This is a genomic window from Paenibacillus solanacearum (assembly GCF_910593845.1).
In the GTDB taxonomy this organism is placed as follows: Bacteria; Bacillota; Bacilli; order Paenibacillales; family NBRC-103111; genus Paenibacillus_G; species Paenibacillus_G solanacearum.
Genome location: NZ_CAJVAS010000044.1, coordinates 1 through 50,138 on the forward strand (window position 1 = coordinate 1; position 50,138 = coordinate 50,138).

Genomic DNA, 50,138 nt, shown 5'->3' on the forward strand with positions numbered 1-50,138 from the left:
AACATTCATGGCATGGACCGAGCGAAGAGCCGCGGTCTGGGGCGCATGCAAGAGCAAGCAACATGGACGGCCATTGTCCAAAATCTAAAACGTCTATGCCGATTCAAAGCCAAATCTCCCAAAACGGGTCACTCCGTATGCACTAATGTAAACTTCACGGGCACAGCGTATCCTTCAACTTGCTTGGCATTTACACATTTCAATGTTTTTCTTTAACTGGCTCGTCAGAAAGTCAATACCAAAAACTGATTTTTCACCACACTTTTAGAGGAAGGCCAAGAGCTGGACAAGGTACTCAATATCTTTATCCGTGTTAACAGCGGCGGCACACAACTAAGTTACTCCGACCTTCTACTATCCATCGCTACTGCACAATGGAAAGAACGTGATGCACGTGAAACCATAACTCAGTTCGTGGATGAGATTAACGAGTACGGTGATACATTTGATTTTAATAAAGATTTGGTCCTTAAAACTTGCCTGGTGCTTTGCGACTTCCCGGATATTGCGTTCAAGGTGGACAACTTTAATGCAAGTAATATGAGGAAGATTGAAGAAGAATGGGATAATATCGCCAACGCCATACGAACAACAGTGGAGCTACTCGCGAGCTTCGGGTTTAATTATAAAACCTTAACTGCCAATTACGTTGTTATTCCAGTAGCTTACTATCTTTATAAAAAAGGTATCCCGAAGAACTACGTCGAATCATCCGCTTATCGGAATGAACGCGATCAAATTAAAAAATTTGTTCTTATTTCGCTTATAAAGCAGATCTTTGGTGGCCAGCCAGACAGTGTACTCCGCCCTATCAGAGAGATTATTAAAGGCAGTCCTGATGCATTCCCACTTGATTCCATAAAGGCGGATCTTAGGGTATCAAATAAAAATTACAAGTTCGATGAAGAAGAAATTGGGGATTTGCTTTACACTAAGTATGGTGGTAAGTATGCCTTCTCGCTCCTTTCACTTCTTTATCCTAGCCTGGACTATCGCAATACATTTCATCAGGATCACATTTTCCCGCGCAGCCTTATTTCATCCAAAACGAAGTTGCGTAAAAAGGGTATTCCAGAGGATAAGATCCAGTTTTATCTCGACAACTACGATTATATTGGTAATCTGCAGCTGCTTGAAGGGGTTCCTAATCAAGAAAAGTCAGATGCTGAATTTGAGAAGTGGCTATCTAAAGAATACCCTCAACCTCAAGATAAAGCTGACTATATGAAAAAGCATTATATCCCTGACGGGGTATCGCTCACTCTCGATAATTTTTAGAAATTTTTTGAAGAGCGTGAGGAACTCATTTTCAACAAGTTCAAATCAATCCTGATTGATTAACTTCAAAAGGCCGATCATAGACATCCGCCTTTGTCTAGTTATAACATATATTTTCTTGTCTACAATTGATCTACAAACTGGGGATATAAAAGGTAAAGCCCGCTCATTGAGCGGGCTTATTGTTGAAGACGAACCATGTATCCGGATTTTTGAGAAAGTTGCTTAGATTAGCCCTTCTCACCGGTTATTGTAATTCCTCTACTAACACAATCTTTGCCTCATATTCCAAGTATGTAAAATATCCTTTTTCGAAAAGTGTCCTTAATACAGCTTTTACCTTTTCCTGGTTATCAATTCTACTACCGATACCTCATCCTCTTCTACTTGAAATTTTAACCGTTCATATTTTTCACGCATAACCGTTAAAAGGTTTAGTTCTTTCTCCTTAAGCTCGGTAAGTTCTTTAAAAGTAAATGAAATAATAGCCTTTTGTTTCCTACAGTAAATTTTCTTCCGCCTTCCTTCAGCGTCCTTCCATCCATCCCCTGCAATTTTTTTTCGAGAAAAGAATATTCCTATATAAACCGCAATTAATATCATAACCTGACCAGCAGACGATCAATCGTTTCCATGATGGTTTGACGAATTCGACCGAGCAAATCGCCGATTTCCGTAAATGAGTGTCCTTCCAGACGCAGGCGGACGGCTAGAATCCTTTCATACAAACGCTTATCCGTTGTATCTTTCATCGCTGCATTCAATCGCTTGATTTCTTCGTTCTTCATTTTTATCGCCACCTCGGCTTCGTTGTTACATTTCATTACCCGATTTGGCGATTGATGTAGCATTGATGGTTTATTAATTGCGTTCTATATAGATTTACATTATGTGAATCCAGTAAGTCGCCGACTTTTTGAACTTGCCCAACGTCAATTGAAGCTTTTTGATTTTTACATTCCGAGATAATATTAAGTCCTATTTCTTTAAGAAATGGATGAAACCCCGCGAGGAAATTCAATGTTACTTTGTGATCAATTTGGTTGCTTTCAATTCTTAAATCATGAACTACCTCAACACATTTTAATCTATTAAGTAGATAAGTTGCTAAATGTTCAAGTCGTTTTCCTTTTTCATCATTTCTTTCCCTAGGCCATTTAAAGGTTTCTTCTACTGCAGCCAGCATTTGATCATACTGTTCATCTAGGGGCCAACAAAACTCTGTATCTCCGAAGTTCTTTAGAAGATCAGGATTGTTTAGATATTATTTTAGTGAGTCAAGGCTCATGATTTCACCATTCCCTGCTCACTGGGTTCTTTAATAATATCAAAGACAAGTATAAGATTATGGATATTTTCACCCAGGCTATACGTTTCACCATTGTTGTGACAGACACTCTCTAACTCAATTTGAGAAATGTCGTTATATCTTTTCAGTGCAATAAGGACAAAAGAAGATATATTGTTTCTTTAGAACTTTTTTCTCAGCTGCATAGATCATTAGAATTTGTGCTTGTGATGGATCAGACTGACAGTCACTTACAAATTGAGAGGCACGAAGGCCTCTCCGCTGTGTCCAATCCCTTTTTCCAAGCCAATAATCAAATTTAATTATTGTCTCCAGGTGGAGGGAGTACTCTTTGCTTATATCCATTAATTCCGGATAATACATGGCGAATTTCTTCCTCCTCCCTAAATCCCCAGAATGTTATCCCAAAGAAACCATCAAAATACTGAATAGTTGTACTAAAGTTACCATCCTCTTCTTCATCATTTGGCGTCCACGTGTATTCGAGTTTGTTAATTTCCCCGACCTCATTTACAATTGCCTGGAGACCATAATGAGAAGTAGCGTTATATATTGGCAGGTCATTTGACGTTTCTACAACAGCCGTACCATCAAAGACCCGATGCTTTTTTACCCATCCAGTTCTTTCAGTCTGCTGTATGCCAAATTGCCTGATTAATAGTCCTTCCATTAAGGAGGAGAATTTCCCACTAACCTCTTCCACAGTAAACTTATCGATACCGAGAATTGGCAGTTGCTTTTTAAGCATGTCAGTAAGATCAGGCTTAAAAAGATCAAGTTTGCCTTTAATCAACTCATCATCGAGTTTTGTATCCTCTTCCTACATCAGGTAAAGTGCCTTTGAAATCCATGAATTGTCTTCGAAGGTTAATCCAAATATCGCGGAAATAAGTCTTTTTGTATTCTTCAGCAACATCTTGGAAAGATCCCTTTTTTGCATGGCCAAGCTTATGCAATTTTTTTGTTGGCTCAATCCAAACAGATAGTTGCCCATTGTTCAAATCAATTTCAACATATACATAGAAGTTAATTGGAGTCCAAGTGATAACGTCATTATCTTCATCCAATTCCCTAAGCTGTCCCAATTGCACAAAACCGAACTCCAGAGCGTTTACAATTTCATCGTCATGTCTTACATTAAACATGATCATCGTTGGTTCTAAAGGTTTATCTGTATCTTCTAAAGAACCTAACTTTTCCTTGAGCCGACTGACTTGTACGATTTGTTCAATTTCATTTTTGCTTCTTAATCGCCCTATTGACCGTAACTCAAAAATAAAAACGTTTTTATTTCCCGATATATACCATCTGTTAATCCATTTAACAAACGCAGAATGTGGAATTTTTTCCGCTGTCACCTCATCGTCTTTTACTAAAGTGTCAAGAATTTTTCGTCGGCGATAGCCTTACTACTCCCACCTGTTAATCCAAATTGTCTGAGGAAGTTTTTCAACGGTTTCCCTTCAATTAACTGAAGTATTTCCTCATGTTTATCATGAATAAACAATTTATATCCCTCTTCTTCATCTATATATTTTACCCGTCAGTGGGAAATAAATAACCTATCTGTCACAAGATTTCTAAAGGGTTTCTGTTATTATTATCTAACAACCTTGGAAATTTGTCATGAGAAATCTTAGAACGTCATTAATGAAACTTTTCGTGCCTATGATTTTTGTAGACAATTCGTCTACAACATTTTCAATAATAAACCTTAAATAATATTATCGTCTACAATTCGTCTACAATTTTGACCTTTTAAAAGGTAAAAACCCGCTCAATGAGCGGGTTTTTAGTATGGAGACGAGGGGAGTCGAACCCCTGTCCGAAGATAACGCCACACAGGCTTCTACGGGTGTAGTCACGGTTTTGATGTCACCCGAGCGCCGCGCCGTAACCCGCTGCGCGTTGGGTCAGCCTGATTGTCTTCTTCCGTCCGACCCCAGGCGGAGACCGAACGGCGTATCCCACTAAGGTTGAGCCCCTATCCTAGCACATGGGCGATGCTAAGCAGGAGCACGCTCACAGGTTATTAAGCTGCGAAAGCGTAGGTTTGTTGTTGTTTGCCATTTAATTGGCTTTAGCGTTGATGAAGCGGACGCGTCCCCGCTACCCGCGACCCATGCTCGAACTATCCCCGTCGAATCCAAGAACGTCCCCGCATAGGCGGGCCCTCGCTAGAGGGCCCTTAATTGATTCCGTAAAAGGTTATGGTAAAAAACTTACCTGCTGCTTATGCCACGAACCGATCTCACTGTCGCTAATCGGTATCGTGTTGTGATCAACAGTGCGTTTTTTCTTACAAGATCTCGATGCCTAATTAGTATAACATACTTTCATTCAAAAAGAAGCAGGACTTCATGGAAATCATGAAGCGAACTGCCACCGCAGGCAGATCCTGCTTAGCGGGCCACCTTCTGCTTCTCGCGCAGCGCGCGCTGAATGTCCCGCTGGGCATCCCGTTTGGCTGCCGTATCGCGCTTGTCGTACTGCTTCTTGCCTTTACCCAGGCCAATCAACAGCTTGGCGTAGCCGTTGCGGATGTAAATCTTCAGCGGCACCAACGTGTATCCTTCCTGCTTGGCGAGACCAAGAAGCTTGTTAATCTCGGGTTTCTTCAGAAGAAGCTTGCGCGCTCGCGTCGGATCGCTCGGATTGAACCGGTTGCCCTGTTCGAACGGGCTGATATGCATATTATGAATGAACGCTTCGCCGTTACGAATCAGCGCGAACGCATCGCCGATGTTGGCCCGGCCGTTGCGCAGCGACTTGATCTCCGTGCCGGTCAGCACGAGCCCGCATTCATACGTTTCCTCGATAAAATAATCGTGGGACGCCTTTTTATTTTGCGCCAATACTTTACTATCGCTCTTCTTCGTGCTCATCTTCCGCGGAACGCCTCCTTCCGGACAGCCTTATCCCACAATAAGGGATGGAGTCCATTGTACCAAACTCCATCCCCTGAAATCAAGAGCGCACGCGCAGCAGGCACGTATAAAATGCACGAAGCGGCGGCTTAGCGCTTCACGACTTTTTTGCGCTTCTTCTTCGGCCGGGTGCCGCCGCCGAAGCTGATGCCAGTTCCGCCGACCTCGCCGGCGGGCCGTGCAGCCTCCATGGCGCGCGACTTGGCCGCGCCCGGTCCCTTGCCGCGGGCCGGGCTTCCACCACCCGCAGCGCGGCCCTTGGCGGCGCGTTCCCCGCGCCCCGGACGACCACCGCCTGCGGCGGCAGGGCGCCTTGCGGCTGCCCCGCCTTCGCGGGCAGTGCGGCCCGGCCGCCCGCCCGGCTTGCTCTTGCGCACGTTGTTCAGCGCGTCGACCAAGCTGACCTTCTGCTTCCGCGGCTTCATATCCACCATCTCAAAATCGATGGTGCGTTCATCCATATTGACGCGCGCCACGCGCACCTTAACCTCATCACCAAGGCGATAAATGCGCGAGGTGCGCTCGCCGATCAGCGCATGCTGCGCTTCGTGGAAATGATAATAATCGTCCGTCAGATCGGATAGACGGATAAGCCCTTCGACGGTGTTGCCCAGCTCCACGAAGATACCGAAGCTCGTTACGCTGCTGATAATGCCGTCGAACTCTTCGCCGACTTTGTCCAGCATGTACTCCGCCTTCTTGAGCGCTTCCGTCTCCCGCTCCGAATCGACCGCGACGCGTTCCCGGTCCGATGACTGCTTGGCGATGTCGTCCATCCGCGATGCCAAATATTCATGCCTTGCATCGCTTAGTAGACCACCGCTTTCGAGCACCTCGCGAATAACGCGATGGATGATAAGGTCGGGATAACGCCGGATCGGCGACGTGAAATGCGAGTAGTATTCCGCCGCCAGCCCGTAATGGCCAAGGCTCTGCGAATCGTACATCGCTTTTTTCATCGAACGCAGCATGACGGTGCTGATGACCGTCTCTTCCTTGGTGCCGCGAATCTCCTCCAGCAGCGTTTGCAGCGCCCGCGGATGGACCGTATTGCCTTTGCCGCGCACGACATAGCCGAAGTTAGTAATAAACTCCATGAAATGCTGCAGCTTCTCCGCATCCGGATCTTCATGGACCCGGTACAGGAACGGCACCTTGAGCCAGTAAAAATGTTCGGCGACGGTTTCGTTCGCCGCGAGCATAAATTCCTCGATAATCATCTCGGCGACGGTCCGGTCCCTCTTGATGATATCGGTCGGCTTGCCGTCTTCGTCGACCAGGATTTTCGACTCGATAAAATCAAAATCGATCGCGCCGCGCTTCATCCGCTTGCTGCGCAGCTTCATCGCCAGCTCTTCCATGGTCCGGAAGTCATCCATCAGGTAGGCGTACTTTTCCGCGATCTCCGGCTCCGCTTCGCCGGCCAGCAGCAGGCGTACGTTTTTATACGTCATACGCTCGCTCGTCTTAATGACCGAAGTAAATATATCGTGCCGCACGACATTCATTTGCGGGTCGAATTCCATCTCACAGGACATCGTCAACCGGTCCACCTGCGGGTTCAACGAGCATATGCCGTTGGACAACCGGTGGGGCAGCATCGGGATCACCCGATCGACCAAGTAGACGCTGCAGCCGCGATTATATGCTTCCTGGTCCAGTGCGGAGTCCTCGCGCACGTAATAACTGACGTCAGCAATATGAACGCCTAGCACGTAGTTCCCGTTGGACAGCCGTTCGACATTGACCGCGTCGTCCAAATCTTTGGCATCTTCACCGTCGATGGTGACGATCCGTTTGCCGCGCAAATCGCGGCGCCCTTCCAGCTCCTCGGGGCTGATCGTATCCGGCGCTTCCGACGCTTCCTCCATCACATCGTCGGGAAATTCTTCAGGCAGCCCATGTTTGCGGATGATGGACAAGATATCGACACCCGGGTCGTTTTTATGTCCCAAAATCTCGATAACTTCCCCTTGCGCCGCGGCGCGGCCTTCAGGATATGAAACGATTTTGACGACGACTTTATGCCCGTCCATCGCTCCGTTGAAAGCATCCTTCGGCACAAACACATCCCGCACAACCCGTTTGTCATCGGGAATGACGAAGGCATACTCGTCATGGGACTGGAACAATCCGACGATCTCCGTATTGCCCCGGCTTACGACGCGAACGACTTCCCCTTCCATCCGGCCGCCGGCTGTGCTTTTGGAGTTGATGCGAACCAGGATGATATCACCATTCATGGCCGTTGCCATATCATTGGCGTGAATATATACATCCGGATGATCCCGGTCTTCGGGTATAAGAAAACCGAAGCCTTTGGCATGCGCCTGCAGCTTGCCGCGGATCAAATTCATTCGCTCGGGGACACCGTAGCGTTCATTGCGCGTGCGCAAAATGAGCCCCTCATTCTCGAGCTCGTTGAGCAGCTTCAAAAATTGTTTGAACTCCTGGGCATCGCTAATATCGAACTGCCTTTCGAGCTCTTGGTACGTCATCGGCTTGTATGCCGTTTCTTTCATAAAATCAATTAATTCTTCACGTGTGATCATCATGCTCACCTGCCTCTTCTTCTATAACGTATGGCGATTATCGCTGCCGCGGTCTAGTCCCCTGTCCCCATCACAACCACCAAAGTCCGTGGTGAAAAAGGCACTGTTTTATCATTGTACCCGTTTTAGCCGCTTTTGAATAACGAAACCGGCCAAACGCCCCTTCATTTTTTAAATTTCGATGTTCGTCGAGATTCATGGCCGTAGGTCTTCCCATTTTATCCATAGACTTGCGATTTGCGAAAGGGGGATTCTCCACCGTAAAGCGTCAGACCGCACAAACGCTGTATCCTGCCCTATGTCAAGCGTAACCATCGGGGTTGGATTTGAGACAACAAGCTGCAGCATGGTATATGGCATCGTTCCGGCCGAAATGGCTATGTATAAGAAAAGCGTATGATCGAAGCCCTACAAAAGAAACCATCGAATGCTCGCATGTGAAGCAAACCATATAGAGACCATACGAAAAAAGACAGCAGGAGCATCATTCTCCTGCTGTCTTTCTTTTATATTAAGCCGCTTTTACGAAATAAGCTACCACGAGAGACAAAACAAAGAACACGACTGCCAGCGCCATCGTAAGACGAGACAAAAACAGTTCCAGTCCTCTCGCCTTCTGCTTTCCGAACAGATGCTCCGCTCCCCCGGAGATGGCACCGGATAAACCCGCGCTCTTGCCTGGCTGCAGCAGCACAGCCGCAATCAAACCAAGCGATGCGATGACCAATATGATCTTAAGTACAACTTCCATATTTCCACCTCCTGCAAGCTTGAAACAATCTTGTCCGAAAATAGACAGTATGAGTATTATAGCATAAAAAAAAAGGGCTGACAAATCCGAACCCGGATCATCAGCCCCTCGGTTATCACGTTTTAAGCAATGCCGATCGATTTCAAATACTCGATGCTCATCTGCACCGACTCCAGCGCCGGCCTCTGGCAGCGATCCTGCTCTACGATATAGTACTCGACGCCGGCTTCTTCCGCCACCTCGAAGATCGGCTTGTAATCGATAATGCCGTGTCCGACCTCGGCAAACGTCCCTTCCGCATCATCGGCCATATCCTTCACATGAATTAGCGGCGCCCGGCCTTTGTAGGACAGTAAGTATGCTTTCGGGTCATAACCGCCCTTTTTCACCCAATACAAGTCCAGTTCCGCCTTCATCAGGTCGCTGCTGACCGACTGATACATACGGTCCAGGATCGGCCTCCCGGTTGAAGCCGTCTGAAATTCGAACGCATGATTATGGTAAGCGAATTGAAGGCCGCTGCGCTTTACTTCTTCGCCGATCCGGGCGAACTTCTCCATCAGCCGCTGAAAGCTCTCCTCTTCTTGGAGCAGCTTCTCGTCAAGCCAAGGGCAAACTATATATTTCGCTCCGATCTCAAGACTGTATTCGATCTGCTGATGAAGCTCATTATCCAGAAGCTGAAGCCCGACATGACTTGAAGGAGCGGCGAGCCCGAGATCGCCGAGCACCTGCTTCATCTCCTTGGCCGGGATGCCGCCGTAGCCTGCAAATTCGACAGCCCGATATCCAAGCTCCGCCACCTTGCGCAGCGTGCCGATAAAATCATGCTTTGTCTCTTCCCGAAGCGTATAAAGCTGCAGCCCTACCGGAATGTTCGCCATAGTACCTCTCCTTTATTCATCATACTGAGTCTGATATCGCTGAGGGCGGCTCGATGGTTTCTTCCCGCCCAAGAAATGTCCGATCGCCCGAACCGCGCACCATAGCGCAAAGAGCGTGAAGATCAAGGCCCATCCGATCGCTGGAATCGGCGTCGCAAGGCTGAGATTCGTCGCATCGCCGGCTTTGGCCGGATCGTCCCAGGTATACAAAATGAGCGAGAACGGCCCGAACACGGATTCCTCCAGTGTGAGGAACGCCAGCAGCAAATAATACAAATCCATGAGCCACTTCGGCATAAAGGCGAGCATCAGCACGTTAAGAATGACGAAGCCGAGCAGCCACATGACCCCGAACTCGTTGCGTACGAAAAAGACAAGCGACACAATGGCAATGACCGTCATGACCTGCAGGCCAAGCCGCTGCCTGCCGCGAGACCGCTGCTTGAACAGAAACAGCGCAAACAAAGAAGCGGTCGTATACCCCGCCAGCGCAATCGGAATGAGACTCCATCGAGACGTCACCTGCGAGTAGGTTACCCCACTGTGATTGGCGAACAGCTCGATCTTCATCACATTGCCGGACAGCAGCAAGGTTACCACCGCATGGCCAAACTCATGAATTGTCGTGTCGAGATTGCGAAAAAAATCGCTGAAGGGAATCAAATGGGTTAAAAAAGCCGATACCACGAGAAACAGTATTGTCTTTATCATATGATCCCCTCCGGGAGGAGTCAGGCTTTGAACTGCGTTGATGGCTCTCGGCTCGGCTGCGGGTCAGCGGGATTTGCCTCCGGTCGCTCTTGAAAACGGGTTCTCTATGAAAATTACCTGTCGGTAACAACCCGTTTTCAAAGGCGACACGTAAACTCTTCCGGCAAACCTCTGCCCTTCGCCTTTCGGCTCATCAAAAGGTCAAATGCCTGACAAATATATTAATGAAAAACGATTATTTAAAGTTTTTCAAGTTGTAGAATGCCGTTTTGCCGCCGTATTGAGCGACGCCGCCCAGTTGGTCTTCGATGCGGAGCAATTGGTTGTACTTCGCTACGCGGTCCGTACGGGACGGAGCGCCGGTTTTGATTTGGCCGGCATTTGTAGCAACGGCGATGTCGGCAATCGTGCTGTCTTCGCTTTCACCGGAACGGTGGGAAATAACCGCCGTGTAACCTGCGCGCTTCGCCATTTCGATCGCGTCGAACGTCTCGGTCAGTGTACCGATTTGGTTCACTTTAACGAGGATCGAGTTGCCGATGCCGCCTTCGATCCCTTGGGACAAACGGTTCGTGTTCGTTACGAACAAGTCGTCGCCCACGAGCTGTACTTTGCTGCCGAGCTTGTCGGTAAGCAGCTTCCAGCCTTCCCAGTCGTCTTCGGAGCAGCCGTCTTCGATCGTGATGATCGGGTATTTTTCCACCCAAGAAGCGAGGAAATCAACGAATTCAGCGGATGTGAACGATTTGCCTTCGCCTTCGAGATGGTATTTGCCGTCTTTGTAAAACTCTGTGGACGCAACGTCCATACCGAGGAATACGTCAACTCCCGGCTTGTAGCCTGCGCGCTCGATCGCGGTAATGATCGTTTGGATCGCTTCTTCGTTGGAGCCCAGGTTCGGTGCGAAACCGCCCTCGTCGCCTACAGCCGTGTTCAAGCCTTTTTCCTTCAGTACCGCTTTCAGGCTGTGGAAAATTTCCGTGCCTGTGCGAAGCGCTTCTTTGAATGTAGGAGCGCCTACTGGCAATACCATGAACTCTTGTACGTCTACGTTGTTGTCCGCATGCGCGCCGCCGTTGATGATGTTCATCATCGGAACCGGAAGTGTTTTGGAGTTGAAACCCCCGAGATATACGTAGAGCGGAACGTCCAGTGCTTCAGCCGCTGCGCGGGCAACCGCCATGGAAACGGCCAGGATCGCGTTCGCGCCCAGTTTGGCTTTGTTCGGCGTGCCGTCGAGCTCGATCATGCGCTTGTCGATGCCCACTTGATCCAGCGAATTCATGCCGATAATTTCCGGAGCGATGATGTCGTTTACGTTCTCAACAGCTTTCAGAACGCCTTTGCCCAGGTAACGGGATTTGTCGCCGTCACGAAGCTCAACTGCTTCGTAAGCGCCGGTGGAGGCGCCGGAAGGCACGATCGCGCGGCCGCGTGCGCCGGATTCCAAATATACTTCTACTTCGACTGTCGGGTTACCGCGGGAGTCGAGAACTTCGCGAGCGTAAACGTTAGAGATTACAGTCATTGTCAGATACACTCCTTATTTGTTTTTATTAAGATCGTCGAAAAATCTATTTGCCTGCAAGCAGCGACTTGCCGGTCATTTCCTGCGGCTGGGCCACACCGAGCAGCTCCAGCATCGTAGGGGCGATATCCGCCAAAATGCCATCGTTTCTTAGTGTAGCATGTTTGCGTGTCAATATAAATGGCACAGGGTTCGTCGTATGCGCCGTATTGCGGGTACCGTCCGGATTGGTCACAACGTCCGCGTTGCCGTGGTCGGCCGTGATCAGTGCGACCCCTCCTTTGGCAAGAACGGCTTCCACCACTTTACCGAGGCAATCGTCCGTCGCTTCCACGGCCTTGATCGTCGGTTCCAGCAAGCCGGAATGTCCGACCATGTCCGGATTGGCGAAGTTCAGGATAATGACGTCCTGGCGCTCGGCCTCGATTTCTTTGACTGCAGCTTCCGCAACTTCGTATGCGCTCATCTCCGGCTGCAGATCGTAGGTTGCAACCTTCGGCGAATTGATCAGAATGCGGGTTTCACCCGGCAATTCCACATCCCGGCCGCCGCTGAAGAAGAACGTCACGTGCGGATATTTTTCCGTTTCGGCAATGCGGAGCTGCTTCAGGTTGTTTTGCACAAGCACTTCGCCGAGCGTATTATCGAGGTTTTTCGGTTTATACGCGACATAGCCGCCAACCGTTTCGCTGAACAGCGTCAAGCAGACGTAGTACAAGTCCTTCGGCGCTTTGTCGCCGCGGTCGAAGCCGCGGAAGTCGCTGTTCGTGAACACTTGCGATAGCTGAATGGCTCGGTCCGGACGGAAGTTGAAGAAGACGACCGCATCGCCGGACTCCACCAAGCCAACCGGTGTGCCGTCAGCTTTCGTAATGACCGTTGGCATGACGAATTCGTCGAATACCGAGCGTTCATACGATTCTTTGATCGCAGCCATCGGATCTTGATACTGCGGCCCTTCGCCGTAAACCATCGCGCGGTACGATTTTTCCGTACGCTCCCAGCGCTTGTCACGGTCCATCGCATAATAGCGGCCCTGCACGGTTGCAATCCGGCCGGTGCCGATCTCTGCGATTTTGGCTTGCAGCTCTTCCATATACTTCACGGCACTGTCCGGCGCAACATCGCGGCCGTCCAGGAACGCATGAATGTATACTTCCTCAAACTGCTCCCGCTTGCATACTTCCAGAAGCGCGAACAAATGCGCGATATGGCTATGTACGCCGCCGTCGGACAGCAGTCCGTACAAGTGAAGCTTCTTGCCGTTCTCCTTCGCATAGCGAATGGCGCCAAGAATCGTCTCATTCTCGAAAAACTCGCCTTCGCGGATCGACTTGGAAATCCGGGTCAAATCTTGATATACGGTACGACCCGCACCGATATTCAGGTGGCCGACCTCCGAGTTGCCCATTTGCCCTTCCGGCAGCCCTACGGCTTCGCCGCAAGCGGTCAGCGTCGTATTCGGATATTCCGCCCAATACCGGTCATAGTTCGGCTTCTTCGCCTGCGCCACCGCGTTGCCTTGGGTGTCGCCGCGAAGGCCGAAGCCGTCAAGAATGATGAGTGCTACCGGTTTCGGTCTGGACATCTTACTTGGCCCCCTCAACCAGCGCGATGTAGGATGCAGGCTCCAGGCTGGCGCCGCCTACAAGCGCGCCGTCGATATCCGGCTGCTGCATGTATTCGCCGATATTGTTCGGCTTGACGCTGCCGCCGTACTGGATGCGAATCGCTTCCGCCGTGCCGGCGCCGTACAAGCCCGCGATCAATTCGCGGATGTAGCTGATCACTTCGTTGGCATCGTCTGCAGTCGACGATTTGCCTGTTCCGATCGCCCAGATCGGCTCGTACGCGATGACCACTTGGGCCGCTTGCTCTGCGCTCAGACCGGCAAAAGCCGCTTCCGTTTGCACTTTGCATACGTCCTTCGTTTGCCCCGCTTCCCGCTCTTCCAGCTTTTCGCCCACGCACAAGATCGGTGTCAAGCCGTGCTTGAACGCCGCTTGCACTTTCTTGTTGACGATTTCGTCCGTTTCCAGGAAGTAAGCGCGGCGCTCGGAGTGGCCGATGATAACGTACTCCACGCCAAGATCCTTCAGCATCACGCCGCTGATTTCGCCGGTGAACGCGCCGCTGTCTTCGAAGTGAAGGTTTTGTGCGCCGACTTTGAGCGCCGTTCCTTTGACCGCTTCAACAAGCGCAGGGAGATTCGTGTAAGGCGCGCAAATGACGCTGTCGACGCCGTCTACTTCCGCTTTGCCTTTGACTTCATTTACGAAGGACACCGCTTCCTGTACGGTTTTGAACATTTTCCAGTTGCCTGCAATGATCGGTTTACGCATAATCCGTTCGCCTCCTTATTTATCGTTCAGTGCAACGACGCCCGGAAGCGCCTTGCCTTCCATAAACTCAAGGGATGCTCCGCCACCGGTGGAAATATGATCCATTTTGTCAGCCAAATGGAACTTTTCAACCGCTGCAGCCGAATCGCCGCCGCCGATGACAGTGTAACCCGACGTAGCTGCGCAAGCTTCCGCTACCGCCTTCGTTCCGTTTGCATACGGCTCAAGCTCGAATACGCCCATCGGCCCGTTCCATACGACCAGCTTGGAATTTTGAATCGTCTCTGCATACATCTCGCGCGTTTTCGGCCCGATGTCGAATGCTTCCCAATCCGCCGGAATGGAATCGACCGGCACGACTTTCGTATTGGCCGTTGCACTGAAAGCATCGCCGACTACGACGTCAACCGGCAAGAGGAAATTGACTCCCTTCTCCTGCGCGCGGCGCTCGAACTGCTGTACAAGCTCCAGACGATCGTTATCCACGAGCGATTTGCCGATCTCCAGTCCTCTGGACTTGAAGAACGTATAGGACAAGCCGCCGCCGATGATGATGTTGTCGGCGATTTCGATCAGCTTCTCGATGACCGCAATTTTGTCTTTCACTTTCGCGCCGCCGACGATTGCCGTGAACGGACGGTCCGGGTTGTTGAGCGCCTTGCCCAACACTTCCAGCTCTTTCTCCATCAGCAGGCCGGATACGGCTGGCAAATGATGCGCGATGCCTTCGGTCGAAGCGTGTGCGCGGTGAGCGGCGCCGAACGCGTCGTTGACGTACAGGTCAGCCAGCTCCGCAAATGCTTTGGCCAGCTCCGAATCATTCTTCTCTTCGCCATCATAGAACCGAACATTCTCAAGCAGCAGCACGTCGCCGTCCTTCAGTTCCGCAACTTTCGCTTTAACCGCGTCGCCGATCGCTTCGTCCGCTTTGGCTACCGGGCTGCCGAGCAATTCGGACAAACGCGCCGCTACCGGCGTCAGACGCAGCTCTTCGACGACTTGTCCTTTGGGACGACCCAGGTGGCTCGCCAAAATCACTTTCGCGCCGCGCTCCGTCAAATACTTGATTGTCGGAACCGCCCCGCGAATCCGCGTATCGTCGGTAATTGCGCCGTTATCGAGCGGTACATTGAAATCTACGCGAACAAACACTTTTTTGCCGCTTACTTCTACGTCACGAACGCTTTTCTTGTTCATCGATCGTCGCCTCCTGAATGGTTGTTCACTCTTATGCTTCTATCCGAACACACAAAAATTGTGGGCATAAGCACGGTTCATGCTGAAATGCACCTCGCGCGCCGCCTGCGCCTACCCGGGCCAGGAAAGACATTCAGCCATTTGCCGATGCTCTTCCGGGACCTTCGAGTACACGCCAGCAGAGTGCCGCGAGGTGCGTTTCAAACACTACAAGCTCATTTCCACAATTTTAAATTACAGACCTTTTTTAGCGATGTAAGCGGCCAGGTTCACAACACGGTTGGAGTAGCCCCACTCGTTGTCGTACCAGGAAACGACTTTCACCATGTTGTCGCCGACAACCATCGTGGACAGTGCGTCGATTGTGGAAGAAGCCGGATCTCCGTTGAAGTCGCTGGATACGAGCGGCTCTTCAGTGTAGTTCAAGATGCCTTTCAGCGGGCCGTTCGCCGCTTCTCTCAGCGCAGCGTTAATTTCGTCAACGGTTACGTTCACTTTCAACTCAGCAACGAGGTCCGTTACGGAAACGTTCGGCGTAGGCACGCGGAAAGACATGCCGTTCAATTTGCCTTTCAGTTCAGGCAACACGAGGGAAACGGCTTTAGCAGCACCTGTCGTGGATGGAATGATGTTTTCTGCTGCGGCGCGGGCACGACGCAAGTCTTTATGCGGCAAGTCCAGAACGGATTGGTCGTTTGTGTAGGAGTGAACAGTCGTCATCATCCCTTTTACGATACCGAACTTGTCGTTGAGCACTTTGGCGAAAGGAGCCAAGCAGTTCGTCGTGCAAGAAGCGTTGGAAATAATAGTATGAGCAGCCGGATCGTATTTGTCTTCGTTTACGCCCATAACGATCGTGATGTCTTCGTTGGTAGCCGGTGCGGAGATGATAACTTTTTTCGCGCCGCCTTTCAAGTGAAGCTCAGCTTTTTCCTTCGCTGTGAAGATCCCTGTGGATTCAACAACGATTTCAACGCCGTTTGCGCCCCATGGCAGGTTTTCCGGATTGCGCTCAGCAAATACTTTTACGGTCTTGCCGTTAACGATCAAAGCGCCTTCGGTGAATTCTACCGTAGCGTCGAGCTTGCCATGCGTCGTGTCATATTTGAGCAGGTGCGCAAGTGTGCTTACGTCCGTCAAGTCGTTGATTGCTACAACTTCAACTTCCGAGTTGTTCAGCGCTGCCCGGAATACGTTACGACCGATACGTCCAAAACCGTTAATACCAATTTTCGTTGCCATGATTGTGTTCCTCCCAGAATGATAGTTTTTGTCTGCCCGTTCCGGCGTTAGGCACGCCGTCCGCTGCAGCTTGTTGGCTCGGTTCGTGCAGGCATTGCCTGCGCCAAAGGATACCAACTATTTCAAGACAGGCATTTGGCCTGTCATGATGACAATCTTTGCACGATCTCCAGCGCCGCCGCCTCGTCCGTGACGAGCACATTCTCATGACCGTGACGCAGCACCGAAGTAATCGCTTCGCCCTTGCTCTTGCCGCCGGCGATGCCGATGACCATATCCATTTCGTGAATGTCCTCGATCCGAAGTCCCACGGTCGGCATCTTCTGCAAAATGTGGCCCTGCCTGTCGAAGTAATACCCAAACGCCTCTGCAAGCGCTCCGTCGCGCCGCAAGCTTTCCGTCGTCTCCGGGTCTACCTTGCGCCGTCTGGCCATCACCATAGCTTCCCCGATCCCGTGAACGACCATCCGCGCTCTGCGGATGAATTGGATAATCTCGGCAATGCTCTGATCCTGCATCAGCGACTGGTACGCTTCTTCGCCAAGATAATACGGAACGTGCAGCAGCCTGTAGCTTGCTCCGGTTTTCTTCGCCATCGTCGAAGCGATCGTATTCGCCTCCAGCTCCACGCTTTCCCCGAGTCCACCCCGCGCCGGTACGAACCAGCAGCCCTTGAGCGGCGTCGTTGCGGTCATATGGTAGGCGACCTCAGCCAGCGTCGATCCTCCCGTTACGGCGATAACTTCATCCTCTGCGATCAGCTTGCGCAGCACGACGGCGCCGGCGCGTCCAAGCTCCTTCTTCGTATGAGGAGAGACATCCGAATCGCCCGGTACGATAACGACCTGCTTCAGACCGTAATACGAACGGATTCGCTCTTCCAGCTCGGTAAGGCCGAATAAATCCTTCACCAGCGGCTCAATGGAATCAAGCAGCTGCCGGCCGGCCGGACTGATCCGCATCCCGGACGACTCCACCTCGATGAGGCCCTGCTCCTTCAAAAAATCCACTTCCGCGCGAAGGATGCGTTCCGTCGTGTTAAGCGAAACGGCCAGCGATCGCCTGCCTACCGATCCGGACACGAAAATGTAGTGCAGAATCGTATAGCGTTTCTTCATCGTATCCATTAAATCCGGAAGAAGCTGTTTTTGAATATCGAGAATTTCTCTCACAAGCTCACTCCCTCCTAAATCATGGACACTTTTTGTCCCGGTATAACATTTTAAGTCCCACAAGTTTCAAAAAAAGTCGCTAAGCTGTTCACTTAGCTGTCACTATTATAAACCAATTTTCGCCATGCTTCAAGTATTCAACATTCGATTTACGCTACTTTTGCATTGGAAATGTTTGTTCAAAAAAAATGCAGCCAGGCAGTTGCAATCCTTCCGTATATCGGATATAATCAATTTTGCTGTCACCGATAAATAATTCAAGCAAGACGTTGACGCAATCATCATATGCGCCCGTGGTCCAATGGATATGACGTAGGCCTCCGGAGCCTGAGATTAAGGTTCGATTCCTTACGGGCGCGCCATTTAATAAATAACCGAATCAGTGGAAGCACTGATTTTTTTCATGTTCTCGTTTGACCTTTCTTGACCTTTGTTTGTTTTTCCGATATGATGGATATAGTTTAAAATAAAGGAGGCTGCAGCAAATGAGTTTTATTCCAATGGTAGTCGAACCGGACGCAAGAGGGGAACGCGCCTACGATATTTACTCGCGTCTGCTTAAGGACCGCATTATTTTTCTGGGAAGTCCGATCAACGACGTTGTAGCCAATACGATTATTGCGCAACTGTTGTTCCTGGCCGCGCAGGACCCGGACAAGGACATCAGCTTGTATATCAACAGCCCCGGCGGCTCCATCACTTCGGGCATGGCGATCTACGACACGATGCAGTTCATCAAGCCGGACGTATCGACGATTTGCGTCGGGATGGCCGCTTCCATGGGCGCTTTCCTGCTCGCAGCGGGCGCCAAAGGCAAACGCTTCGCGCTCCCGAACAGCGAAGTGATGATCCACCAGCCGCTCGGCGGCGCGGAAGGACAGGCGAGCGACATCGAAATTCGCGCCAAGCGGATTTTGAAATTACGCGACAAGCTGAATACGATTCTTGCTGAGCGCACCGGCCAATCGTTCGAACGCATCGAGAAGGATACGGACCGCGATAACTTCATGACTGCCGAAGAGGCGCGTCAATACGGCTTGATCGATAACGTAATCGAGCGTATTTAACGGTATAAGCAGCGCAAGCCCTGCAGCGGTACTATTCAACCGATGCAGGGCTTTTTGCATGCCCGCACGCACGAAATGAAACGGACGACAAAGACTCCCCTTCCGCAGCCTGTACGAGGCTGATGGAAAGAGGAGTCTTTGTCTTTGGGCCAATCCCGCTGCTTTATTGCGCCCGATCGTCGAGCGGATAAAAGATCAACTCGATCGGGAAAGCCGAGCCGGCCGGCGGGCTGAATTCGATGTCGAGCGCGTCTTCCTTGCCCGTCGTTTTCGCAAGAATCTGCATCCCGTCGAACGCCGTAATGACGCCGGATTCCGGAACCAGCCGGATGTCACCGTTAATTTTGAACGGCCCTTTGAACACGCCGCCCTTCGCCATGATCATGACTGCCATTTTCCTTGGCTTATCGGCATGAATTTTATAAATGACGCCATAATTGCCGTCGTTCTTCACTTCCATCTTGCGCATCGGGTCATAGCCCGGCTGGAACGGGTCGGTCTTGCCGTCGCCGATAATGAGCCGGCTTGGCGTCGTGAACGAGCTGGCGTCGATCTGCCAGTTAACCTGCGATACCGGGAACGAACCGCGCACGTGGCCGGTGAACGGCAGCAGCGGCAGCGTCAATGAGCTCTGACTCACTTCGCCAGTCGCGACGAACGAAAACTGAATTTTGCCGCTTGTCTCCACGTCATAGAACAAATTCACGCCTTGCCCGGGGTAAAAGTCCGGGAACTGCTTATAAATAAACGTCTGGTTCGGCGGAACGGTCAACGTTTCTTCCAGCGGATCGCCGAGCAGGAAGTCGACCGTCGCTTCACTGCCGATCAGATTCGCGTACACCGACGGCCATACTTCGCCCTTGTTCGTCGTTTTGATCGTGACCGGCTGATTGGTCGTATTCTTCGCGAGAATCGCCAGGGTGACCTTTTCCGTCGTCCCGTTGATGTGATCCGCGTACAGCCTTCCCTTCCCTTCCACATCGTCCTGGTACAAGATCCCCTTCTCTGTGAACTCCTCCGGGCTGTCGCTGACGAGGAGCTTGCGGGAGCGATCTTCCGTCGCGGTCTTCGGCAGCTGCGGCAGCTCCCAGAAATTTCCCCAAATGGTGCTCCAATCGGTCGTAATGAACGATCCGACCGGCTTCATGAAGATCGGATATTCAATCGCGCTCAAGTAGGTATCGTTCGAGATCACCAGATTGCGCGTGTACGACTCGCTCTTATTGCCATGAATGTCCTGTACCGTCAGTGTAATCGGATATGTACCCGGCACGAAGTAAGCTTCCTGACGGCCTGTCCACTCGTACTTGATTGTTCCCTCCGCATCCGGATCGTAGCTAAGATCTACAAACTTCACCGGCTCGCCCAATTTGTAGGTTGGCTTCGCAAAGGTGAACTTTGCGACCGGCTTCGAATTGCCGCTCTTCGGATTGTAGATGCCTTGCGGCGGCTTCGTATAAATGACATCCACGCGCCGAAGCTCGTTATTGTACGTATATTTTGCCCCCATATAATCGGCGAGCCAGGTCAGCTTGATCATCAGCCGGCCGTTCACGATTGCGGCGACATCGTCGAACTTTTGCCAGTAACCGTTGATCCATACCGACTTATTGTCGCTGTCGAGCAAGATGTTGTTCGTCGGGGTTATCATCTCGATCATCCGCGTCTTCTCATTCCACTCCACTTTCATACCGAACGCGTCGCCCAAAAACTTCGCCGGCACGAATGTCTTATCTTTCAGGATCGTTGCTGGAGCGTCCAGCGTCACCTGCTGGCCGTTCAAGAAGGCATCGGGCTTATCGAGATACAACAGCACATAGGTTGTCCCGGAGGACATAGGCGCTTCCTGTTTCGCCGCCGTCGCGATCGGTTCCATCCCGAAGGCTAGCAGCATACTCATGACCATTACCATGGTCAGTTCTTTCTTCATCGATCTCATCTCACTGCTCCTCTTCCATTCTGCCGCTCTCTAGGTGTACCCGCCAACAGAAAAAACCTTTTATCCGCTTAACGCATACGTCTTAATAGACGCGCCGCACGATAAAAGGTTGCGCATTTCCTGCCTTTGCAAATCGTTCCAAACCAAAGGAAAAAGCTTCCTTGCGGAAGCCGTCCGAAGTGACTATTGGTTCTCCAATTCCTCTTTGCTAACCAATGCGACTAAAGCGTTTACAGCCTGCTCGGCGTCCGATCCTTCTGCACTAATGTGTACTTCCGTGCCGGTACTGATCGCCAGACTCATGATCCCCATGATGCTTTTGGCGTTCACTTTCTTCTCGTCCTTCTCCACGAAAATTTCGGAAGAAAACTTGTTCGCTTCTTGCACGAAAAGTGCAGCCGGTCTGGCATGAAGGCCTGTTTTCAATTTGACGACTACTGGGCGTCTCGACATGCAACCAATACCCCCTAAAATCTTTGAATTAATCCAAACATAGTGATCAGGCTTATGCCCCAATTGTAATTGAACCACCACGGATAAACGTACTCGGACTTACTGAGCAAATAAAAAAAGCGATTTATCATCCATTATAGCATTTTTCGGCTGATTTCACTAGAAATATTGAGAATTTACACAAAAAATCTATATTTTCGCTGCGAAGCCTACGATTTTCGGAGTTTCTCCGCCATTTCATCGATTTTGCGCAGCCTGTGATTCACCCCGGACTTGCTGACATTGCCCTTCAGCATTTCGCCGACCTCGCTCAAATTCATATCCGGATGCTGAAGGCGAATCTCCGCAACTTCCCGCAGTTTGTCGGGCAAATTATCCAATCCGATCTCTTTTTGGAGAAGACGGATATTATCGATTTGCCGAACGGCGGCACCGATCGTCTTGTTCAAGTTGGCGGTTTCGCAATTGACGAGCCGGTTGACCGAATTGCGCATATCCTTCATGATCCGGACATCCTCGAATCGCAGCAGCGCTTGATGCGCCCCGATCAGGTTGAGAAACTCAATGATTTTCTCCCCCTCCTTGATATAGAGGACAAAACCTTTCTTCCGCTCGATACAGCGCGCATTCAAATCAAACTCGCCCGCCAGCCGGCAAAGCGCCTGGCAATGCTCCTCGTACATCGAATAAATTTCCAAATGATACGAAGATCCCTCCGGGTTGTTGACGGACCCGCCAGCTAGGAAAGCGCCTCTCAAATAAGCGCGTTTACAGCAGCTCTTGCGGATGATGGCCGGGGCGATCCCCGGGGTAAACAGAAAGCCATCGGAAACGATATGCAGCTTCGATAAAATCGGCTGCACCTGATTCGGGACGCGAACGATATAAACGTTGTTTTTTTTCAGCCGCATTTTTTTGCGAACCAGCAGCTCGGTATGCACTTGGAACTTCTTTTTTAACAGCGAATAGATGCGTCTGGCAATGGCCGCATTTTCGGTCGATATATCAAGCACGATCTTCTGGCTGTTCAGCTGTACGGCACCGTTCATGCGAATGAGCGAAGAAAGCTCCGCCATCTCGCAGCAGCTGTCGGTATCGACCATCGTAAGTTCCTTTTTCGTCTGGGCGGCGAAGGACATCGGCAATCACCTCTTCTTCATCCAACTCTCCACCAGCTTGTAAATATGGTGACTTAACTTCTCCGCATCATGACGAAGATACGTGCGGAACAGTATCAATTGGTCGGCAATGACCTGGCATCCGAATTTCGTCACTTCGTCCAGGTCGAGCTTCACGACCTCGGCGCCCTTCTCGGCGTATTTATGCTGCACCGTCTCCGGGATGTCGCCGTTATTCACAATGACGTAGTCGAACAAATGCTCTCCAACGTGGTCTCGAACCGCTTTCAAGTGGTCGCTGACCGAGTAATTGTCCGTTTCCCCGGGCTGCGTCATGACGTTGCATACGAACATCTTGAGCGCATCCGATTCACGGATCGTCTGCGCGATTTCGGGTACGAGCAGATTAGGCATGATGCTCGTATACAAGCTGCCCGGACCGACCAGGATCGCATCCGCTCCCCGAATCGCGTCCAGCGCCTCCGGCAGAGCGTGCACCGCAGCCGGCTCGATGAACACGCGGCGAATAACGCCGCCTGCTTGAGGAATCTTGGACTCGCCGACGACGATGGTACCGTCCGCCATTTCGGCTCGAAGCACAATCGCATGATCCGATGCCGGCAGCACCCGCCCGCGAACGGCCAGCACGCGGCTCAACTCCCGCACGCCCGTTACAAAATCGCCGGTAATATCCCGCATCGCTGCCAGCATTAGGTTACCCAAACTATGTCCGGCCAATCCATTGCCTTTCTCGAAGCGATACTCCAGCATTTGGCCGAGCAGCGGCTCAACGTCGGCAAGGGCGGCCAGCACATTGCGGATGTCCCCGGGAGGCACCATCTCCAGCTCGGAGCGCAAAATGCCGGAACTGCCCCCGTCATCGGCTACGGTCACGATGGCCGTAATGTCCATCGGCTTGCGCTTCAAGCCGCGAAGCATAACCGATAAGCCGGTTCCGCCGCCAATCACGACAATCTGCGGGCGTTTTTTCTCTGCGCCGCGAGGGCTCATTTCTTCACCTCGACACGGTCGCGCTCCGAGTCCCGGTGACTGACCCTCGCAAATACCGTTTCACTGTTATGCAGCATTTTGCCCAAATATTCCGCAATGGCGACAGAGCGGTGCTTGCCGCCGGTACAGCCGATCCCTAACACGACCTGGCTCTTGCCTTCCTTCTTGTACTGGGGAACGAGGAAATGAAGCATATCGAGCAGCTTCGACAAAAACTCCTGCGTCTCATTCCACTTCATCACGTAATCATACACTTCCGGGTCCTGGCCCGTATTCGGGCGGAGGTGCTCCACATAGTGGGGGTTCGGCAAAAACCGGACGTCAAAAATCAAGTCCGCGTCAATCGGAATGCCGTATTTAAAACCGAACGAAATGACATTAATCGAGATGCTGCCGCTTTCCAGATCGGTAAAGCGTGAGACGATTCTTTCTTTAAGCGCGTTCGGCTTGATGCTGCTCGTATCGATCACTTGCGTGGCCAAGCCTTTCAGTTCCTCCAGCAGCTTGCGCTCCTGTTGAATCCCTTCGAGCGGCACGCCTTCAGGCGCAAGCGGATGCTTCCGCCGGCTCTCCTTGTAACGCTGCACCAATACCGAATCGGTCGCGTCAAGAAACAGTATTTCGTAGGTGAGCGTATGATTTTCTTTCAGGAAACGCAGCGATTCGGTCAGCGAAGTGAAAAACTCGCGGCCGCGCAAGTCGATGACGAGCGCCACCTTGGCGATCCGGCCTTTGGACTGCTCAATCAACTCGGCGAATTTCGGAATCAGTACAGGAGGCAAGTTGTCTACGCAAAAATAGCCCAAGTCCTCCAAACTTTGTACCGCAATCGTTTTGCCAGCCCCGGACATGCCGGTAATGATGACCAGCTTTCCGAGCGTTTGCATCTCTTCCATGGTTTCTCCTCCCCAGCTGCGCGGATCCCTCCCAATGGACAGCACGCAGGACTACACGGTTTTTGAAAATAAGTTCAAGCCCGCGGCGCCGACAACGCCCGCATCGTTGCCAAGCACGGCCGGAACGATATCTACGCCTTCCTGCGCCGTTTCCTGGGCGAACTCGCGGTAATACTTGCGGATCGCGTCGAACAGAATGTCGCCGGCCTTGGACACGCCGCCGCCCACAATGAACCGCTGCGGGTTCAGCACGACGGATATCGTCGCCATCGACTTGCCCAAATAAAGCGCCGCGCGATTAATAATGCGGAGGGCAACCTCGTCGCCGGTTTTAGCCGCGTCGAATACGTCTTTGGCCGTAATGTTCTGGACGAGCGCAAGCGACGTATGCTCCCCGCGTTCCGTGGCTTCCTTTGCCATGCGAATAATGCCCGTCGCCGAAGAAACGGTCTCTAGGCATCCTTTTTTACCGCAGCCGCATTCGATCGCTTCCAGATCCGGCACGACTGTCATATGCCCGAGCTCGCCGGCCATGCCGTTGAAGCCTTGATAGATGCTGCTGTGAACGATGATTCCCCCGCCGACGCCGGTTCCGAGCGTGTAGCACACGACGTTCGGAATGCCTGCCCCCGCTCCGCTCCACGCTTCTCCAAGAGCGGCGACATTCGCGTCATTATCTATTTTTACAGTCTTTCCAAGCTTTTCTTCCAGGATTTTCTTGACCGGTACGTTGCGCCAGCCGAGATTAGGAGACAGCTTAATGAAGCCTTCCGGAATGTTCATGAAACCGGCGATTCCCGCTCCGATTCCGGCTACCTGATCCCATGTGTACGGAGATTCCGATACGATTTTGCGTACGTATTGCGCAATGTTTTCCAGGACCACATCGGCGCCGTGTTCGGTTCCCGTCGGGCCTTCATAAGTTTGCAGCAGCTTCCCCTGCGCATCGCATAATCCGACCTTAATGGCGGTTCCTCCCAAGTCGACTCCTACATAAACTTGTTCTCCCATACTGCTGATCACCTCATAAATGATATCCGATGACATAACCCATGCGGGTTTGTTACACTCCTGTTCCAACTATAAGCCAACCCCATGGGGCCGTCAAGACGACATAAATGAAAAACGTGGAACACCAACCGGTTCCACGCCCTTCCTGCTGCCGCTTTACACCGAGACGCTCCAGTCGTGGACCATATGTCCTTCCAGAAACTTCTCGCAGTCGAGCGCCGCCATACAGCCGCTGCCTGCAGCCGTAATCGCCTGACGGTATTTGCTATCCTGAACGTCGCCACAGGCGAACACGCCTTCGACGTTCGTCATGGAGGTTCCCGGCTTTACCAATATATAGCCGAGCTCATCCGTCTTGATTTGCCCATTCAGGAATCCGGTGTTCGGCTGGTGGCCGATCGCCACGAAGATGCCGTCCGTCTCCAGAACCTCTTCTTCTCCGGTCTCGTTGTTTTTCACTTTCAGCCCGGTTACGCCTTTGTCGCCGGAAACGACTTCCAGCGGTGCGCGGTCTAGGCTCCAGACGATCTTTTCATTCTGACGCGCGCGATCCTGCATGATCTTTGAGGCGCGCAGATCTTTGCGCCGATGCACGAGGCGCACTTCGGAAGCGAACCGGGTCAGGAAGTTGGCTTCCTCCATGGCCGAGTCCCCTCCGCCGACGACGATGATCTTCTTGCCGCGGAAGAAGAAACCGTCGCACGTTGCACAGGTGCTAACCCCGCGTCCGATCGATTCTTTCTCGTTCGTAATGCCGAGCAGCTTCGCCGAAGCGCCTGTCGAAATAATAATCGATTCGGCTTCAATATCGCCAATGCCTTCCACATTCAGCTTGAACGGCCGCTGCGACATATCTACCTGATTGACCCAGCCGGTTTTGAACTCGGCGCCGAAGCGTTCCGCCTGCTGCCGCATGTTCGCCATCAGCTCAGGCCCCATAATCCCTTCGGGGAAGCCCGGGAAGTTTTCCACTTCTGTCGTTGTAGTCAATTGGCCGCCAGGCTCCGGCCCTTCGATCACGAGCGGATTCAAATTGGCGCGAGCCAAATAAATAGCTGCGGTCAGTCCGGCAGGCCCGGTACCGATAACGATGGTTTTGTACATAGAGAAGCTTCCTCCTTGAGGGGTTCTATCAACATTCAGAAAAGATGTCAGATCCGGCCCAGCCGGCCTATCGGTTTCTGAAGTTTTTACGAAACTAGGGTTTGTGCGGTTCCATGCCGGGAAACTTTTGAAAGATCGCATCCATCTTCTCTTTGATGCCGCAGACGGTATCGATCTGCTTCGCATTTTTGCTCACGGTAGCCACCGATACGCCGTACCGGTCGGCAGCGTCCTGATACGTAATCGGACGGCGATGCATTTTGGCCGTCAAATATTCAAGCGCGGCAGCCCAAGCTTCCGCCTTTGTTATTTTTGGAACATGCGGGAATACCCTCGTCAAATATTCTACCCAGAGCGTCTGCAAATCGTACTGCTGCACCATGTCGTACCGGCGCGCCATCTGCTTCAAAGCCGTTTCCATAACGGCCTGCCATTTCCGGTCCCAGAGAGGCAAGCTCGATGAATAAGGGCTCGGGGCCACCGTCGTTTTACGGCCTTCCAAGAAAGCGTTCAGCGGCTCTTTGACGCCGATACTGCGCAGAACGAAGATGGCAATCTTCTTCAGATAGTCGTCTTCCTCTTCCTGCACGATAAATTCCAGCAGCGCGTCTTTGACTTCTTCGTCGGCGATCAAACCGAACGCCTGAATGACCTGCAGCTTCGTATCCGTATCGCCATGACGCAAAGCCCAGAAAAACGACGAGCGCACAAGCGGGTCCCGCTTCAAATGCTCGGGCAGCCCATCGGCGCCGCGTTCAAGACCGCGGAATTGTTCTTCGAAAGGAAGGTGATAGTGATAATTGACAGACGGCTTCGTCGCTTCCGAACGACTCCTCTTGAGCAAATTCAAATAAAACTTCGGAATTTCCGAGCCGGGATCGAATTTCTCGGCCTGCTTCCATTGACGCTCCGCTTCCTCAGAGCGATCGGTATTGTATGCTGCAACGGCCGTATAATGAAACAGGCACGGGTCGAGGCCCGCTTCTCCCGTTTTGAGCAGCCGTTTGAACAGGCGGTACGCCTTGTCATGCTCGCTCAATATACCCATCGTCGTCGCCAGCTTAAACACATGATCCTGATGGAACGGATATGTCTTTCGAAGCACCTCAAGCAGACCGGATAAACTGTCCCGGTCGCCAAAATGCTGGTAAAATATCGCCAGGTTGCATAAGGCATGCAAATTGCCGGGTTCCATCTCGAGCACTTGCCGGATCATTTGCACCGACTTGTCGAAATGCCCCATATAGTAGTACGCCAGCGCCAAATTGTTGCGCGCAGCCATGAAATCCGGATGCTTCTTAATCATTTTCTCAAGCAATCGAACCGCTTCGGAGAATCGCCCTTCCTCGAGCATCGAGCGGGCTTTGTCGTGTTCGAACAAGCCTTCGCGGCTCTTGATCGTCGTCAGCTTCGTCGGACGGTCGAGTTCGAAGCTGAGCAGCTCCATCATTTCCTCGGACTCCTCCAGAAACTGCCCCGTCGGATCGTTCTCCAGGTAATGAATGATCGCATGTTCCGCCGACTCGTAATTTTCCATGTTGGCGAAGTTGTTCGCCATATAGAAGTAGCACTCTGTCATAGCAGGGTCGATTTGATCGAGCACATGCTGTAAAATGCGGTTCGATTCTTCGTAGTTGCCCATTTCGGACAATAGACCGGCCAAATTACAATGGTTCACCGGGTTTTCCGGCTCAAACTCCGCAGCGCGACGAAAATATTTAAGTGCCTTATCATAATGATATCGGTCCAGGGACTGAACGGCTTTTTCGAAAAAGAATGTGGCATCCATCTTCATCGGTACGACTTTGGTGCTTGGCCCTGGCGACATACGTTTTTTCTTCTCCATGAGTAAGGCACCTCCGTAATCCGTCCGGACATAGTAAAAAAAGCTTCCATCGATGCACTTCGGCGAAGCTGCAATCGAATGCTGCGCGAAATTTATACCAAAAAATTCCGCTTCAACACTGTACCGGATGATCCTGTTTCTTCGTTATACAAAAGTCTTGCTTCTATATTAACATACTCCGGCCCAAAACCATAAGGTTTCGATGCCGGAGTTGTCTGGTAAACTTTATACGCCGCCGTATTTGAACAACGAACTGATCGAACCGCCGCTCTTGATGATGCGAATGGCGTCGGATAACAATCCTGCGATCGACAGCACGTGAAACCTGGAAGAATGTTCTTCAGGAATGGCAATGGAGTCGGTAATGACGACTTCCTTAATGTTCGGATGATCCAGGCGCTGCAGCGCAGGACCGGAGAATACCGGATGCGTGGCCAAAATATAAGCGTCATTCGCGCCTCGTTCCTTAAGGCCCTCAACTACGTTCACGATAGTCGTTCCCGTATCGATCAAGTCCTCGATAATGACCGGCGTCCTGCCCTCGACGTCGCCGATGACATGGGTAACGACCGCTTCGTTATGCGCATACCGCTTCTTGAACATCATCGCGATCGGCGCTTCCAGGACGTTGGCCAAATTCTCTGCGCGGGTCACGCCGCCTGCGTCTGGCGACACGACGATCAGATCTTCGATCTTCAACTGCTTGATGTGGTTGCTGAGCAAGTCAAGTGCGGTCAAATGGTCGACCGGGATGTTGAAGAAGCCTTGAATGGCCGGCGCATGCAGATCGATCGTAATGACGCGGTCCGCTCCGGCAGAGTCGAGCAGATCGGCGACCAGCTTTGCCGTGATCGGCTCGCGCGGCGCCGCTTTACGTTCCTGGCGGGAATAACCGTAGTACGGTACGACAAGATTGATTGTCCGGGCCGAAGCACGCTTGGCCGCATCCATCATGACGAGAAGCTCCATGAAATGCTCGTTGATCGGGTGAGAGAACGTCTGCACCAAAAAAACATCACAGTTTCGAATACTTTCCTCGTAGAGGCAATAAATTTCCCCGCTCTTGAAACGGGAAAGCTTAATTTTGCCCAGCGGAACGTCTAATTCTTTACAAATCCGTTCCGCAAGCTTCGGATTGGACGATCCTGAAAATATTTTCAATTTGTCGCTGTACATGGTTACCTCCGCTTTATGCATATGTTACTCCCATTAATGTTTACATAAAATTTAAGAAAAAGCCGTTACTCTCCCATTATACACAAAAACGTTAGAAACCAATAGGCACCATAAGCCGTTTCCGCTGCTTAAATGTGGCTAATTCGTTAAAACCGACGGCCTTCAGCTCGTCCACTGCCAAATCCAGGTATTGCGCCAGCCGCTCCGGCTGGTGGGCGTCCGATCCGATCGTCACAGGAATATCCAGCTCGCGTGCATACGCCAGTACCCGCCGGCTCGGAAACATCTCGTTGACGGGCATACGCAGGCCGGACGCGTTCAGCTCGATGGCGATTCCCGCCGCTTTGACCGCTTCCAGCGCTTGACGCTCCAAATGGTCGACGCTGCGCTCCGGCTTGAAGCCGAAACGTTTGACGACATCGATATGGCCGATATAATCGTAGAACCCGCTATGCGCCGCCTTGATGACGGCATTGTAATATTGCCGGTACACCTCGTAAGCGTCGCGTTCTTTCCAGCCGTCCGTCTGACGGTAATCGGTAATATCCCATTCCCCTAGAAAATGAACCGATCCGATCACGTAATCCCAAGGGTATGCGTCTATGATGCGCTTAATTTCCGTTTCGTAGCCCTCGATATAGTCGCCTTCCAGACCGACACGGATGTCGATCTGCTCCTTATACTTTTGCTGCAGTCGGAACGCTTCCTCGACATAGCAGGGCAGCTCTTCCATCGGCATAGCCATGCCCGGCAAATAAGCCGCCGGATCTACATGCAGCAAGGGCATGTGATCGGACAAGCCCAATTGGACCAGACCGATCTCGATGCCCTTCTGCACGTATTCTTCCAGCTCTCCCGACGCATGCCCGCACCGTACATGATGCGTATGATAATCGATGCGCATAGAGCGTATTCTCCTTCGCGGCTTGCGGGCGCGGACGTCCGGGACCGTTCCCCCAAGGGAAGCCGCGGAGCCCCACGCCTGCCGCATCCGTATTATTTTTTCTTGTTATGACGTTGGTCCAGCTCGGCGAGCACATCGTCAAGCGCCAGCTTTCGTTCGCGCAGCAGCACCATCAAATGGAAGATCAAATCGCTCGTTTCGCAGCGCAGCTCGTCGTTGTCGCGGTTTTTGGCGGCAATGATCACTTCCGCCGTTTCCTCGCCGACTTTTTTCAATATTTTATCGACGCCTTTTTCAAAGAGATACGTCGTATAAGCCCCTTCCGGACGCTCGGCATCGCGCTGGGCAATAACCGACTCCAGCTTCGCGAGCATCGCGAACCGGTCTGCCTTAGCTGCAACTTCGGAAGCGGATTCCGACAAGTAACCGGCGCGCACGTCATTCGTGAAGCAGGTGTAGCTGCCTGTGTGACAAGCCGGTCCGGTCTGATCGACCACCACCAGCAGCGTATCGCCATCACAATCGTACCGCAGCGCCTTTACCTTTTGAATATGTCCGGACGTCGCGCCCTTATGCCATAATTCCTCTCGGGAACGGCTCCAGAACCACGTTTCTCCGGACTCCACCGTCCGCTTCAATGATTCCTCGTTCATGTAGGCCAGCATCAAGACCTCTTTGCTTGCCGCATCCTGCACGACAGCCGGCACCAACCCTTGCGCGTCGAACCGCACCGCCGCCAGCAGCGCCTCCACACTTTCCACTACCGCTTGTTGCTCGCTCACCGTACTTCCACTCCTTTTACCCGAAGATCTTGTTTCACTTCATCAATCGTCATTTCTTTATAGTGGAAAATCGTCGCGGCCAATCCCGCGTCCGCCTTCGCTTGTGCAAATACGTCGTAAAAATGTTCCTTCTTCCCCGCGCCGCCCGAGGCGATGACCGGGATCGTCACGAGCTCCGACACGGCCTTGGTCAGCGGGAGATCGAAGCCGTCCTTCGTTCCGTCGGCATCCATGCTCGTCAGCAATATTTCGCCCGCACCGAGATCCTCGATTCGCTTCACCCATTCGAGCGCCTTGATACCGGTTCCGTTGCGACCGCCGTGCGTGAACACTTCCCATTCGCCCCACTCGGCGTTATATCTGGCGTCCACGGCAACGACGATGCATTGCGAACCGAACTTACGCGCGCCGTCGGAGACGAGCTGCGGATTTTTGACCGCCGCCGTATTGATGCCGATCTTATCCGCGCCGGCACGGAGCAGCCGCTTCATGTCGTCCACGCTTGCGATGCCGCCGCCCACCGTGAACGGAATCGTAATTTCGCCGGCCGTCTTCTGGACGACCTCGACCATCGTGGCCCGCCCTTCATGGGAAGCGGAAATATCCAGAAACACGAGCTCGTCGGCTCCTTCGCGGTCATAAATCGAAGCAAGCTCCACCGGATCGCCGGCATCGCGCAAATTGACGAAGTTGACTCCTTTAACCACCCGTCCGTCCTTTACGTCAAGACAAGGTATGATTCGTTTGGCCAGCATCTGCTGTTGCTCCCCTTTCCCCATACGCCTTCCTACAGGCGAAAAAGCGACATCCCCGGCTGCCCGGGGTTGTGCGCTTACGATTCTACGGTTTGCCCGCTCTTGCACAGGCTCAAGAAATTGCCGAGCAGTCTCATGCCGACGCTACCGCTCTTTTCCGGGTGGAACTGCATCCCGAACACATTGCCCCGGCCGACAATCGCGGTGACTTGCCCGTAATAGTCCGTCGTCGCAAGCAAATCGTCCTGACGCTCCGGGAGCACGTGGAAGGAATGCACGAAATACACATGACCTTCTTCCAGGCCTTCGAATAGAGGGCTTGGCTGACGGAACGCAAGCTTGTTCCATCCCATATGCGGCACCTTGAAATCGCCGCGGAAGCGAACGACTTCACCAGGCAGCAATCCGAGTCCCTCATGCGTCCCGTACTCCTCGCTGCGATCGAACAACAGCTGCATGCCGAGGCAAATGCCGAGCAGCGGCTTGCCGCTCTGCGCATAATGCAGTACGGCTTCGCGCAGCTTCGTCTCCCGCAGCTGGTCCATTGCATCGCCGAATGCGCCGACTCCGGGGAGGATCGCGCCATCCGCCGCCTGCAGCTCGCGCTCGTCGGAGGTGACGACCGTTTCATAGCCGAGCCGCTCGACCGCCGAACGAACGCTGTGCAGATTGCCCATGCCGTAATCGATGATGGCGATCATCTACAGCACTCCCTTCGTCGAAGGCACGCCTTTCACGCGCGGGTCAATGCTCGTCGCTTCGTCGAGCGCGCGGCCGAGCGCCTTGAACACCGCTTCTACCATATGATGCGTATTGTGGCCGTAGTGCACGATCACATGAAGCGTGATGCGCGCTTCCAGCGCAAATTTCCACAAAAACTCATGCACGAGCTCTGTCGTAAAGCTGCCGACCGTAGCGGACGGGAATTGCGCCCGGTATTCGAGATGCGGACGGTTGCTGATATCGATCGCCACCTGGGCGAGCGCTTCGTCCATCGGCACGAAGACGTTGGCATAACGCTTGATGCCTTTTTTGTCGCCGAGCGCTTCACGCAGCGTTTGCCCCAGGCAAATACCGATATCCTCTACCGTATGGTGGTCGTCGATCTCTACGTCGCCCCTGGCGTCCACCCGCAGGTCAAACTGGCCATGCTTCGTGAACAGATCAAGCATATGATTGAAAAACGGCACATCGGTTTCAAGCTCGGAGATGCCTTCTCCGTCTACGTTAAATGCCAGTCGGATGTCCGTCTCGTTCGTTTTGCGCGCGATCTCGGACCGGCGCCCGCCGTTCTGTATGTCCTGCTCAGCCATGGTTAGTCCCCTCTTTCTCCAAACGAATTTGTATCGCACGCGCATGCGCGTCGAGGCCTTCATGACGCGCTAGCGCGATAATTTGCTCTCCGTCCCGCAGCAGCGCTTCCTTGCTGTAGTAAATGACGCTCGACTTCTTCATGAAGTCGTCCACGTTCAGCGGAGATGAGAAGCGCGCCGTCCCGTTCGTCGGCAGCACATGATTCGGCCCGGCAAAATAATCGCCCACCGGCTCCGAGCTGTACGGGCCGAGGAAAATCGCGCCGGCGTTCTCGATTTTGCCGAGATGCTGGAATGGCTCGCGCACGATGATCTCAAGATGCTCCGGCGCCAGCCGGTTGACCGCGTCGATGCCTTCTTCGAGGCTCGTTACAGTCAAGATCGCGCCGTAGTCGCGGATCGACTGCGCCGCGATGTCGCGCCGCGGCAGCTCGCTCAGCTGGCGGTCGACCTCGCGGGCGACCGCCTCGGCCAGCTCTGGTGATGGCGTAATCAAGATCGCCGAAGCCATCTCGTCGTGCTCCGCCTGGGACAGCAAATCCGCTGCCACGTAAGCGGCATCCGCCGTCTCGTCCGCCAGCACGACGATCTCGCTCGGGCCGGCGATGCTGTCGATGTCGACCGCGCCGAACACGTACCGCTTCGCAAGCGCGACGTAGATGTTGCCCGGCCCGACGATTTTATCCGCTGCCGGGATCGACTCCGTCCCGTATGCCAGTGCGGCTACCGCCTGCGCTCCGCCGACGCGGTAAATCTCGCTGACTCCCGCTTCGGCCGCCGCGACCAGAATGTGCGGGTTGATCCCCTCCGCCCCGGCCGTAGCCGGCGGCGTCACCATTACAATTTCCGGCACGCCCGCTACCTGGGCCGGGATGGCGTTCATGAGCACCGAGGAAGGATACGCCGCCTTGCCGCCCGGCACGTAGAGCCCGACTCGGCGCAGCGGACGAATGACCTGGCCCAGAATGCTCCCGTCGGCCTGCAGATCCATCCACGAGGAACGCAGCTGCTTCTCGTGGAAACGGCGTATATTCGCCGCCGCTGCGCGAATCGCGGCGAGGAAGCTCTCATCCACTTGCTCGTAGGCGGCCTCGATCTCCTGCTTCGTGACGCGCAGATCATCCACGCGCACGCCGTCAAACCGCTCGGCGAAGCGGCGCAGCGCCGCATCGCCGTCCCGGCGCACTTCTTCAATAATACTTTTGACCGCCTCGTTTTGCTGGGCGGATCCGTAATCCACTTCACGCTTCAAGGCAAATTCCGTTGCCGGTATAACTCGCATGATTCCGCCCCCTTTATTTCGACGCCGACGCGACGGCCGCAATGACCGGCTGCAGCCGGTCGCACAGCGCCTGGATCGCTTCGCTCTTCATCCGGTAACTCACCCGGTTAGCGATCAGGCGGCTCGTAATCGCAAAAATTTGCTCATGCTCCATGAGCCCGTTCTCACGGATTGTACTGCCGGTTTCGACCATATCGACAATGCGGTCGGCGAGACCGATGAGCGGCGCAAGCTCGATCGAGCCGTTCAGCTTGATCACTTCGACCTGCTGTCCTTGCTCGCGGAAGTATTGCGACGCCACGTTCGGGTATTTCGTCGCTACCCGCGGATTCAGCACCGGCCTCCAGTCCGGCAGGCCGATCACCGACATGCGGCAGCGCGCGATGCCAAGGTCAAGCAGCTCGTACACATCCCGGTTTTCTTCCATCAGCACATCTTTGCCTACGACACCGATATCCGCTGCGCCATATTCGACATAGGTAGGCACGTCGACCGGCTTGGCCATAATGAACTCCATCCGCGCTTCCGGGATTTGAATGATCAGCTTGCGCGATTCGTCCATGTCTTCCGGAATATGCAGCCCCGCCTCGCGAAACAGCTTCGAAGCCTGCTTATATATGCGGCCTTTGGGCATAGCCACTTTTAAAATATCCTGCATGCGAACGCCGCTCCTTTATTGTACAAACTTAAATATCTCGTCAAAGCGCGAAGCATCGTCCCGACGGTCGAAATCTTCGTTCTCGTTGTTGCCCAGCAGTTGCGTCTCGATTGCAACTGCCTCATTGCGCCGAAGCTCACCGGCTTTGGCCAGCGCCTCCGCCCGGCGCTGCGCCGAATAAACGATCAGCACGCGGCGAAGCGGCGTATCCGTCTCATCGCCCGTCACTTCCAGGATTCGGTTCGTTTTAAGCGCAAAGCCCGTCGCCGGAGCCGGACGCCCGAATTGCGCAAGCAAATTGTCGTACCGTCCTCCGCTGCATACGGGAAAGCCCAGCTCCTCCGCATAGCCCTCGAACGTCATGCCCGTATAATAGGAGAAATCCCCGATCATCGTCAAATCGATCAGCACATGCTCGCTGACGCCGTAGGCGCTGAGCACGTCCCATATTTCGCATAAATGCTCAATCGCCTGTTTGGCAATCGGATTGCTCGTCGCTTCGCCGGCTTGCCGGCACACTTCCTGTCCGCCGCGCAGGCGCAAAATACCCTCGAGCTCCTGCTGTACCTCGGTTGTGAGGCCGAGCGAACGAATCGTATCGCGGTAGCCGACATAATCGCGGCTCAGCAAGCACTCCTTCAACATCCGCTGCGCATCCTGCCGGTCCTGCAGGCGCTCCTCGAGCAGCCCGTTCAGGAAGCCTACGTGTCCGACGGCAATCTTAAACTGCTGCACTCCCGCCGCCTGCAAACAGGCGATTGCGAGTGCAATGACTTCCGCATCGGACTCGGAAGACGCATCGCCAACCAGCTCCACGCCGGTTTGGAAAAATTCCGCATCCCGTCCCGCTTCCGCTTCAATCGCTCGGAACACATTTGCCCGGTACGATAGCCGCAGTGGAAACGATTGCTCCTTCAGCACCGACGAAACGACGCGCGCGATCGGCGACGTCACATCGGAGCGAAGCACAAGCGTCGTTCCTTTACGGTCGAGCAGCTTGAACAGCTTTTTGTCCTCGGTCGAGCTGGCAACGCCCACCGTATCGTAATACTCTAACGTCGGCGTAATAATTTCCTGATATCCCCAGCGTTCAACGCATTGCATCACCTTCGACTCGATGCTGCGCAGCTTCGCGGCGGCTTCAGGAACGTAATCTTTTACACCTGTCGGCTTTTCAAATACTTTCGGTTTCGACACCGGCTTCACCCTGCTATTCGTTTGAAATGAAATTGCATGTATGAAAAGATTCGCTTTAGTTCGCTAATATACTACCATACTACCAAGATAAAGAATGTATTCGTAAGTTTATCATGGAACTCCGTCCTTCGTCAATCATTTCCACATGCCGTTATTCATGTTATTCTCAGCAATCTGCAGGCGCGCGTTGGGACGCGGACACGCACGGTACGGCGCAGATGGCCGAACGGACGCCGCCGGTTATCGCGCTTGGCAAGAGAGCGGATTCACTGTCCCGAAGCTCCGCCACTACCCTCTCTGCAAGTCTAAAAATAAAAAAGGCCCTGTACGGACCTGCTACTCTTCCCCGGACTGCCGGCCATCGTCCCGCACATCCTTGCGTATGACGCGCAGCGGATTGCCGGCCACAAAGCTGTAAGGCGCTACATCCTTATGTACGACCGAGCCCGCGCCGATGACGGCGTGGTCCCCAATCGTCACACCGGGCAGCACCGTCGTATTCGCCCCGATCATCACGTTGGAGCCAATACGCACTTGACCGAGCCGGTATTCTTTGATTAAGTACTCATGCGTCAGTATCGTCGAGTTGTAGCCGATGATCGTATTTTCGCCGACCTCGATTTTTTCCGGGAAAAATACATCCACCATCACCATTAAAGCAAAGGAGGTATGCTCTCCCACCTTCATCCCTAATATACGGCGATAAATCCACCGCTTCATCGGCAAGGAGGGAGTATACCTGGACAACTGTATAAACATAAAGTTGCGCACGGCTTTCCATGGGCTGATCGTATTGTACATTTGCCACAGCGAGTTCGGTCCATCCACCGGGTAACGGTCGGTTTGTCTCAAGCGCTATCCCCTCAAACGCCGACGATCGGCAATAAATCGCGAATATCGTGAATCAAATGCGTCGGTGCATACTGCTTCAAATAATCTTCGCCTTTGAGCGACCACGCTACGGCTACGGAACGGACGTTGGCATTTTTGGCCGCTTCCAGGTCATAATGGCTGTCGCCGACCATCAACGCGGATTCCGCGTCTCCCCCGAGCTCGCGAAGCGCCTTCCAGATGCCTTCCGGATCAGGCTTCGCTTTCTCCACCTCATCCACCGTCACAATTGTGCCGAAGTAGTCGAACATCCCGGTCAGCTTCAGGCCCATTTCCGTCGTCAGCCGAATCTTGCTTGTCACGACGCCCAGCTTGACGCCGGCTGCATGCAGCTTCGCCAGCGTTTCTTTCACATACGGGAATTCCCTGACCAGTTCGTCATGCTTCTCTACATTAAATTTGCGGTATTTCACCACGAGGTCGTCGACTTGCTGGCGGCCTGAAAAATAAACCATTTGCTCAATTAACGGCCTGCCCATATTCGGGATAATATGCTCCCGGGTGACCGGCTCCGGCGTAACGCCTTCAAACGTATGCAGGAACGACTGGATAATCAGTTCGTTCGTATCCAGAATCGTTCCATCCAAATCAAACAATACCGTTCGAATCATGCTGCTTCTACTCCTTTATCTTGCTGTCGGTATCTTCATCCTTCACTTGATTGCTTGCATTCGCATCTGCATCGGCGGCCACAGCGGAATTCGCGTGTTTGGCATCGATTCCTGCCGTCCCTATGGCCTGGGCCGATTCAACCGTCTCCGCTTCGCCGTTTACAGCGGGCTCCTCGCCGATACGATAAATCGGATCGGCGTAGTATTCCGACGCCGCCCCTGTCCGTCTGCGTACAATGATCAATACGATCGCCGAGATGACGATCAACACCGCAAGCAGCTGCGAAATCCGGACATTTCCGCCATACGTCATGGTACCGGCTTCAAAGCCGAACAGATGCATAGGCGACCATAACCCGTTCATTAGACCGGCTAGCCACGCGGGTCCCGTAAAATCCAAGCTGTCCGTCCGGAATCCTTCTACGAAAAAGCGGCCGATCGAATACCAAATGAAATAACTGAAAAAAAGTTCGCCCGCGCGCAAAAACGACTGTCTCCGCAGCACGAATAATAGCACCAAGCCTGCAACATTCCATAAAGACTCGTATAAAAACGTCGGATGATAATATTGCCCTTCGATCAGCATTTGATTGACGATCCAGTCGGGAAGGTGCAAATTGTTCCGCAAAAATGTTTCCGACACCGGTCCGCCATGCGCTTCCTGATTCATGAAGTTGCCCCAACGCCCGATTGCTTGTCCCACAATCAGACCCGGCGCGCATATATCGGCGATGCGCCAGAACGAATATTTTTTGCGCCGCACATAGATGACCGCTGCGATAATCGCGCCAATCAATGCCCCATATATCGCGATTCCGCCATGCCATACTTTAATGATTTCGAACCAGTTGTCCTTGTAATCTTCCCATTTGAAAGCGACATAGTAAATTCGCGCGCCGACGATGGCCGACGGCACGCCGATCAGCACCAAATCCATGAAAAAATCCGGTATAATCCCAAACCGCTTGCCTTCCCGGATCGCCAGCAGCAAACCGACAAGTGCCGCGGTCCCGAGAATGATGCCATACCAATGGACACTTAACGAGCCTATGGAAAACGCAACCGGATTGATCGCCAGGAACTTGCCCACCATGCATAAACCCCTTCTCTCGCGCCAAAATGTTTCGTTTGTTTCTTATTCCAAATCGTCCATATCTTCCGCGAGCGATTCAGTCAGCTTGTTCGTAAACTGCAGGGCCGCATTGTAACCCATTCGCTTCAGCCGGTAATTCATCGCCGCCACTTCAATGATGACCGCCAAGTTTCGCCCAGGCCGTACCGGAATAGTGACGACCGGGATGTCGGTATCAATAATTTTGGTCGTCTCCTCGTCCAGACCGAGACGGTCGTACTGCCGCTCCTGCTGCCATGTTTCCAGACGGCACACAACGGAAATTTTCTTCGAGCTTCGCACCGCGCCCGCGCCGAATAGCGTCATCACATTGATAATCCCGATGCCGCGAATTTCCAGCAAATGCTGAATCAGCTCGGGCGGATTCCCGATCAGCTGGAAATCCGCAGTTTGCCGGATTTCCACCGCGTCGTCGGCGATCAACCGATGTCCGCGCTTGACGAGCTCAAGCGCCGTTTCGCTCTTGCCGATGCCGCTTGAGCCGGTAATCAGCATCCCGATCCCGTAAATTTCCACGAGCACGCCGTGGATCGTCGTCGTTGGTGCAAGCCGGTTTTCCAGAAAACCGGTAAGCCGGCTCGTGAAGATCGTCGTCGCCACGCCGGTTCTCGCCAAAGTAATCTTGCGTTCATTGGCTGCCGCGAGCAGCTCAATCGGCGGCTCTAGGCCGCGGCTAATAATAATGCAAGGCGTATCCTCCGGCGAACAGAGACGCACCATCCGATCCATGCGTTCCTCGGAACTAAGCCCGTCAAAAAACGTCAGCTCGGTCTTCCCTAATATTTGAACCCGTTCGCTCGGGTGAAACTCGAAATATCCGGCCATTTCGAGTCCAGGCCTGTATAGGTCGGCTACCGTAATCGGTCGCTTCAGGCCCTCTTCGCCGCAAATGACCTCCAGATGGAACTCTCTTACTAAATCCGACACTTTCACTTTTTTCGGCATGGTAACCTTCTCCTTTATGTTCCCAATAATCCCATCCTATATAATTTATCTAGTGAAATCAACCTTTCCCTGACAACAAGGGCATTTTATGCTTCATCGGGGCCCGATTGACCGCAGTCGTGGAGCTTCAGTTCCTCACGGCACCGTTCCATTTCCGGCTTAGCCCATTGCTCGGCCCATTTCCTGATTTCGTCCAATACCGGCTTGAAAGCCCTTCCCTTTTCCGTCAGCGCGTATTCGATTCGAACCGGCGTTTCGGGATAAATCATTCGCTCAACAAGGCCTGCCGCCTCGAGCTCCTTTAATCGCTCCGAAAGCAGTCTTCCGCTGATCGACAATTGACAGCCAATCTTGGAAAAACGCTGCGGACCGGTCTGCAGCTGCTCGAGCAAGAAGAGGGTCCAGCGTTTGCTCAGCAACTGAATCGTTTGCGTCATCTCGCATTCCCGCTGTTCGATCATATTCGCCCCCCCGACTTTCGTTAGATCCATAAAATCGCCTTCCTCATTTTCCCATGCCCCTTAAGCGCCAAAAAAGGCCAGCCTGGATAGGACTGACCTTTGTTTTCAATCAACTATATTATGCATTTACCAAGATGGACAAGGTTGTCTCTTTATCGAAGAAATGAACTTTGTTCATATCGATCGCGAGCTTCACGTTCGTGCCCTCTTTCATACCGGAGCGGCCGTCAACGCGTGCAACGACGCTTTGCGTTCCGAGCCCGTTCAAGTACAGGAACATTTCGTGACCCAAGTTCTCGGCAACCTCGATGTGTGCGTTCACGATCGTGTTCGGGGATGCTTCCATAAAGATCGCTTCTTCGTGGAAATCTTCCGGACGCACGCCGATAACGACTTCTTTACCGACATAGCCTTTTTCACGCAATACCTTTGCTTTGCCTTCCGGTACTTCAACGTTCACGCCCGAAGCTTTGAAGTACAAGCTTCCGCCTTGCTCTGTAAAGCCGCCCGTAATGAAGTTCATGGACGGGGAACCGATGAAGCCGGCAACGAACATGTTCACTGGGAAGTTATAGATCTCTTCCGGCGTAGCCGCTTGCTGAATGATGCCTTTATCCATAACGACGATACGATCGCCCATCGTCATAGCTTCTGTTTGGTCATGCGTTACATAGATAACGGTTGTTTCAAGACGCTTGTGAAGCTTGCTGATTTCGGCGCGCATTTGTACGCGCAGTTTAGCATCCAAGTTGGAGAGCGGTTCGTCCATCAGGAACACTTGTGGTTCACGAACGATCGCACGACCCAAGGCAACACGCTGACGCTGACCGCCGGAGAGAGCCTTCGGCTTACGCTCCAACAAATGTTCGATGTCAAGAATTCTTGCCGCCTCGCGAACGCGGGACTCGATGTCGGCTTTCTTGAATTTGCGAAGCTTCAAGCCGAAAGCCATGTTTTGGTACACGCTCATATGCGGATACAATGCGTAGGACTGGAATACCATTGCGATATCGCGGTCCTTCGGAGCTACGTCATTCACCAGGCGGTCGCCGATGTACAGTTCGCCTTCCGTAATTTCTTCAAGACCGGCGATCATACGAAGTGTAGTAGACTTACCACAGCCGGAAGCTCCTACCAATACGAGGAACTCCTTGTCCTTGATATCCAAGTGGAAGTCCTTTACCGTCGCCTCTTCCGCCCCCGGATATCTCTTAACGATGTGGTTCAAACGTACACCTGCCATGATTTATTCCCCCTACGAGATAGTATCGTGTTATGTTTTCATCTTACCCTACCTGCTCGTAAATGACTATGCACAATCTTCACAAAAAAATCACTTTCTTTTCGTTACTTTGTACAATAGGATCGCAATCTTCACAATGACGGCATCGTTGAACGTTCGAACGTCGAGTCCCGTCTCCTGCTTGAATTTGTCGAGCCGGTAGAGCAGCGTATTGCGGTGGATGTACAGCTTCTTCGCCGTCTCGCTGACGTTGCAATCGAGCTGAAAGAACTGCTCCAGCGTCGTAAGCGTCTCCGCGTCCAGCGCCACATCCAGCCGCTTCAGCACACGCTCGAGGAAGCTCGTTTTCTCGCTTTCCGGAATCAAGTGCACCAGCTTCTCAAGCTGCAGCTCCCACGGCAAATGCATATTGTTGCCGATATGATATGTACGTCCGAGCATGATCGTCTCTCTTAACTGCAGTACGGTGCCATAGAGCGATTTGGCAGGCAGGATGGGGTAATGAACGGCCAAGTGGCTCTCCCCGACCCATTCGCTCTCCAGCATCTCGTGCAGACCGTAGCCGATCGCGGCAAGCTTGTCCTCCAGCGTGTCGTCCTGCTGCTCGTCGCGCTCGTCGCCCGCATCCATCGACAATATTTTTTCCGGGGCCAAGATGAGCCATTCTTTATCCGTTAATGGAATTAATGTAAGTTCGCTGTCAAAAAACGTTTCGAGCAGCTTCTTCAGGTCTGTATAATGCACCCGCCGCGACGTCGTGTAATCGCCATACAGCAGCAATGGGATTTTTGTAGAGTATAACGATAATTGGGATACGAGCGCATCGGGCATTTCCGCCTGCGTCAAGCCGAGCTCCTGCTGTCCGCGAAACCACTCCCGGACAAGTCCCGCCCTGCGCTCTTCTTCGCTGCCGGAAGAAGCCGATTTATGCTCCTGGCTGTATTTCACGTCCAGCATCAGCTCAACCAGCTGCCGCTCGACCGGCTTGACGCCGTCGGTCTGGGCATGGAAGAGCACGGCTGTCTGCCCTTCGCGATATACGAAAAAATAGACGCTGTCTTCCCTCAGCACGCTCCGGGGCAGCTGCGCTGATTCAACCGTTTGCTGCTCCTCCTGCACGGTCCGGCGCCAATCCTCCCAAGGCCACAAAACGGTTTTTACCGGAAAGCCCAGTGCATGCTCTAACTGCTGTCTCACCCGTTCCCAATCCATTCCTTCAGGCTCCCCACCTATTTATCTTTAGTTGCTATTATTGTAACACATCATCGTCCTTCTTGCTTTGTTCATGAAAAAAGGAGCAGGCGCATTTTGCCCGCTCCTGCCGCTTCAGTTGATTACTCTGCGGGCTGTCACATAGTGGTCTTTCCACCAGCCCGATTCGATCGTGCTGTATTTCACTCCCCCTTCCCCATACGTATGTATCATCATCCCGTCGCCGATATACATCCCGACATGCCCAATCTTCCCATTGGAATTAACGGTTGTGAAAAACACCAAATCGCCCGTATCCAAATTCGCCTTGCTCACGAAAGTACCTTCCTTCGCCTGGTTGCGGGAAACGCGCGGCAGTGTGATATCGTACTTGGCAAAAATCCACTTCATGAAAGACGAGCAATCGAACGTGTTTGTCTGGCCGTATTTCGCTCCGAACACATAGGGCGTACCCAAATATTTTTGCGCCGTAAGCACGAGGCTGACACGCTTTTGATCTTTTTCGGACAACACGCGTCTTGCGCCGATGAACTGGCTCTTGTATTCGTTTACGCTTCTCGTCACGACCTCGCCGCTGGATTTCGAACTGCTGATCATTTTATTGTCGCCGATATAAATCCCGGTGAAGTCCGGATTGCTGCCTTTTCCGAAAAAGAGCACGTCTCCCGCTTTCGCGCTGCTCAGCGATTTGATCAGCGGCTTGTTCATTTTGAACTGGTCATCCAGCGAACGCGGCATGGAGTAGTCCAGCAGTTTGTAAATATAGTAATTGAGGCCGGCAGCGTCAAAGCCTTTGCTTGGCGATTCCTCACCCCATGCGTAATCTTTTCCGCTCATTTTCTTCGCGATGGATACCGCGTCCATATCGTCGTAAGCAGCCATTGCAGGTCCGGCCAGCACACCCGTCAACAGGATTGTCATAGCCGCCGTGATACCGGTCGTACGAATTACAGCGCGTTTAAACATGTATTCTTCCTCCCAAGTTGTCTATTATTCTCCATGTTTGGACATTCTCGTACCCTTGCTCATAGATTACCATGGGAGAAAAAGCCGACGCATTACGCAATTGTTGCCTATATTCGTATCCTTCTGGGAAGGCGACCAACTATAGCCATTCGAAAACAAAAACCTCAGTTACTCCCTCCGCCTCATAGGCTTCCCTCGGCCACCTTCAACAAACGTCAAAGGCTTGTTACATCAGGCTTTTCGCCCTCCATTGGACTATGAAAATGAGGGAATAATTTCCTCAATAAATTTGGCATGATAAGAGCCAGCATCTTCTTCCTAGATTGGTAATTATGGGCGACCCCCGGCTCCGCTGGCGAAATGAGGATAAATGATCCGGTTATGGAAATAATTCAAATGATCACGATAACCGCTGCGGCAAAGGAGGAATTGCTCATTCCCGTTCTTCGTTATGGAACAACCACGCTTTCGGTATCGATTCCCCAAGCGTACGACACGATTACATACGTTGCGCATGATCGCGACATGCCGGATGAGCAAAGCTCCTTGCAGCGGATCCGGCATGCGCTGGAAGTCCCTATCGGTTCTTCGCCTTTGCGTGAGCTTGCCGCCGGCAAAACGAGCGCCGTCATCCTCGTCAGCGACGGCACGCGGCTATGTCCGACCCCTCTGCTGCTCGGACCGCTCCTGGAAGAGCTGAACGCCGCCGGCATCGCAGATCATGCGATCGACATCGTCGTTGCCCTAGGGCTTCACCGAAAGCATACTGCGGAAGAGTTGGAGCGGCTGGTCGGAGCGGAAGCTTATCGCCGAATTCGGGTCCATAACCATTCGCCCCTGGACGAAGACTGCGTGCATGTCGGCACGACATCGTTCGGAACCCCGGTGGAGATCAACCGGCTCGTAGCGGAGGCCTCCTTGCGCATTGCGACCGGCAATATCGAACCTCACGCGCTGGTCGGCGTGTCCGGTGGCGTCAAGGCGATGATCCCCGGTGTAGCTTCTCATCGCTGTATCGAAGCGAATCACGGTTTATCTTTGCAAGTAAAAGCGGTGCCCGGCGATCCGGATAATGCCATCCATCACGACTTGGAACAATCGTTGGCCTTTGTACCGGTTCATTTTCTGCTGAATGTCATCGTGGATCATGACCGGCATGTCCTTCATGCGGTAGCAGGCCATATTATCGATGCGCATCGTGCCGGCGTATCGGAAGCGGCCAAGCTTTTTGTCGTTCCCATAAAGAAGCGATACGATGTCGTCGTTGTCTCTGCCGGCGGCGCGCCCAAGGATCGGCAGCTTTATCAATCGCTCAAAGCGCTTCGCAACGCGGCCTCGATCGCAAAACCCGGAGGAACGCTGATCCTCGTCGCCGAATGCCCGGAAATGCTCGGCAACGGCATCTTCCAATTTTGGATCGACACGATAACGGACCGGGATCGAATGGTAGCTATGCTGAAGCAAAGCTTCGTTGTCGGTGCACATAAAATTCTGCATATGGACGAAATCCTGCGAAGCCACAAAGTCTATTTGCATTCGTCCATGCCGGAGCATGTCACGGAGCTTCTCGGTTTTGTTCCGGCCCCGGACGTAGAGGCCGTCATCGCCTCTGAACTTCGCCCGCCGGATGCTACCATTGCGGTTATGCCATTCGGCGCGCTGACGTATCCGACAAGCGGCTAGCATGGCCGCCTATGATGGGACACCTGTCATGTTAAAAGTCCGTTGCGCTGCGCCAATATTTGTGAGCGGGAATGCCAATGCCCGGCTGTCGTTATCTTTCTTCAACGTGCAAAATCACTTTCGAACTTTCATGTTCAACTATCCCGGGAGGCGGTTTATTTATGAATTGGGGCCATTGGCCAATGGATCGGGCCATATTTGTATTTGTCGGTATCGCTTTTTTGGCCCTCTGGGGGCAAGTCACGCTGTCTCACTATCGACAAAATTTTCACCACAAATCGATGTGGGCCCCCGTCATAACGGCTCCGTTATTCAGCCTGACGGCGTTTGCGCTCGCCGCGGCGAAGCTGGAGTGGCTGATGTCGTTATTTTCATACTTGATGTGGCTTGGCGTAGTCATCGGAGGCACCGGCTTCTATTACCACTTCCATGGCGTCGGAGTGCGTGTCGGCGGTTACACGATGCGTAATTTCCTCGTCGGTCCCCCGGTCGCGCTGCCTGTAATGTTCAGCGCGCTCAGTGCGCTTGGTCTCATTGCATATTATTGGAGGTAGGCTATGAAGCGTACGTCCCGCTATCCTTTTTTTGACGTGATGAACGAACAGATGACCTGGGATAACCACACCCGCGCCATCATCAACTCCCGGACGCATCCGAAGGGTGAACATGCCTTCCTGACGACCGTAGAGGCCGAAATGCTGCGCTCCTGGTGCTCGCTGTTAATGGATGATGCCCGGCCCGAAGTGATGCAGCATGTCATCGACCACTTCGATCAGACGCTCGTTTCAAGCCAAGAAAGCCAGCGAAAATACGGCGAGCCACCGCTGCCACAGTTGATCCGAGATGGACTTCATGCGCTGGATCAAGCATGCCAGTCGATGTTTACGGAACATTTTTTCCATTTGGAGACCCCGCGGCAGCTGCAAATCATGACCGAGATTAGCGAAGGGCAGGCTGCTCCGGCGGAATATTGGAAATCCGTGCCGCAAACCGCCTTTTTTCTAAAAATGCTTTCGACTACGATTGACGCTTATTATTCCCATCCGAAAATATGGTCGGATATCGGCTATGCCGGACCAGCCTATCCCCGGGGTTATATTCGGATGGATCTCGGCCAGCTCGATCCCTGGGAGCCGAAGGAGGATACGAAAAAAAATGAGGCGTAAATATGCGGGAGAAACGGTCGACGCCGTTATCGTCGGGGCGGGCGCCGCGGGAGGCGTACTGGCCAAAGAGCTCAGCGAACACGGCATGAAGGTCGTTATCCTTGACGCCGGACCGCAGCGTGATGCGCAGCGCGATTTTGCCAGCGATGAGTTATCGATGCAAAGCCTCGGCTGGCAGGATACCCGCATCGTCGGTGGAAGCGATCCTCTGCAGATGGGTCACAATAATTCGGGCTACGGCATCGGCGGCGGCACGGTTCACTTTACCGGCGTTTTTTTACGGTTTCATGAATCCGACTTTCAAACCCGCACCATTGACGGCGTCGGGGAGGATTGGCCGATTACGTATGATGATCTTGAGCCGTACTACGCCAAGATTGAAAAAGAAATTGCCGTTTCCGGGCCGAAGCAATTCCCTTGGGGGCGATTTCACGGGCCGTATCCTTACCCGGAACGGGATCCAATCAGCCCCAATGCGCAAATCTTCTCTATCGGATGCGAACAGCTCGGCATCCCGTGGGTCGTTACGCCGCTCGCCATTTTATCGGCGCCCTTCGAAGATCGGCCGCCCTGTATCAATCGAGGCTTTTGCAATCAGGGCTGTATGCCGAATGCAAAATTCAGCACGCTGATTGTCCATATTCCCAAAGCAGTTCGAGCCGGCGCCGAAGTACTTGCCAACTGTAGGGTCACGCAAGTGAATACGGGAGCCGACGGTCGCGTAACCGGCGTCACCTTCGTGCATGAAGGGCAGACCTACGAGCAGCGCGCCAAGCTCGTCATCTTGAGCGCACATGTGGTGGAAACACCGCGTTTGCTTCTCCATTCGGCCAATGCGCTGTACCCTCAAGGACTGGCTAACAGCAGCGGATGGGTGGGGAAGGCATTTATGACCCATAGCAGTCATGATGTATATGCACGCTTTAATAGGGAGATCCGACTTTATAAAGGCACGCCGGTGTTGGCTACGACTCAGCATTTTTACGACACCTCGCCGGAGCGTGATTTTGTAAGAGGATATACGCTTCATGCTCACGGCGCCAGACCGCTTGGTTTCGCCCAAGGCATCGCTCAATCCGGGGGAGACCAGCCGGTGTGGGGCAAGAAGCTGCGTGAAACGATGCTAGATTATAATTACTACGCCCGGATAACACTTGTCGGCGAAGTGCTGCCTGATCCGGCTAACGCCATAACGCTGAGCGAGGAGAAAGACTCTTTTGGAGTGCCGCGAGCGAAGGTAACGTTCAGTTATGGACAGAACGATCTTCGTCTGATTCAACATGCCATCGGGCAAATGAGCGATATATTGGAAGCAGCCGGGGGAAAAAGCGAGTTTGTCGTCCCCGACACTGCACATTTGATGGGCGGTTGTCGGATGGGACATGATCCTGAGCAATCGGTTGTTAATTCTTACGGACAAACGCATGACATTCCAAATTTGTTTATTTGTGACGCGAGCATTTTCGTCACATCCAGCGGGGGAAACCCGACCAACACCGTGATGGCACTGGCCTCCAGAACCGCGCAATATATAAAGGAAAAATCAGCTCGGCTTGAACTGTAGCATCTATATGTAACTTTCCATCATGCAGGATCTTCCTTTTCTTTAAAGGAGATCCTCGTTTACTTTTTACAGAGGGAACCGATACAATAGAAAGAAAAGGAGGATTGGCATGGCTATTGTAGAGGTAACGGTCATCCCGATCGGCACCGCAACGACCAGTCTAAGCGGGTATGTAGCCGATCTGCATCGATTGCTGGAGGAAGCCCCGGAAGCGATCCGATTTGAAATGACTTCGATGAGCACGATTATTGAAGGAGAGCTTGCCGATTTGCTGCAGGTCATCCATCGGCTACATGAAGCACCGTTCCATCAAGGCGCCTCACGCGTATCCACTTCGGTCAAAATTGATGATCGCCGCGATAAAACGGCTTCTATGGAACAAAAGCTTCGTTCGGTACAGGAGAAGCTCGATAACCGTCCGAAATAGCGCACGCCTGTTGAACAGCGGTCGTACCCAATATATGATTCATCTGCTATCGCATGAAGCCGAAGCCAGCGATCTGTGCGCTGGCTTCGAATACGCTATCCCACAGTGTCTTCCTCCGATTTGACCACGGAAGAGGGCTCTTTATTATTCTTACGCATTTCATTCCTTCGCGCTAACTACTGATGCTTTCCGTTTGAATGGCCCCATACCTCGCAAGGTTGCCACAGGACGGAAACATGTAAGAGCTTGACCGGACCCGTTGCTCAGCACCGAAACACGCGCCTGAGGTTCGTACGCGCGGCCTGCACTTAAACCACAACCTAGTGAGCGAGCCTGCAGCCCGCTACCCGATGTTCAGCAGGTAGAGGAAGTCTGGCCCCCCAGCTAAACACGCCATATAACAACAAAAAAGAGACCGTTAAGGTCTCTTCACATTTTCACCTAATGGTGAGCCATGTAGGACTCGAACCTACGACACCCTGATTAAAAGTCAGGTGCTCTACCAACTGAGCTAATGGCTCATACTACATGGTGGAGGCTGATGGATTCGAACCACCGAACTCGTCAGAGAACAGATTTACAGTCTGCTGCGTTTGGCCACTTCGCTAAGCCTCCATGTTGTATGGAACAATGGTGGCTCGGGACGGAATCGAACCGCCGACACGAGGATTTTCAGTCCTCTGCTCTACCGACTGAGCTACCGAGCCATACAATATATTATGCTGTAGTTGTTGCACTTCCTATACAGGCAATCAATGGCGGAGCCGACGGGATTCGAACCCGCGGTCTCCTGCGTGACAGGCAGGCATGTTAGGCCTCTACACCACGGCTCCACAATTAGATTGAACTGGTGCCGCCGAGAGGACTTGAACCCCCAACCTACTGATTACAAGTCAGTTGCTCTACCAGTTGAGCTACAGCGGCATATGGATTGAATTCATGGTGGAGGCTGACGGGATCGAACCGCCGACCCTCTGCTTGTAAGGCAGATGCTCTCCCAGCTGAGCTAAGCCTCCATGAAAATAAATTTGGTAGCGGCAGAGGGGATCGAACCCCCGACCTTACGGGTATGAACCGTACGCTCTAGCCAGCTGAGCTACGCCGCCATAATATACTACGGAGAGAGAGGGATTCGAACCCTCGCACCACTTACGCAGTCTAACCCCTTAGCAGAGGGTCCCCTTGAGCCACTTGGGTATCTCTCCAAGATCGATAAATCAGGAATTATTCCCTGAAAACTGGATCGAAACGGGCAACAAAAGTCAAATGCTGAATCTTTAGCTACTGCTTCCGAAGCTAGCTTCCCTTCGAAAAGCTCTTGGATAAGCCCTCGACCGATTAGTATTCGTCAGCTCCACACGTTACCGCGCTTCCACCCCGAACCTATCTACCTCGTCGTCTACAAGGGGTCTTACATACTGGGAAATCTCAT

General features: G+C 52.7%; 48 protein-coding genes, 9 tRNA genes, 1 rRNA gene and 1 other RNA gene. 8 read left to right on the top strand and 51 right to left on the bottom strand.

Going from position 1 to position 50,138, the window contains the following annotated elements:
• The first annotated feature begins 414 nt into the window (after window positions 1–414).
• A complete protein-coding gene (locus KXG62_RS28185; protein WP_218095369.1) occupies window positions 415–1,278 on the top strand; it encodes a hypothetical protein in 864 nt (287 codons plus the stop codon).
• Between the two features lie 336 nt (window positions 1,279–1,614).
• Here the strand turns inward: KXG62_RS28185 and KXG62_RS28190 are convergent, their stop codons facing one another.
• The 17 genes from KXG62_RS28190 to KXG62_RS28270 all read right to left on the bottom strand — a co-directional run bounded on the left by KXG62_RS28190 (window position 1,615) and on the right by KXG62_RS28270 (window position 17,893).
• Window positions 1,615–1,881: a hypothetical protein gene (locus KXG62_RS28190; protein WP_218095370.1), complete on the bottom strand. Its 267-nt coding sequence runs from the start codon at window positions 1,879–1,881 to the stop codon at window positions 1,615–1,617.
• The gene (locus KXG62_RS28195) at window positions 1,878–2,066 is read right to left on the bottom strand and encodes a helix-turn-helix domain-containing protein (RefSeq protein WP_218095371.1); all 189 of its coding nucleotides are present in this window, start codon (window positions 2,064–2,066) and stop codon (window positions 1,878–1,880) included. Before KXG62_RS28195 ends, KXG62_RS28190 begins: the two co-directional genes overlap by 4 nt.
• A 35-nt stretch (window positions 2,067–2,101) precedes the next feature.
• A complete protein-coding gene (locus tag KXG62_RS28200; RefSeq protein WP_218095372.1) occupies window positions 2,102–2,464 on the bottom strand; it encodes a hypothetical protein in 363 nt (120 codons plus the stop codon).
• A 421-nt stretch (window positions 2,465–2,885) separates the two neighbouring features.
• Window positions 2,886–3,380 (bottom strand): hypothetical protein, encoded by a 495-nt coding sequence (locus KXG62_RS28205; protein ID WP_218095373.1) that lies wholly within the window; start codon window positions 3,378–3,380, stop codon window positions 2,886–2,888.
• A gap of 4 nt (window positions 3,381–3,384) precedes the next feature.
• Window positions 3,385–3,945, bottom strand: a complete 561-nt coding sequence (locus tag KXG62_RS28210) for a hypothetical protein (RefSeq protein WP_218095374.1) — start codon at window positions 3,943–3,945, stop codon at window positions 3,385–3,387.
• A 437-nt stretch (window positions 3,946–4,382) separates the two neighbouring features.
• Window positions 4,383–4,747: a transfer-messenger RNA gene (ssrA, locus tag KXG62_RS28215) on the bottom strand.
• 242 nt (window positions 4,748–4,989) lie between these two features.
• A complete protein-coding gene (gene smpB, locus KXG62_RS28220; RefSeq protein ID WP_218095375.1) occupies window positions 4,990–5,472 on the bottom strand; it encodes an SsrA-binding protein SmpB in 483 nt (160 codons plus the stop codon).
• Window positions 5,473–5,603: 131 nt separating this feature from the next.
• Window positions 5,604–8,066: a ribonuclease R gene (gene rnr, locus KXG62_RS28225; RefSeq protein ID WP_218095412.1), complete on the bottom strand. Its 2,463-nt coding sequence runs from the start codon at window positions 8,064–8,066 to the stop codon at window positions 5,604–5,606.
• A gap of 511 nt (window positions 8,067–8,577) precedes the next feature.
• Window positions 8,578–8,817: a preprotein translocase subunit SecG gene (secG, locus tag KXG62_RS28230; protein ID WP_218095376.1), complete on the bottom strand. Its 240-nt coding sequence runs from the start codon at window positions 8,815–8,817 to the stop codon at window positions 8,578–8,580.
• Window positions 8,818–8,939: 122 nt separating this feature from the next.
• Window positions 8,940–9,701 (bottom strand): sugar phosphate isomerase/epimerase family protein, encoded by a 762-nt coding sequence (locus KXG62_RS28235; protein WP_218095377.1) that lies wholly within the window; start codon window positions 9,699–9,701, stop codon window positions 8,940–8,942.
• Window positions 9,702–9,713: 12 nt separating this feature from the next.
• Window positions 9,714–10,412, bottom strand: coding sequence for a M50 family metallopeptidase (locus KXG62_RS28240; protein ID WP_218095378.1), 699 nt, complete (start codon window positions 10,410–10,412; stop codon window positions 9,714–9,716).
• A gap of 235 nt (window positions 10,413–10,647) precedes the next feature.
• Window positions 10,648–11,940, bottom strand: a complete 1,293-nt coding sequence (gene eno, locus KXG62_RS28245) for a phosphopyruvate hydratase (RefSeq protein WP_218095379.1) — start codon at window positions 11,938–11,940, stop codon at window positions 10,648–10,650.
• Window positions 11,941–11,986: 46 nt separating this feature from the next.
• Entirely contained in the window at window positions 11,987–13,528 is a 1,542-nt protein-coding gene (gpmI, locus tag KXG62_RS28250) for a 2,3-bisphosphoglycerate-independent phosphoglycerate mutase (protein WP_218095380.1), read from the bottom strand.
• Between the two features lies 1 nt (window position 13,529).
• A complete protein-coding gene (tpiA, locus tag KXG62_RS28255) occupies window positions 13,530–14,282 on the bottom strand; it encodes a triose-phosphate isomerase (RefSeq protein ID WP_218095381.1) in 753 nt (250 codons plus the stop codon).
• A 15-nt stretch (window positions 14,283–14,297) separates the two neighbouring features.
• Entirely contained in the window at window positions 14,298–15,479 is a 1,182-nt protein-coding gene (locus KXG62_RS28260; RefSeq protein WP_218095382.1) for a phosphoglycerate kinase, read from the bottom strand.
• Between the two features lie 234 nt (window positions 15,480–15,713).
• A complete protein-coding gene (gene gap / locus KXG62_RS28265) occupies window positions 15,714–16,721 on the bottom strand; it encodes a type I glyceraldehyde-3-phosphate dehydrogenase (RefSeq protein ID WP_218095383.1) in 1,008 nt (335 codons plus the stop codon).
• 143 nt (window positions 16,722–16,864) lie between these two features.
• The gene (locus KXG62_RS28270; protein WP_218095384.1) at window positions 16,865–17,893 is read right to left on the bottom strand and encodes a sugar-binding transcriptional regulator; all 1,029 of its coding nucleotides are present in this window, start codon (window positions 17,891–17,893) and stop codon (window positions 16,865–16,867) included.
• A gap of 287 nt (window positions 17,894–18,180) precedes the next feature.
• On the opposite strand from KXG62_RS28270, the gene KXG62_RS28275 reads away from it, so the two are divergent.
• Both KXG62_RS28275 and clpP read left to right on the top strand, forming a co-directional pair.
• Window positions 18,181–18,255: transfer RNA gene (locus KXG62_RS28275), tRNA-Arg, on the top strand.
• Between the two features lie 123 nt (window positions 18,256–18,378).
• Complete coding sequence (gene clpP, locus KXG62_RS28280; protein ID WP_218095385.1) at window positions 18,379–18,960, top strand: ATP-dependent Clp endopeptidase proteolytic subunit ClpP; 582 nt, start codon at window positions 18,379–18,381, stop codon at window positions 18,958–18,960.
• Window positions 18,961–19,123: 163 nt separating this feature from the next.
• Here the strand turns inward: clpP and KXG62_RS28285 are convergent, their stop codons facing one another.
• From KXG62_RS28285 to KXG62_RS28405, 25 genes are all read right to left on the bottom strand, one after another.
• A complete protein-coding gene (locus KXG62_RS28285) occupies window positions 19,124–20,899 on the bottom strand; it encodes a stalk domain-containing protein (protein ID WP_218095386.1) in 1,776 nt (591 codons plus the stop codon).
• 183 nt (window positions 20,900–21,082) lie between these two features.
• A complete protein-coding gene (locus tag KXG62_RS28290) occupies window positions 21,083–21,352 on the bottom strand; it encodes an HPr family phosphocarrier protein (RefSeq protein ID WP_054819201.1) in 270 nt (89 codons plus the stop codon).
• Between the two features lie 209 nt (window positions 21,353–21,561).
• A complete protein-coding gene (gene whiA, locus KXG62_RS28295) occupies window positions 21,562–22,491 on the bottom strand; it encodes a DNA-binding protein WhiA (protein WP_218095387.1) in 930 nt (309 codons plus the stop codon).
• Between the two features lie 6 nt (window positions 22,492–22,497).
• Window positions 22,498–23,481, bottom strand: a complete 984-nt coding sequence (locus KXG62_RS28300) for a gluconeogenesis factor YvcK family protein (protein ID WP_218095388.1) — start codon at window positions 23,479–23,481, stop codon at window positions 22,498–22,500.
• Window positions 23,478–24,377 (bottom strand): RNase adapter RapZ, encoded by a 900-nt coding sequence (gene rapZ, locus KXG62_RS28305; RefSeq protein WP_218095389.1) that lies wholly within the window; start codon window positions 24,375–24,377, stop codon window positions 23,478–23,480. The genes KXG62_RS28300 and rapZ overlap by 4 nt, the downstream gene beginning before the upstream one ends.
• Window positions 24,378–24,428: 51 nt before the next feature.
• Window positions 24,429–25,388: an ROK family glucokinase gene (locus KXG62_RS28310; protein WP_218095390.1), complete on the bottom strand. Its 960-nt coding sequence runs from the start codon at window positions 25,386–25,388 to the stop codon at window positions 24,429–24,431.
• Between the two features lie 156 nt (window positions 25,389–25,544).
• Window positions 25,545–26,492, bottom strand: a complete 948-nt coding sequence (gene trxB / locus KXG62_RS28315; RefSeq protein ID WP_218095391.1) for a thioredoxin-disulfide reductase — start codon at window positions 26,490–26,492, stop codon at window positions 25,545–25,547.
• A gap of 94 nt (window positions 26,493–26,586) precedes the next feature.
• Entirely contained in the window at window positions 26,587–28,338 is a 1,752-nt protein-coding gene (locus KXG62_RS28320; protein ID WP_218095392.1) for a tetratricopeptide repeat protein, read from the bottom strand.
• A gap of 225 nt (window positions 28,339–28,563) precedes the next feature.
• On the bottom strand, window positions 28,564–29,514 hold the full coding sequence (locus KXG62_RS28325; protein ID WP_218095413.1) for a ribose-phosphate diphosphokinase: 951 nt from the start codon (window positions 29,512–29,514) through the stop codon (window positions 28,564–28,566).
• A 91-nt stretch (window positions 29,515–29,605) separates the two neighbouring features.
• The gene (gene hisJ / locus KXG62_RS28330; RefSeq protein WP_218095393.1) at window positions 29,606–30,418 is read right to left on the bottom strand and encodes a histidinol-phosphatase HisJ; all 813 of its coding nucleotides are present in this window, start codon (window positions 30,416–30,418) and stop codon (window positions 29,606–29,608) included.
• Between the two features lie 92 nt (window positions 30,419–30,510).
• Window positions 30,511–31,200 carry a bifunctional phosphoribosyl-AMP cyclohydrolase/phosphoribosyl-ATP diphosphatase HisIE gene (gene hisIE, locus KXG62_RS28335; protein ID WP_218095394.1) on the bottom strand — a complete coding sequence of 230 codons (690 nt, stop codon included), beginning with the start codon at window positions 31,198–31,200 and terminating at the stop codon, window positions 30,511–30,513.
• On the bottom strand, window positions 31,197–31,955 hold the full coding sequence (gene hisF, locus KXG62_RS28340; protein ID WP_218095395.1) for an imidazole glycerol phosphate synthase subunit HisF: 759 nt from the start codon (window positions 31,953–31,955) through the stop codon (window positions 31,197–31,199). The genes hisIE and hisF overlap by 4 nt, the downstream gene beginning before the upstream one ends.
• A 77-nt stretch (window positions 31,956–32,032) precedes the next feature.
• Window positions 32,033–32,656, bottom strand: coding sequence for an imidazole glycerol phosphate synthase subunit HisH (gene hisH / locus KXG62_RS28345; protein ID WP_218095396.1), 624 nt, complete (start codon window positions 32,654–32,656; stop codon window positions 32,033–32,035).
• Complete coding sequence (gene hisB / locus KXG62_RS28350; protein WP_218095397.1) at window positions 32,657–33,268, bottom strand: imidazoleglycerol-phosphate dehydratase HisB; 612 nt, start codon at window positions 33,266–33,268, stop codon at window positions 32,657–32,659. It abuts the gene before it with no gap.
• Window positions 33,261–34,550, bottom strand: coding sequence for a histidinol dehydrogenase (gene hisD / locus KXG62_RS28355; RefSeq protein ID WP_218095398.1), 1,290 nt, complete (start codon window positions 34,548–34,550; stop codon window positions 33,261–33,263). Before hisD ends, hisB begins: the two co-directional genes overlap by 8 nt.
• 13 nt (window positions 34,551–34,563) lie before the next feature.
• On the bottom strand, window positions 34,564–35,208 hold the full coding sequence (hisG, locus tag KXG62_RS28360) for an ATP phosphoribosyltransferase (RefSeq protein ID WP_218095399.1): 645 nt from the start codon (window positions 35,206–35,208) through the stop codon (window positions 34,564–34,566).
• Between the two features lie 15 nt (window positions 35,209–35,223).
• Window positions 35,224–36,405: an ATP phosphoribosyltransferase regulatory subunit gene (locus tag KXG62_RS28365; protein WP_218095400.1), complete on the bottom strand. Its 1,182-nt coding sequence runs from the start codon at window positions 36,403–36,405 to the stop codon at window positions 35,224–35,226.
• A gap of 336 nt (window positions 36,406–36,741) precedes the next feature.
• The gene (locus tag KXG62_RS28370; protein WP_218095401.1) at window positions 36,742–37,257 is read right to left on the bottom strand and encodes an acyltransferase; all 516 of its coding nucleotides are present in this window, start codon (window positions 37,255–37,257) and stop codon (window positions 36,742–36,744) included.
• A gap of 11 nt (window positions 37,258–37,268) precedes the next feature.
• The gene (gene ppaX, locus KXG62_RS28375; RefSeq protein WP_218095402.1) at window positions 37,269–37,907 is read right to left on the bottom strand and encodes a pyrophosphatase PpaX; all 639 of its coding nucleotides are present in this window, start codon (window positions 37,905–37,907) and stop codon (window positions 37,269–37,271) included.
• A gap of 7 nt (window positions 37,908–37,914) precedes the next feature.
• Entirely contained in the window at window positions 37,915–39,000 is a 1,086-nt protein-coding gene (lgt, locus tag KXG62_RS28380; RefSeq protein ID WP_218095403.1) for a prolipoprotein diacylglyceryl transferase, read from the bottom strand.
• Between the two features lie 42 nt (window positions 39,001–39,042).
• A complete protein-coding gene (hprK, locus tag KXG62_RS28385; protein WP_218095404.1) occupies window positions 39,043–39,984 on the bottom strand; it encodes an HPr(Ser) kinase/phosphatase in 942 nt (313 codons plus the stop codon).
• A gap of 86 nt (window positions 39,985–40,070) precedes the next feature.
• Window positions 40,071–40,475: a winged helix-turn-helix transcriptional regulator gene (locus tag KXG62_RS28390; RefSeq protein ID WP_343223536.1), complete on the bottom strand. Its 405-nt coding sequence runs from the start codon at window positions 40,473–40,475 to the stop codon at window positions 40,071–40,073.
• Between the two features lie 88 nt (window positions 40,476–40,563).
• Window positions 40,564–41,688 carry an ABC transporter ATP-binding protein gene (locus KXG62_RS28395; RefSeq protein ID WP_218095405.1) on the bottom strand — a complete coding sequence of 375 codons (1,125 nt, stop codon included), beginning with the start codon at window positions 41,686–41,688 and terminating at the stop codon, window positions 40,564–40,566.
• A gap of 90 nt (window positions 41,689–41,778) precedes the next feature.
• Window positions 41,779–42,900 (bottom strand): PucR family transcriptional regulator, encoded by a 1,122-nt coding sequence (locus KXG62_RS28400; RefSeq protein ID WP_218095406.1) that lies wholly within the window; start codon window positions 42,898–42,900, stop codon window positions 41,779–41,781.
• A 114-nt stretch (window positions 42,901–43,014) separates the two neighbouring features.
• Window positions 43,015–43,866, bottom strand: coding sequence for a C40 family peptidase (locus KXG62_RS28405; RefSeq protein ID WP_218095407.1), 852 nt, complete (start codon window positions 43,864–43,866; stop codon window positions 43,015–43,017).
• A gap of 381 nt (window positions 43,867–44,247) precedes the next feature.
• On the opposite strand from KXG62_RS28405, the gene KXG62_RS28410 reads away from it, so the two are divergent.
• The 5 genes from KXG62_RS28410 to KXG62_RS28430 all read left to right on the top strand — a co-directional run bounded on the left by KXG62_RS28410 (window position 44,248) and on the right by KXG62_RS28430 (window position 48,706).
• A complete protein-coding gene (locus KXG62_RS28410) occupies window positions 44,248–45,549 on the top strand; it encodes a nickel-dependent lactate racemase family protein (RefSeq protein ID WP_246627679.1) in 1,302 nt (433 codons plus the stop codon).
• A 161-nt stretch (window positions 45,550–45,710) separates the two neighbouring features.
• Window positions 45,711–46,103, top strand: coding sequence for a hypothetical protein (locus KXG62_RS28415; protein ID WP_218095408.1), 393 nt, complete (start codon window positions 45,711–45,713; stop codon window positions 46,101–46,103).
• A gap of 3 nt (window positions 46,104–46,106) precedes the next feature.
• Window positions 46,107–46,715, top strand: a complete 609-nt coding sequence (locus KXG62_RS28420) for a gluconate 2-dehydrogenase subunit 3 family protein (RefSeq protein ID WP_218095409.1) — start codon at window positions 46,107–46,109, stop codon at window positions 46,713–46,715.
• On the top strand, window positions 46,705–48,279 hold the full coding sequence (locus KXG62_RS28425; RefSeq protein WP_218095410.1) for a GMC family oxidoreductase: 1,575 nt from the start codon (window positions 46,705–46,707) through the stop codon (window positions 48,277–48,279). Before KXG62_RS28420 ends, KXG62_RS28425 begins: the two co-directional genes overlap by 11 nt.
• Window positions 48,280–48,388: 109 nt before the next feature.
• Window positions 48,389–48,706: an MTH1187 family thiamine-binding protein gene (locus KXG62_RS28430; RefSeq protein WP_218095411.1), complete on the top strand. Its 318-nt coding sequence runs from the start codon at window positions 48,389–48,391 to the stop codon at window positions 48,704–48,706.
• A gap of 445 nt (window positions 48,707–49,151) precedes the next feature.
• Here the strand turns inward: KXG62_RS28430 and KXG62_RS28435 are convergent.
• The 9 genes from KXG62_RS28435 to KXG62_RS28475 form a co-directional block, all read right to left on the bottom strand.
• Window positions 49,152–49,227 (bottom strand) — tRNA-Lys (locus KXG62_RS28435).
• An 8-nt stretch (window positions 49,228–49,235) separates the two neighbouring features.
• Window positions 49,236–49,321: transfer RNA gene (locus KXG62_RS28440), tRNA-Tyr, on the bottom strand.
• Window positions 49,322–49,337: 16 nt separating this feature from the next.
• Window positions 49,338–49,413, bottom strand: a tRNA-Phe gene (locus KXG62_RS28445).
• A gap of 49 nt (window positions 49,414–49,462) precedes the next feature.
• Window positions 49,463–49,539, bottom strand: a tRNA-Asp gene (locus tag KXG62_RS28450).
• Between the two features lie 15 nt (window positions 49,540–49,554).
• Window positions 49,555–49,630: transfer RNA gene (locus KXG62_RS28455), tRNA-Thr, on the bottom strand.
• Window positions 49,631–49,646: 16 nt separating this feature from the next.
• Window positions 49,647–49,722, bottom strand: a tRNA-Val gene (locus tag KXG62_RS28460).
• Window positions 49,723–49,735: 13 nt separating this feature from the next.
• Window positions 49,736–49,812, bottom strand: a tRNA-Met gene (locus KXG62_RS28465).
• A gap of 11 nt (window positions 49,813–49,823) precedes the next feature.
• Window positions 49,824–49,911, bottom strand: a tRNA-Ser gene (locus KXG62_RS28470).
• Between the two features lie 113 nt (window positions 49,912–50,024).
• Window positions 50,025–50,138 (bottom strand): 23S ribosomal RNA (locus KXG62_RS28475); the annotation flags it as partial.

Coding starts and splice junctions, on each gene's coding strand:
- KXG62_RS28190 (WP_218095370.1), bottom strand. CDS start 1,881: ATGATATTAATTGCGGTTTATATAGGAATATTCTTTTCTCGAAAAAAA.
- KXG62_RS28195 (WP_218095371.1), bottom strand. CDS start 2,066: ATGAAGAACGAAGAAATCAAGCGATTGAATGCAGCGATGAAAGATACA.
- KXG62_RS28200 (WP_218095372.1), bottom strand. CDS start 2,464: ATGCTGGCTGCAGTAGAAGAAACCTTTAAATGGCCTAGGGAAAGAAAT.
- smpB (WP_218095375.1), bottom strand. CDS start 5,472: ATGAGCACGAAGAAGAGCGATAGTAAAGTATTGGCGCAAAATAAAAAG.
- rnr (WP_218095412.1), bottom strand. CDS start 8,066: ATGATCACACGTGAAGAATTAATTGATTTTATGAAAGAAACGGCATAC.
- secG (WP_218095376.1), bottom strand. CDS start 8,817: ATGGAAGTTGTACTTAAGATCATATTGGTCATCGCATCGCTTGGTTTG.
- KXG62_RS28235 (WP_218095377.1), bottom strand. CDS start 9,701: ATGGCGAACATTCCGGTAGGGCTGCAGCTTTATACGCTTCGGGAAGAG.
- KXG62_RS28240 (WP_218095378.1), bottom strand. CDS start 10,412: ATGATAAAGACAATACTGTTTCTCGTGGTATCGGCTTTTTTAACCCAT.
- eno (WP_218095379.1), bottom strand. CDS start 11,940: ATGACTGTAATCTCTAACGTTTACGCTCGCGAAGTTCTCGACTCCCGC.
- gpmI (WP_218095380.1), bottom strand. CDS start 13,528: ATGTCCAGACCGAAACCGGTAGCACTCATCATTCTTGACGGCTTCGGC.
- tpiA (WP_218095381.1), bottom strand. CDS start 14,282: ATGCGTAAACCGATCATTGCAGGCAACTGGAAAATGTTCAAAACCGTA.
- KXG62_RS28260 (WP_218095382.1), bottom strand. CDS start 15,479: ATGAACAAGAAAAGCGTTCGTGACGTAGAAGTAAGCGGCAAAAAAGTG.
- gap (WP_218095383.1), bottom strand. CDS start 16,721: ATGGCAACGAAAATTGGTATTAACGGTTTTGGACGTATCGGTCGTAAC.
- clpP (WP_218095385.1), top strand. CDS start 18,379: ATGAGTTTTATTCCAATGGTAGTCGAACCGGACGCAAGAGGGGAACGC.
- KXG62_RS28285 (WP_218095386.1), bottom strand. CDS start 20,899: ATGAGATCGATGAAGAAAGAACTGACCATGGTAATGGTCATGAGTATG.
- KXG62_RS28290 (WP_054819201.1), bottom strand. CDS start 21,352: ATGTCGAGACGCCCAGTAGTCGTCAAATTGAAAACAGGCCTTCATGCC.
- whiA (WP_218095387.1), bottom strand. CDS start 22,491: ATGTCCTTCGCCGCCCAGACGAAAAAGGAACTTACGATGGTCGATACC.
- KXG62_RS28300 (WP_218095388.1), bottom strand. CDS start 23,481: ATGAGCCCTCGCGGCGCAGAGAAAAAACGCCCGCAGATTGTCGTGATT.
- rapZ (WP_218095389.1), bottom strand. CDS start 24,377: ATGGAAGAGATGCAAACGCTCGGAAAGCTGGTCATCATTACCGGCATG.
- KXG62_RS28310 (WP_218095390.1), bottom strand. CDS start 25,388: ATGGGAGAACAAGTTTATGTAGGAGTCGACTTGGGAGGAACCGCCATT.
- trxB (WP_218095391.1), bottom strand. CDS start 26,492: ATGTACAAAACCATCGTTATCGGTACCGGGCCTGCCGGACTGACCGCA.
- KXG62_RS28320 (WP_218095392.1), bottom strand. CDS start 28,338: ATGGAGAAGAAAAAACGTATGTCGCCAGGGCCAAGCACCAAAGTCGTA.
- KXG62_RS28325 (WP_218095413.1), bottom strand. CDS start 29,514: ATGTACAGCGACAAATTGAAAATATTTTCAGGATCGTCCAATCCGAAG.
- hisJ (WP_218095393.1), bottom strand. CDS start 30,418: ATGCGCATCGATTATCATACGCATCATGTACGGTGCGGGCATGCGTCG.
- hisF (WP_218095395.1), bottom strand. CDS start 31,955: ATGCTGGCCAAACGAATCATACCTTGTCTTGACGTAAAGGACGGACGG.
- hisH (WP_218095396.1), bottom strand. CDS start 32,656: ATGATCGCCATCATCGATTACGGCATGGGCAATCTGCACAGCGTTCGT.
- hisB (WP_218095397.1), bottom strand. CDS start 33,268: ATGGCTGAGCAGGACATACAGAACGGCGGGCGCCGGTCCGAGATCGCG.
- hisD (WP_218095398.1), bottom strand. CDS start 34,550: ATGCGAGTTATACCGGCAACGGAATTTGCCTTGAAGCGTGAAGTGGAT.
- hisG (WP_218095399.1), bottom strand. CDS start 35,208: ATGCAGGATATTTTAAAAGTGGCTATGCCCAAAGGCCGCATATATAAG.
- ppaX (WP_218095402.1), bottom strand. CDS start 37,907: ATGATTCGAACGGTATTGTTTGATTTGGATGGAACGATTCTGGATACG.
- lgt (WP_218095403.1), bottom strand. CDS start 39,000: ATGGTGGGCAAGTTCCTGGCGATCAATCCGGTTGCGTTTTCCATAGGC.
- hprK (WP_218095404.1), bottom strand. CDS start 39,984: ATGCCGAAAAAAGTGAAAGTGTCGGATTTAGTAAGAGAGTTCCATCTG.
- KXG62_RS28390 (WP_343223536.1), bottom strand. CDS start 40,475: ATGGATCTAACGAAAGTCGGGGGGGCGAATATGATCGAACAGCGGGAA.
- KXG62_RS28395 (WP_218095405.1), bottom strand. CDS start 41,688: ATGGCAGGTGTACGTTTGAACCACATCGTTAAGAGATATCCGGGGGCG.
- KXG62_RS28400 (WP_218095406.1), bottom strand. CDS start 42,900: ATGGATTGGGAACGGGTGAGACAGCAGTTAGAGCATGCACTGGGCTTT.
- KXG62_RS28405 (WP_218095407.1), bottom strand. CDS start 43,866: ATGTTTAAACGCGCTGTAATTCGTACGACCGGTATCACGGCGGCTATG.
- KXG62_RS28410 (WP_246627679.1), top strand. CDS start 44,248: ATGGAAATAATTCAAATGATCACGATAACCGCTGCGGCAAAGGAGGAA.
- KXG62_RS28415 (WP_218095408.1), top strand. CDS start 45,711: ATGAATTGGGGCCATTGGCCAATGGATCGGGCCATATTTGTATTTGTC.
- KXG62_RS28420 (WP_218095409.1), top strand. CDS start 46,107: ATGAAGCGTACGTCCCGCTATCCTTTTTTTGACGTGATGAACGAACAG.
- KXG62_RS28425 (WP_218095410.1), top strand. CDS start 46,705: ATGAGGCGTAAATATGCGGGAGAAACGGTCGACGCCGTTATCGTCGGG.
- KXG62_RS28430 (WP_218095411.1), top strand. CDS start 48,389: ATGGCTATTGTAGAGGTAACGGTCATCCCGATCGGCACCGCAACGACC.